Below are 57,671 nucleotides of genomic sequence, written 5' to 3'. Positions count from 1 at the left end.
GTAAAACCGTTCATTGGTGTGTAAGAAACGAATTTGTAAAAGGAGCAATAGAACTCAGAGGTCACAATCCTACTTATCTTACGGCAGTAAATTTTAATTTGAAAAGTTTAAAGCTTACAACAGACATCAACGAGTTGGTATCGTCGTGTGATATTGTAGTTCTGGCAACTCCCTCCATTTATCTGTCGGATACACTGGATAAAATGAAATGCGATTACAGGGATAAAATATTTGTATCGGCTATTAAAGGTATTATTCCGAAAGTAAATGATGTAGTGGCACATTACCTTAAAGAAGAATTTCAGATAGGTTTTAGAAATCAGGCAGTTATTGCGGGACCATGTCATGCAGAGGAGGTTGCGATGGAAAGACTTTCTTATCTTACTTTGGCAACAGTAGAAGATGAGGTGTCTCAGAAGCTGGTAGATATTTTCAACTCAGACTTTATTAAAGTTCATTCCAGTAAAGATATTTTGGGGAATGAGTATAGTGCAATTCTCAAAAATATTTTTGCGATTGGTGCAGGTATTGCCAGTGGTTTGGGTTATGGAGACAATTTTACGGCAGTATTTGTTTCTAATGCCATCCGCGAAATGGAAATTTTTCTGGAAGCAATTTATGAAGCTCCAAGAGATGTGAATGAAAGTGCCTATCTCGGCGATTTGCTTGTGACGGCGTATTCATTATTTTCGAGGAATAGAAATCTAGGTAACCTCATCGGGAAAGGCTATACTGTGAAATCAGCAATACAGTCTATGAACATGGTCGCAGAAGGATATTATGCAGCAGATTCTATCTATAAGACGGCAAAAGAAAAAGGCTTGAAGCTTCCTATTATTGATACCATTTACGGAATTCTGTATGAAGGCAAAAATGCTGAAAAGCAATATAAAAAGCTCACGGCAAAGCTCAATTGATAAAATATAATTTTAATCTTATAAAACCAGATGCGCTGCATTTGGTTTTTTGTTTTCACGAAATATGATAAAAATCTTTGTAAAACAGGTCTTTTTTACAAATAATATGAAGTATCTTTAAATCTGAGAATCATCAAAACAAATAAGTATGTATAATTATATCAGTGCAGAAGAAGCAATTTATACGATAAAAAGCGGGAACCGTGTTTTCTTTCACGGAAGCGCCTGTACACCAAATTATTTAATTGACGAATTGGCGAGGCAGTCCCATCGTCTTGAAAATGTAGAAATGGTTTCCATTACACAGCAGGGAAATGTAGAGATTGCAAAACCTCAGTATAAAGGTAAATTTTTTGTAAACTCACTTTTTGTTTCTTCTCCGGTACGTGATGCTGTGAATTCTGACAGAGGAGATTTTGTGCCTGTTTTTTTAAGTGAAATTCCGATTTTATTCAGAAAAAATATTTTACCGCTGGATGTTGCACTTATTACCGTTTCACCTCCCGATAAACATGGTTTTTGTACCCTCGGAACTTCTGTAGATGTAGCTAGAGCAGCGGTAGACACGGCAAAAATAATTGTAGCGGTTGTAAATCCTCTTATGCCCAGAACGCACGGTGACGGAATGATTCACATTAGCAGAATTCATAAACTGGTATGGCACGAAGAAGAACTTCCTACAGTAGATTATGGAGCAAAAGTAGGAGCCGAAGAAATGCTTGTAGGAAAAAATGTGGCTGAACTCATAGAAGACAGATCAACTTTACAAATGGGGATCGGAACTATTCCGGATGCTGTTTTGAAATGTCTTGGAAATCATAAAGATCTCGGAATTCATACGGAAATGCTGAGTGATGGCGTGATAGATTTAATTCAGAATGATGTTATCAATAATAAATATAAAGGCTATAATGACAATAAGACAATAACAAGTTTCTGTTTTGGGACAAGAAAGTTATATGATTATGTAGATGATAATACTGTTTTTTCGTTTGATGATGTAAGTACAGTCAATTTTCCGATCAATATCATGAGGAATAATAAGATGGTTGCCATCAACTCTGCCATAGAAATAGATCTTACAGGACAGGTCTGTGCAGATTCTATCGGAACAATGCAGTATAGCGGAATTGGCGGTCAGATGGATTTTATGAGAGGTGCTGCACTGAGTGAAGATGGCAAACCAATTATTGCAATTACATCAAGAACAAAGAAAGGAGTTTCAAGGATTGTTCCTTTTCTTAAACCGGGAGCAGGTGTGGTTACAACCCGGGGTCATATTCATTATGTTGTTACAGAATATGGTACAGCGTATTTATATGGAAAAAATCTTCGTCAGAGAGCGCAGGAATTGATCAGTATAGCGCATCCAGATGACAGAGAAATGCTTGAAAGAGCAGCTTATGAAAGATTTAATTCATAAAAATTCATAAAAAAATCATTTTAGTTAGATGTATTTAGTATATTGTGGTATAACTATGGCTGTGGCAGTATTTTTGCTAATAGCAATTTCTAAAAAAAACATAATTGAAAACAATATATAATTCCATAAAGGAAGATATTCTTAAGCATTCTAAGGTGTCTAATTCAGTTTTGGGAAATACTTCAGGATGGAAAAGAAGCCATTTTGTGATCTTATCTGAAATTATAAAAGATGAATTGGCGACTTCCGAAGAATTGAGAGATCAAAAAAAGTTCGAGTTGGGAAATACAATTTCTCACGTTACATTGCAAAGATTTTTTGAAAATGAATACGACGAAAAAACACACAATGATCTTCGTTTTTTAAAAACTCTGGATAAGATTTGTATATTTTTAGGCTTTAAAAATCTCAACGCCTACATTCAGCATTATCGTGAATCAGTAAAGGTATCGGAAACTCATCATAAAAACAATTTTACTAAACATATTGTATATCAATATTGTTCTTCGGTGTTTGAGCTTTACAAAAATTTTCCTGTTTTGAAACTGGAGCTGTTTAAGGATCTTGTATTTGACAATTCTCCATTCTTAGAAAGGGCATCCAATTTCAGCAGAGAACTCTGTGAAAGAGAATTTGAATTGGTGACCAAGAATAACCGTTCAAATTATGAAGTTTTTGATATCAATATTCTTACCGATGAGCCAGATAAAAAAATACTGGAAGCTCAGGAATTCTGGAATTTGCTTTTCAGGACGGGTTCAGGCGAAGAACATTTTGTCAATCAGCTTAATACTCAGATTTATTTTATTCGTAAAATTAATGATGAGTGGAAAATTTGGGATAATTATAATCCTGATGCCGGAAGATTGAATAATAAAAAATAAAAGCCGTAAATAATTACGGCTTTTGTAAATCGAAATAGTTTCTCTTCAACATCTGTCTTCCATTACAAATGTAGATTTTTTTATTATAATTTGTATAAACTTAAATTTACTTAAATGAACTCTTTGCTTTGTTGTTAATTTAATAATAATTCATTGATTAGTTCTAATTACTTATTATTTCTCAGAATTTTGTAATTTGCAGACAAAATAAAAGTAAAAAATAGAAAATATGTCAACACTCACATTTGCCGAGAAAATTGCTCAGGCAGAAAATTTTTTGCCAATCAACGGTACCGATTATATTGAATTTTACGTTGGGAATGCAAAGCAGGCTGCGCATTTTTATAAAACTGCTTTCGGATTTCAGTCTCTTGCGTATGCAGGACCGGAAACAGGAGTGAGAGATCGCGCTTCTTATGTTCTTCAGCAGGGAAAAATCAGATTGATTCTTACAACAGGATTAAAATCTGATTCTCCAATTTGTGAACATGTAAAAAAGCATGGTGACGGGGTGAAGATTTTGGCACTTTGGGTTGATGACGCTTATTCTGCATTTGAAGAAACTACAAAAAGAGGTGGAAAGCCCTATCTGGAACCAGTTACATTGACTGACGAGCATGGTGAAGTAAGAATGTCAGGAATTTATACATACGGTGAGACGGTTCACATGTTTGTGGAAAGAAAAAATTACAGCGGAGCATTCATGCCTGGATATGAAAAATGGGAAAGTGATTATCAGCCGGAGGATGCTGGTTTGCTTTACGTAGATCACTGTGTAGGAAATGTAGGTTGGGACAGAATGATTCCTACAGTAGAGTGGTACGAAAAAGTAATGGGATTTGTAAACATTCTTTCTTTTGACGATAAACAAATTAATACAGAATATTCTGCATTGATGTCTAAAGTAATGTCAAACGGTAACGGATATGCAAAATTTCCTATTAATGAACCTGCAGAAGGTAAAAAGAAATCTCAGGTAGAAGAATATCTTGATTTCTATGAAGGAGAAGGAGTGCAGCATATTGCAGTAGCAACCAAAGATATCATTCATACGGTTACAGAATTGAAGAAAAGAGGAGTGGAGTTTCTTTCTGCGCCGCCGGAAGCGTATTATGAAATGGTTCCGGAAAGAGTAGGGCATATTGATGAAGATTTAAAAAAATTACAGGATCTTGGTATCTTAATTGATCATGATGAAGAAGGCTATCTGCTTCAGATTTTTACGAAGCCTGTAGAAGACCGTCCGACTTTGTTTTTCGAAATTATTGAAAGACATGGTGCGCAAAGTTTCGGAGCTGGAAATTTCAAAGCGTTGTTTGAAGCTTTGGAAAGAGAGCAGGAAAGAAGAGGTAATCTTTAATTTTATTTACAATATTAAGTTTTGTCAGGATGCAGATCTTGACAAAACTTTTTTAATACCAACTTAGATGAGAAAAATTTTTATTGGAATACTTTTGCTGACAGGCTTTGCATTTAATGCCCAAAACTATGGAGCGATTAATGATATTCTTACCCTGCTTGAAGAAAAAAGAGGAATTAATCAAAATCTTGAAAACCTCAGCATTGATAACAGAAAATTTGTCCTGATAAAAGATTTTCCCGATCACACGGAAAGAAATTTTATCGTTATTAAAGGCAAAGATGCAACATATGTAGAAATGTTTGATGATAAATCTACGGGCGAAACCAGCTCCAATGTTTTCAGCGGGGATATTTTAAGAAAGAAGAATATCGTTTCGCTGCGTGCAGACAAACTGGAAAGCAAAAAAATTCCGATTCCCGTTACCAAAACTTTACTTCTTACCAAACAAAAAGAAATTCTTTATCTTATAGACATCAATTCCCGTGAAAGATGGATTGATGAAAAAGCATATTCAAAAAAATAAAAACAGATCAGTTTTTTTGATCTTAAAATTTAAAAAATTATGAAATCATTTGTAGAATATTCCTCAGAGTCAGATTTTTCTATACACAATATCCCATTTGGCGTAGCGGTTTTCAATAAAGAATTCATTGCATGCTGCACAAGAATCGGAGATCAGGTTATTGATCTTGCGACATTGTACGATTTAGGCTATTTTGAAGAAATAGAAGGTCTTGTTGATAATGTTTTTGAAGCGTATACTTTAAATGAGTTTATTGAATTGGGAAAACCAGTTACCAATGCGGTTCGACTCAAGATTCAGGAATTATTGAACGAAGGCTCTATTTTGTCTAAAGACGAAAAAACAATAGAAGAGGCTTTTTATAATCTGGATGAGGTAAAAATGATGATGCCTGTGCATGTTCCGAATTACACCGACTTTTACAGCAGTATAGAACATGCTACCAATGTAGGTAAAATGTTCAGAGATCCTGCCAATGCATTGCTTCCCAACTGGAAACATCTTCCGGTAGGTTATCATGGCAGAGCTTCATCTATTGTAGTTTCCGGGACAGAAATAAACCGTCCGAAAGGTCAGATGAAACCTGCGGATGCGGATAAACCTTTTTTCGGACCTTGTCAGCAATTGGATTTTGAGCTGGAAATGGCTTTCATTATCAATAAAAATACGGAAATGGGCGAAAGTATTTCCACTAAAGATGCGGAGGACGCTATTTTGGGAATGGTTGTTTTCAATGATTGGTCGGCACGGGATATTCAATCTTGGGAATATGTTCCGCTAGGACCTTTTTTAGCTAAAAATTTCGGCTCGTCAGTCTCTCCGTGGGTTGTAACTCTTGAAGCGTTGGAGCCGTTTAGAACCGCTTCTCCAACTCAGGAACCTGAAGTTTTAGATTACTTGAAATTTGAAGGTGACAAAAATTACGATATTAATCTGGAAGTTTATATTAAACCTGAAAATGGAGATGATAATTTAATCTCGGAAAGCAATTATAAATTCATGTACTGGAATATGACGCAGCAATTGGCGCATCATACGGTAAACGGTTGCAATTTAGAAGTGGGCGACATGTATGCAAGCGGAACAATCTCGGGAAGCGATCCAAAATCTTTCGGTTCTATGCTGGAATTAACGTGGAGAGGACAAAATCCAATAACATTAAACAATGGTGAAGAGAGAAAATTCATTAATGATAATGACACAGTGACAATGAAAGCCTGGGCTGAAAAAGATGGCGTAAGAGTTGGTTTCGGTGAAGTTTCCGGTAAGATTATTCCTGCGGTTTAACTTATGTGTCAAGAAATTTAATTGGTAATGAAAACACTTATTCCATCAGAAATAACTCCCGTGCAATTACAAACTGTTATGCAGACAGCTGTTTCGCCGCGTCCAATTGCATTGGCTTCAACCATTGATAAAGACGGAAATCCTAATCTGTCTCCTTTCAGTTTTTTCAACATGTTCAGTACGGTTCCACCGGTTTTGATTTTTTCTCCATCCAGAAGAGTTCGTGATAATACCACAAAACACACTTTGGAAAACGTCTTGGAAACATCCGAAGTTGTTATAGGAACCGTAAATTTCCCGATCGTACAGCAGATTTCTCTGGCTTCAACAGAATATGGAGATAATGTAAACGAATTTATAAAATCTGGTCTTACCATGAAAGATGCAGATTGGGTACAACCTAAATTAATTGCAGAATGTCCTGTTAATTTTGAGTGCAAAGTCTTAGAAGTTAAAGCTCTCGGAGATCAGGGTGGAGCGGGAAATCTTGTGATTTGTGAAGTAATGAAAATTCATATACGGGAAGAATATCTTGATGAAAATGGTAATCTTGATCAGGCAAAATTGGATATGGTTGCAAGATTAGGCAGCAATTGGTATTCCAGAAACAATGAAAATAATCTTTTTGAAGTTCCTAAACCATTGGTTACAAAAGGGATAGGGTTTGATCGGCTTCCGGATTCGGTAAAGCTCAGTAAGATATTCACAGGAAATGATTTGGGAATGCTTGCGAATGTTGAGGTTTTACCTTCTGAAAACTGCCATTCAGACGACAATATTCATCTTACTGCCCAGAAACTATTGCTGGAAAATAAAATTGATGAAGCCTGGAAGATTTTAATTAAATAGCTGCTGAATATTTTAATGAATAATTTACGTACAGTAACAGTGATGAGATACATCCTCCCGCTTAGAGAGGGAGGGTCTCTTCCTGCTTTGGCTGAGGCTGATGATGATTTTAAGTATGTTTTGAAATTTCGTGGTGCTGGTCATGGGGTCAAAATGCTGATTTCTGAACTGTTGGGAGGTAAAATTGCTGAAGCTTTGGGGCTTCCCATTCCTGAACTTGTATTTGCTTATCTGGATGTAGATTTCGGAAGAGCTGAAGCTGATGAAGAAATTCAGGATTTACTAAAATTTTCTGAAGGCCTCAATTTGGGTCTTCATTATCTTTCAGGTTCAATTGCTTATGATCCTGCCGTTCGGATAGATCCTCTTTTAGCGTCAAAAATTGTATGGTTTGATGCCTTTATCACCAATATAGACCGGACTTTTAAAAACACCAATCTTTTGATGTGGCATAAAGAGCTTTGGATCATTGACAACGGAGCTTCGTTTTATTTTCATCACTCTTGGCAAAACTTTGATGCCGCAGCAAAAACACCATTCAAATATGTAAAGGATCATGTTTTGCTTCCTCAGGCTGTTAAGCTTGATGAAGCAGATCAATTTGCAAATCAGGTTCTGAATGATCAGATTTTTCGGGATATTGTGAATACTATTCCGCAGGATTGGCTGCATTGGGATGATGCGGAAGAAAGTCCCGATGAAATCCGTGAGATTTATTTTAATTTTCTAAAGACAAGATTAGAAAATTCCTTAATTTTTTTAAATGAAGCCAAAAATGCAGGAAGATAAAATATACGAATATGCAGTAATAAGGCTGGTTCCGAAAGTTGAAAGAGAAGAGTTTTTCAATATTGGTTTGATCTTGTTTTCAAAAAAAGAAAAATACATTCAGTCACGGTTTTATCTGTGTCCTGATAAATTCAGGCTGATGCGAAGTAAGCTTGATTACAATGATGTTTTAGAAAATCTGAAGAGTTTCGAGAATATTGCTGACGGTAAAAAAGAGGGTGGTCCTATCGCAATGCTGGATATTCCCGAACGTTTCAGATGGTTAACTGCGGTTCGGAGTTCCGTTGTTCAGACTTCAAGACCCCATCCGGGAAAATCTAAAAACCTCAACGAAACATTTCATAAGCTTTTTGAGGAACTGGTTATGTGAGTTTTATGTTGTTTGTAATTGGCATGCAGAATTAATGTTGGCTCTAATAAAAAATTACCGTAGTTTAAAAACCGAAATTTCTGCCGATTTATCCGTAAGAAGTCCCACGTTTAATCCTCCCTGTACCAAACCAAACCGTAACCGGTCTCCTGCTTTCAGCTGATAAATATGGTTGATCTGCCCTTGAGTAAGAGTAATATTTACAGCAATGGTAACGCCATTCAGCGGAAATGGCAGCTGAAGATTAAGTAGATTTACTCCTCCAAATTGCCGGTAATCCAATAAAGATGTTGTGGATCCTGCTGTCTTGGTAATCGCAATTCCCGGTAAATTCGATAATAGTTCTGCAGAAATTCCCTGCCCAATTCTAAAACTGTAATTAATGTGATAAAAACCGTCAGATGGAGCAATGTATTCATTGTTGGAAACCTGATTGGTAGTGATTTCTGTATTGACATTGGTGGAATTTGCACTTAAAGGTATATAATAGAAAGCGCTCGAAAAAAGGCTTAGATTTACGTTTATTAAAGAAAGATTACCTGAAAATTTTGCTGCGTATACACTGCTTGATGGTGTGTTTTCACTGGAAGGCATTTTGTTCCAGATGCCCAACGTACTGTTCGGATGGATGTAGTAAGCATCATATACAAAAAGACCGGTGGTTTTTACATCTTGCGTTTTCGGTTCATTGTCACCCGTATTTGTAATGGGACTTGTAACATAAACGATGGCTCCATTTTGTGCAGAACCATAAGCTGTAGCTTTTAATCTTAATGAATCTCCGGAAATCCTTGGTGGGATAACGCCATCAGGAAATTTAAGATCTGTTACCTTTTGGATGTGAAGTGTGGATTTAGGAGTTTCGGTATTTATTCCCACTTGTGCATTTATAATGCAAAAAAACATTATAAATATTGCAGAAAGACAAACGTTTTTCATATTATTTAGCTTTTGTTTTTTGGTATGATAAAGTTAAAACAAAAGAAATATAAAAAACAATAAAAGTGGTATTTGTTTTTGGTATTTATATTTTTTTAGTAAAATTACGGTTGATGTGGTATTAAAAGATGCTCCTAAAAGTATATTTGATAAATTTAATCCATTGATTAAAACAGATCTTTAACTTAGTAAATAAAGATATATTTTATTGTTTGGTTTGAGAATCCATTATAATAGTTACGGGTCCGTCATTGATTAAAGAAACTTTCATATCGGCTCCGAAAATTCCGCTTTCTACTTTAAGGTGCGATTTTTTAAGTTCATTTTTAAAATAATCAAAAAGCGGAACCGCCTGATCTGGTTTTGCTGCTTTTATAAAAGAAGGACGATTGCCTTTCTTGTAATCTGCAATCAGTGTAAACTGGCTTATGCATAAAATTTCTCCTTTTGTATCAAGCACGGAAAGATTAAGTTTTCCATCATCGTCTCCAAAAATTCTTAGATTCAGAATTTTTTGAACGAGCCAGTCAGCATCAGGTTTTTCATCATTTTCATCAATGCCAACGAGAAGCATCAGACCGCTATTTATTTTACCGACAATTTCTTCGTTAACTTTTACACTGGCTTCAGTTACTCTTTGTACAACAACTCTCATCTTAATTATATAATGTTAAATTTTTGGTAGAAGCATCATAATTCCAGAAATATGTTTTTGGAGGAAGAGATGATCCGGAGGTTGGTTGTCCGCTCAGTAATATCCATGTGGCATTGTCTTTAGGACATACAATACTTATATTGTCTTTTACCTCAAGAGTGGTGTTGTTATCTGGGCAAATGTGAGGTGCATTTCTGTCATATACCTTAAAAGATGCGGGAGCGTCGGCTGTTCTTACTACAATTAAACCTCTTGTGCCGGCTTGCTGCTCGTTCACATAAATCCATCCTCCAACGAAGTTCAGATTGTTGTAGCCTGCAAGATTCAGATTTAAACTTACGTTAATAGGCGTTAAGGGAAAACAGCTTACCGTGTCGTCCCGATTGCTGCATGAGTTTATATTTAAAAAGCTGAATGCCAATAAGATGAAAATTGATGCAATTGAAAAACTTTTTTTCATTTGAATATAAATTTTTATATATTTGTAAAACAATAACGATTAACAAGCAAAAACATTGTCCGACAAATGTCGGATAATTTTTTTATACTAAAATAAAATTTTAAAGATTATGGCAAGCTATGTAACAAAGGAAGGATTGGATAAAATGAAAGCAGAACTGGAGCAGTTGGAAACTATCGAAAGACCTAAAATTACCCAGCAGATTGCGGAAGCCAGAGATAAAGGTGACTTGTCTGAGAATGCTGAATATGATGCTGCAAAAGAAGCGCAGGGCATGCTGGAAATGAGAATTTCAAAATTGAAAGATATTATTTCTACTTCTAAAATTATTGATGAAAGCCAGCTGGATACCTCAAAGGTTTCGATTCTGACAACAGTAAAACTGAAAAATAACGATACAAAAAAGGAGCAGGTTTTTACTTTGGTTCCGGATAATGAAAGTGACCTGAAAAGCGGTAAAATTTCTGTAAATACTCCCATAGCCAAAGGGCTTTTGGGTAAAGTAATCGGAGAAACAGCTGAAATTGTACTTCCTAACGGTAATAAATTGTCTTTTGAAATATTAGACATAACTTTGTAATACTATTTCAGAAAAAATGAGCTCAGTTTTTACTAAAATTATCAACGGTGAAATTCCGGCTTATAAAATTGCAGAAGATGAACATTTTATTGCTTTTTTGGATGTAATGCCTCTGGTAAAAGGTCATACTTTGGTAGTTCCTAAAAAAGAAGTGGATCTTATCTTTGATCTGGATTCAGAAGATTATAAAAATCTCTGGTCATTTGCCCAAAATGTAGCAAAAAAGGTTAAAAAGGCGATCCCGTGTGTAAGGGTAGGTGTTGCTGTGGTGGGTTTGGAAGTGCCTCATGCACATATACATCTTGTACCACTGAATACTGTAGAGGATATGAATTTCAAAAACGAACGGCTAAAGTTATCAGCTGAAGAGTATTCTGAAATACAAAATTTAATAATTAATTCCTAATATCATAAAAGTCGTAAAAAAGAAATTTTTTACGACTTTCTTTAATAACATATTATAAAATGAATCCAAACCAATGCTCTTTCTGTGGTAAAAAAAGAAATGAGGTGCAAATGCTTATTTCAGGACAGAACGGCTTTATTTGCGAAAACTGTATAGAACAGGCGTATGCTATTGTGAAAGATAATGTTTCCACGGGAGGTTATTCTCCGGCAGAAAGTATTGATGAGCTTAAGAAGCCAAAAGAAATAAAAGAATTTCTTGATTTGTATGTGATAGGACAGGATCAGGCAAAAAAGCAGCTCGCAATTGCGGTCTATAATCATTATAAGAGACTGCTTCATGCAAAAGAAGAAAATAGAGAAGTAGAACTGGAAAAGTCCAATATTATTATGATTGGAGAAACAGGAACGGGTAAGACGCTTTTGGCAAAAACTATTGCAAGAGAGCTAAATGTGCCGTTCTGTATCGTAGATGCTACCATTCTTACTGAGGCAGGATATGTGGGTGAAGATGTAGAAAGTATACTTTCCAGACTTTTGATGGTTGCAGATTATGATGTAGAGAAAGCTGAAAAAGGAATTGTATTTATTGATGAAATAGATAAAATTGCCAGAAAATCAGACAATCCGAGTATTACAAGAGATGTTTCTGGGGAAGGGGTGCAGCAGGGTTTACTAAAGCTCTTGGAAGGAAGTATTGTCAATGTCCCGCCGCAGGGAGGAAGAAAGCATCCTGATCAGAAATATATTCAGGTTAATACTCAGAATATTTTATTTATTGCAGGTGGTGCTTTTGACGGCATCAAAGAAATTATCGAAAGAAGAATGAATAAGCAGGCGATTGGTTTCAGTGCAGAAAAAATAAACAAGATTGATGAAGATGAGTATGTGTTAAGAAATCTTAATGCAGTTGACCTGCGTTCGTTTGGTTTGATTCCTGAGTTGCTCGGAAGATTCCCGATCATCACATATTTGGAAAAACTCACAAAAGAAACGATGATCAGGATTATGAAGGAACCAAAAAATTCTATTGTAAATCAATTTGTAGAATTATTTAAAATGGACGGAACAAAACTGGTATTCACGGATGAGGCAATAGAAACCATTGTAGAAGAAACCATAGAAAAAGGTCTTGGAGCAAGAGGCTTGAGAGGAACTACAGAGAAGGTTTTAGAAGACTATATGTTTACTGTGGGTGAACAGGATGAAATTGTATTAAATAAAGATAATATTCTGATTAATAAATAAATTTGGTTTTTTATTTAAAAAAAATCATATCTTTGCAGGGAATATTGTATAACACAAAAAAATAGATACAATGAGAAAAAATTTATTAACTATTGGTCTTTTAGCAGTTAGTTTATCTGTTCAGGCGCAGACAGTACTATTGCACGTTGATAATACAGCAAATATGTATGTAAGCAACGGTACCTTGGTTTACAATGGCGGAGGTCTGCAAACCAAAGGTAGTGGAAAGATAGAACTTTATGGTAACATGATGGTTCAGGGTAATGGTAGTTCCGATGTTTTAAAAACTATTACCAATGATCCAACTCCTATTGATAAAGTAAACGGAGGTAATATTGTAATCAAGATTAACAATCCTGCAAGTCCTGTAACCTCTCCTTATGGTCAGCTTTTTATAAGAGGTTTTGCTCAGTCTGCAATTACCGGAATTGTTGATAAAGAATATGCGGCAACTAAGCATGGTGCTTATCAACAAATAGGGATTCCTTTTATGGAAAAAACTTTCGGCTCTTTAAGTCTTGAATTCGGAAATGGAACAAGCGTGTTTAATAACACACGATGGGGTGGAAGAGAAGTTTTAAAATGGAGCAATCAAAATTTAAGATGGGATGGATCTATCATTCCTATAGCTCCAATAACAAGTGCTACTCAGCCGGGTATTGCAATTAGTATATCATCTGCAAACTTAACCAATCTTACTGACAGAACGGCATATTACACTATGGGTACCGCTCTGATGAATCCCACTTTACTCCATACACTTAGAGGAAAACCTTTTGCTGATGGTATAACCGGCGTTAACAGAGTTAGTCTGGCTCCGCCTACCACAGCGATTGCATTTGGAGCCGGTGGTATCAACAGGAATATTTATCAGGAACGATACAATACATATATTCTTGATGCATTTGATACATCGCCTGCTTGGACTTCTACATGGGGAAGAAATACTTATCAGTTTTCTAATCCTTTTCTTACCAATATAGATTTATCTTTGATTGGTTTTGATGAAACTACTACCGGTGCAGCTGTAGGTGATAACAATGCCCTGACAAATATTTATGGTATAGCTGTTGATCCTCAAAATGTTGTTTTTAATTCAACTTCAGGTACTACAGCAAGTTATGCAGGTCCCCAAATGGTAAGCTTTGATCCTGTTTCGGGAAAACCTGCAGGTTCTTATAATGCGCTTGTAATAAAGCCTTTAGGTACGTTTAAAATAAAACTTCGTGATGGTACACCTCAACAACTTGATTTTGATAATCTAAGAAGATTTAGCAGTACACCAAGAGCAGAAAATGTTTCCTATTCTGTAACTGCAGCAAAAAATAATAATACCGGAGTAATGAAACAACTGGGTGTTTTAGCGTTAGATGCCGCTGGAAATCAAATTGGTGAAACTTATTATGTGGTAGCACCACATTTCACAACAGGAAATATTCAAAATCCAAATATTGCATCAGTACAGGCAGTAACCAATACTAATGCTATCATTCAAACTTTTGAAGAAAGTGTAAATGGTGGAATAGATTCTAACTTTTCCTCTGCTTACAGATTATACATCAATGAGGCCAATGAAACAAACTATTTAGGTAAAAGAATTGATTTAAGTATTTTTGGATCTAATGTAGCATCGTTAAAGTTTGAGTTAAGAGATGATACACATCTTGTTCCTAATGGAACGCATTTGTTATCTAGTGGTAAAGGTTTCTATTATAATGTTGGAACGAGCGGTCAGCCGGTTCAGATTAATCAGGGAGATATTATTCCTGTTAATGGTTCTAATTTCGGTCTTTACTATGGAACGCCACAAACGAATGGCTCGTTGAACACTCAAGAAAATAATATTAAATCTAGAACGCTGGTGACTTATAATCCTGGCATTGAAAATTACATAGTTCGCTTTGATCCTGCATGGAAGTCTGCTTCAGTAGAAGTTTTTGATGCAAGTGGTAAGCTTGTTATTTCCCAAAAATCTGTTAAAACTGATTCTGACTTTATAATAAAGCTTGACTCAACAGTTAAAGCTAATTATATCGTGAGAGTTGTAGGTAATGATTCTACAATTGTAACAGCTAAAATATTAATTAAATAACGAAACTATGAAATTATTATACAAGAAAGTATTACTCGCGTTATTAATCATGGTTTATGGTTTAATTAATGCGCAATCCAACGGTCCTGGTGTTCCTTGTTTTCCTGGAGATCCATGCGACCCTCCAGCTACACCAATTGATATGTATCAAACTATTTTAGGAATTGTTGCAATTTTTATTATAGTTTACGCATTACTCAAAAATAAAGTTCAAAAAATATAAAATAATATTAAAATATTGTAAAGTCTCTGAATACTCAGAGACTTTTTTTATTTTTACAGTATGAAAAAAATCTTTTTATTATCAGGTTTTATTATGGCAGCTCTCGCCAAAGCACAGTTTTCTGTATATATTGAATCACAGCAAAATTTTAATGAAACTGAGGCTATCTTATATACTTTAAACGGTTCTAAGGATATTTTGATTACAAAAGAGAAAGTCAAAAATAACTCATGGCTTTTTAAATATCCTAAAAAGTATGTAGGAATGATGAAAGTTTATTTTCCGAACACCAATAATTCAGTCACATTTATTTCTGAGAATAAGGATGTAAATATAAAGATTGAAACGAAAGATACTAAGATTCAGAATATTCAATATAAAGATGAAGCGAACGAATTGATGAGCAATATACAGGAGTATTCACAAAAAAAAGAACTCATACTGCCTGCTTTAGTTCAGATTAAAGAATATTATAAAGATAATACTGAGTTTGGGACAGCTTTGATCAAAGAAATGGGAAAGCTTTCCGGAACTAATACCGCTATAGATCAGGCAAAACATCCTTTTATACATTATTATAATACCAATTACAATAAATTTTTGTCTAATGATATGACAAAAAAAGTAAGTCAGGAAGAGATCATTAATTTTATAGACAAGTCGGGTGATATGCTTGAGTCTTCGTCATTACTGCGACTTGTTCTTGTATCTTATTTGAATGTTGGTGGGAATAATAATATTAACCCATCCGTAGATCAGATGATCAATAAACTGAATGTTGAAACTCCAAGAGGTCAGACGGTTTTATCTGAACTGATTGATATCTTTGATGCTTATGATATGACTGAGTATAAAAACAAATATCTCAGTCTAGCTAAAAATTTGAAATGTACAATTAACGATCGTCTGGCTTCTACTATTAAATCTAATTCTGATACAGATCTGGGCGCTGTTTTTCCTAATTATACATTTCATTCACCTGTAAATACTAAATTAAAAACCATTGCAGATGTAAAAGCAGATAAAAAGGTAATTGTTTTTTGGTCATCTACCTGTTCTCATTGTGAAAATGAGCTGCCGCAGCTCCTTAAAGTTTATAAGGACTTACAGGCAAAAAAAGTAGAGATTATCGGTTTATCGTTAGATACGGATAAGAATTCTTATACCTCAAAAATTGCTGCATTTCCATGGATCAGTGATTCTGAATTAAGAGGTTGGAACAGTAGTGTTGCTGAAAAATATAATATTCATGCTACGCCTAGTTATTTTATTTTAGATGCTAACAATAAGATTATCAGTAAGCCCAATCATGTAGGAGATGTTTTGGAATATTTTAAGTTAAAATAATTTTGGAGAGTTGTAATTATTTTCTATATTTGCACCACCAAAACGGCGAGGTAGCTCAGTTGGTTAGAGCGCAGGATTCATAACCCTGAGGTCACGGGTTCAATTCCCGTCTTCGCTACAATAAAAAATCCGTATAATGTTTATAACATCATACGGATTTTTATTTTATTAAATTTATCAAATCCTGGGCTGGGATTGGGAATAGGAACAGATAATTCAATAATGCTGTCTTCTTCAAAAACATATATTCCCAATCTTTCTTTTCTAATAGTTTCTTTTTATTCATTATCTGTTAAGAAAAATATTCTTCATCTCTGATTTTCCATTTTTCTATATCTTCAATTGAAATCGCAGGCTCTACAATAATATATTTGTTGATATAGCGCCCCTCAAAAAAAGTTTTACCTCTTGGTTGTATCAGACTTTTTCTTAGAATTCTTTTTATTATACTTTGTTTATCGGGATCAGTAATATCTTCTTTCGAAAACTCATTTGTCATTTCTTCTGAGAAAGCCCTGATCATTTCATAGTATTCTGTGTATGGTTCCAATGGTTCATCAGGATCAAAATATCTACGAGTAGATTCATAATAAGAATAAAAAGGGCGAATGATATAATCTTCTCCAACTTCTAATAATTGAGGCATGAAGACATGCTGTTTTATTTTATGATGTTCATCAATATACTCTAATATGGCCTCATATAATTGAACGTATACTGGGAGGAGTTCAGGGGTAAGTTTCCCATCTAGGAATCTTATTATTTTATCAATATTGCCTTGTATATCAAGATGAGAATATAATGTACCAAATTCGCTACTCAACATTCTATCGAGTATTTCTGTTTTATTTAGTTCTTCAAAGTTTTTCATTTTATTTATAGCATATCTATTATTAATATTTTTTTATTTTTTAGTGACCAATGTATGTTAGCTGAATTTTTGTTGATTTTTTTCAAAATATCTTGTGCAATTTCTGCTTGTTCTTTTGATAATAATTCTATTGCGTTTTTTTTCGCTTTCATTACTAATGGATCCGAAAGTACTTCTGTAATCTTTACAGAGCTCTCATCAAAACCTCTAACAATCCAATCAGGTCCTCGTTCCATTACTTCCACTACTTCAACATATTGTCTTAATAAGGGGGTAGAGTCTACTATGTTTTTAGCCTCGTCTAACAAGCGTATGGATTTCGGCATAACATCTAATCTATTTTCAAACCATCTTTTCAAGGTCTTGTTTTCTATGGAATATATATCAAATAATTGTCCTTCGCTACCTCTAAAATTACGATCAAAAGTTAAATCATAATCTCCTCTGTATTTTTTAAGTTCTTCCGCAAACTCTATGTTGGTATGTGGTGAAAACTCATCCCAATTTCCAGGAAGCCTTTTACCGATTTTATCTAAAAACTCTATTTTTAGGGCATCTTTTACTTTTTGTATTTCTATTGCATCTTCAAAAGCTTTTCTAAGCAAAGATAATTCTTCAGGTGATAGTTTTTCTATTTCTTTGATCATTTTTATTTTTTGTATTTGCAACAAAAATTTTTCAAAGCTTAGTGTACCCTTTTGTATATATTGCCGGGCAAGTTGTATTAGCCGTGGTAGATTTTTAGGATTTATTCCTATATTTATTGTGAACAGATCTTTTTTAGTTCTATCTAATGATTCTTTTATTTCAACTTTGAGTTCTGTTTGTTTTACAGTGTTTTGTTGTATTTTGTATTCCAGGGCTTCAATTCTGACTAAATCTTCTTCCAATGCTTTTATTATCTTTTCCTTAGTTGTGACATCCAATTTTGCATTATCAAGTATTTTTCTGGTTTGAACAATATCTTTGGTTTCTTCAAAAGTTCTCCCCGCTTTTATCAATGTTTTTGATATTTTTGCAACTGCCGCAACATCTAAAACTGAACCTACAACTCCAATGATCACCCAAACAGCATTGGGTTCATCATCAGAGATATTTACTTTATAAGCGGCAAGTTGCGTGCGATAGGCCTCTATTTCTTCATAAGTTATATATGCGCCCAAAGCAAAGTTTCCTGCTGCTAATAATACCGCTACAGTTCCTGTACCAAAAGAAAGCAACCCTAGTGCAACAGCTAAAACACCTATTAATAATCCTTCTATAATATGTTTGGTACTTTCTTCATCTTCTTTATCACTTACAATTAAATCAAAAATGCTGTCTTTAGCTATACCTTGTTGTTCTTTTGATTTCTGAAGCAAACTTGCAAAGCCATAAATGGAAAGACCTTGGTTGGATTGTAATTTTGCAATGATTTTGGTTATATTTCCTTCTTGATCATTGATATAACTTTCTAGAAAACCGCGAAGCTCTTGTTTGCTTTCTACTTTAGCAAAGCCTTCTTTATTAAAGCCATTATCTTTCACGAGTGGAGTAGTTGAGGATAAATTTTCAATGGCTGCATTGCCTTCTGCTTTTTTGCTTCTGGCACGCTCTTCCATCTTCATTTTAAATTCTCTTTCTGCTGCAGATAATTTGTTGTCATAAAAGTGAGGAGTAGCTTTGTCAGATTCATCATAGCTTTCCTCAGCCCTAGAAGTTTTTATTTTTTCAAGTAAATTGATTAAGAAGGTATCCTCAAGTAATTTCTTTTTTTGTTCAAAAAGAATATGTTTATACCTTATTAAAGAATCTTCTGCAATGTGAACAGTTTCTTTACGAAAAGCAATTTCGTAATCTTTAATCAGTTTTTTGAATGATTCTAATGTAAATCCATTTGCCTTGAGTGATGCTAGCAAATCCTGTAATTGTTTATCTAATGCATTTTGGAAATAGACTTTGTTAGGATCTTTTGGTTCGTAAAATGTGTTTTCGTGGCTATGTTTAAATTTAATATAATTTGTGTATTGTTTGTATAAATCTGATAACTCTGGTTTCGACAGTTGATTTTGTAGTTTTTCTCGAGTAGTTTTCTCTTTATTTCGAAGATTTCTGTTTTTAATATACTCTTTAAGTGACTCTTCAATAGTTTTTAAGTCGTTTGTTTCCTCTGTAACTTTATTTTTATAATCCGCAATTTCATCATCAGATAGTTGCTGTAATAAATCCAAAATGCGTATGTTTTGAATATAATCGACACTACTTGCTGCATTCCTGATAAATTGTTTTTTATCAGGCGATAGCGTTTCTGTTTCTTTTTCGATGCTATGTGTTTTTGCAGATATTGTATAATTTACAGATCCTCCCTTGTCAATTATATTTTTAACTTGTTCTTTTGTATAAGATGGTTTCCAAGTGAGCTTGCGAGTTATTCCCATTTTGTATTCTGCAAAACGATTTAGCTCCTCATCGGTTTGAATTATTTTACCATTGAATTTCTGATTTTTTGCGATTGTAATAGGATTAATAATGGTGTCTGAACCTTCACGATTATTGACTTTAGCTTTTTCTAATTGTGAAGATAAAATATTACTACTTTTTTTAGTCTTTTTCTCTTTTTCCTCATCTCCCGCTTTCCCCAACACCTCATCCATTTTCAACAAGGTTTTCATATCAAGAATTCCGGATGCTTTTACGCCATAATCCCGCTGAAAGTTCATCAGTTGAGATTTCGTTTCGTTCCAGAAAAGTGTTTCGTTTTTTTTGGTTTTGTATCCGAGTTCGTTGAGGGCTTTATTGAGAGCCTGTACGTGCAATCCTTTGTTAGAAAATTGCAGTACAGATTGGTTTTTCTCTATTTTATTGAAAGCTCTGTTGTTAAACAAATCATGCGTGAGTTGGGTAACTTCATTTTTGGCGAGAGTGATGGTGGCATCCTGACTGCTGATTTCCTCATATTTTTTTTCTGCCTCTTCGTTATCGAGTTTTTGCGCTTCAAACCAGCTGGTTCTTGGCGCAAAGGTTTTATGATGTCTGCTCATATTTTTGTATGAATGAGTTGATATTATGGTTAATGTTTTTCTACCGAATTTCTTACAAACGAACTTAGACGGGACTGATTTTTCCCGAAAGCTTTTTCATTTTCGATCATTAAATAAGGGCTTATTAAAGAATACGTAATAATGGTTTCGTTGAGATCATATAAAGCCATCGCAATATTTTTCATGATATTCCGGATATTTGCTCCCGTATAAGAATATTCCTTAGATAAATGAGCTAAAAGATCATCACTTTCAAAGGTTATATTTTTAGGTAAATAATGTTTCCACAGCGACTTTCTGGTGTCTTCGGTTGGACGAATGACATTGATAGAAACATCTATACGTCGCTTAAAAGCATCATCCATATTGTTCTCAAAATTGGAAGCTAAAACTGTTAAACCGTCAAACTTTTCTATCCTTTGCAATAAATAAGAAACCTCCTGATTCGCATAACGGTCATGAGCATCTTTTACATCAGAACGTTTTCCGAACAAAGCATCGGCTTCGTCAAAAAACAGCATACAGTTTTTGCCCTGCAATCTGTTGAACAGCACTTCAAGATTTTTCTCTGTTTCACCAATGTATTTGCTAACGACCTGCGAGAGATCTACATGGTACATATCAATTCCATAAGTATTGGCAAGAATTCCGGCGAGCATCGTTTTTCCTGTTCCCGGTGCACCGTAAAATAAGGCAATAAAACCTGGCTTGAAGCTGTGTTCATTGGTTTTAAAGAAACCGTTTTCCAATGCTCTTATGTAATGCCCGATAGGTTTTATCTGTTCTCTGATATTACTTTCGAGAATAATATCCTCCATTGTTAAATCAGATTGATAAAGTTTCCCGGGAAAATAAGAACCGTGATCCAGCTGAGGTTTCTGACCCGACAAAAAATAATTTAAATAAGAAGAATCCAGTTCTATTTTTCCATGAATAAATTCTGTGGAAGTACGATTGTAAACAATGTCATTTTTTAATAATACACAACCGATAATAAGTTTTGCGCTATAATGCGACCAAAGTGATAAATCTTTGCCTGAAAGCAGGAAAAGTGCAGTCTGAAAAGTAGGTTTAAAACTACGGTTCGCTTTATTGTATTCACCGCCTGCTTCAATGGCAAAAGCATTACTGCTTTCTTCTATCTGTACAAAAGTTTTTAATACCGAAGCATAATGAGCCGATGCAACACTTAAAGCTAAAATCACTCTGTCAATATCCGAAAGGTGATGCGTATTAACAGTAATTGAGTAAGGTGATGCATCGTCTACTTTTGGTGCTTTGGGAATTTTATGATTCACTTCTGCTTCATCTTCCAAAAAAAGTTCTTTGCAACGCATATCAATAAGCGATTCCAGCCATTTCATTTCTTGGTTTAAAGAATCATGATTCACTTCATTTTGTTGAAGCAAATGATTGTTTTCTTCTTTTTTGAGATTCATTTTAGCTTTTATTGGTTCTGTTTGCTGTTTTTCAAGTAAAGAAATAGAAGATTTCATAAAATTTTATTTGTGTTTAAGATTAAATGAAAGCAGGAATGCCTGAAGAATATTTTATAGAAATTTTCTGAAAGTAATTTCAACTTAGAAAAAATCAAAGCTTATTACCAGTTGATAAAAATAAACTGATCCTGCCACGGAAGTTTGACAAAGCCAATTCCCCATCCCAGTTTTTCAAGGAGAATATCCTGCGTTTTTCGTTCTACGGTAACAGTGTAATCGTGGTCAATGACAAGTTTTCCGGGACGTTGGAAAAATTCATTCTGTAATAATGCTACAGATGATTTTTTCATTGCACTCCAGTTATGTTGCACACTTTCAATGACATTTTGAGCCTCTGCTTTATGTTTACTGGTGAGCTTAATGTGTCTGTTAATGCTTTGATGAAGCGGAATATTACATAAAAACTTTTCAAAAGCCATATCATATTCTGGAGCATTGGTTTTTCCGGTTGCAATATAATGCAGCAAATGTGCGCAGAGTTCAGGATTTAAAAGCTGATTGTTTTTTGAGTCATAAAGATCACAATGTTCAAATAAAGTTTTAAGAAACGGATGTATCAGAATAAGTCCTGCATTCTGAATATATTGATCTTCATTCGATATTAAATCATCTTGATTCAGATATTCTTCGTTTTTATTTGAGTCATTCTGAATAGCTGTATTTTTCTGCTCTGCTTTTTCTGTTGAGACTGAAATGTTTTCAGAAATCTCTTTTCTGCTATTTTCAATACTTTCAAAAACCTCATCTTCTTTAATAAAAGGAAAGATTTTAACTATATTTTTCCAGATTTGCTGAGTTTCTTTTGAAGGTGAAACTGCTGAATTTCTTTCTGCTATTTGTTGTAAAAGATATTTTTTTAGATCATTATTTGGGCTTAAAGATTCAGATAATACCTTTAAAACCAATTCCCAAACCAGATTTCTCTTGTTATTATCCAGCTTTGATATTAGCTGAACGATATCGCTTTCAAGATTTATTTTTAAATCTTTATCTTTTAAAATAATCAAACACAGCTGTGCAATCTGCTCATTTGAAAGCTGATTGATGATTCTGTTTCTCACATTTGTTCTTGAAAAAACAGGAATAATGCTTCTCTGAAAATTTTCAGCCAAAATAAGGCTTTCAAATACTTTGGGTTCTAAAAAAGAAACGTTTCTTTTTCCGGAATTCCACCAAGGCATTGATCCTGTGGTAAGAAAATAAATGAAAGCCTGAACAATTTTTTCTTTGTTTTCAACTAAATAAGCTTCAGAATTATTTTCTTTTTGCTGATCTGAATTTAAAATTGAATCTGTGATTGTAGACATTTCCTCTTTGAAAATCTGAGTAATTTTTTCTTTTAGCTCGGTATTCAGAGTACTTTTTTTGATATCCAGATTCAATTCTAACTTAGGAATCTGTAGGGTGGAATCAGCAAATCGATGTTCTAAAGCACTGATGGATTTTTCTATTTCCGGAAAAACATCAATAGACAGAAAGCTGGTAATATCATCTTTTATACTCAATGCTTTTTCCTTGTTATTGACTGAAATTTCGATAAAAACTTTCTGAATGATATGATCTTTCTTCACAATTAAATAGTTTTAGTTGACTGTAGATTATTTCCTGTCAAATTCTCCGCCCCAGAAACCGGCAGGACAAAGACTTAGTTTTGATCTTTGTTTGGCACTTAGTCTGCAACCACAGCCTCTCACAAAGCCGTCTTTTGGAGAATCTGCAACCTCCAGTGTATGAGGATTCATCCATTTAAGAGCGTTACAATTGTTTCCGTTTTTTAGTGGACAGGCATTACATATTTCTGTTCTCACGGCGAAAATATATTCTTCATCATGATTTGCCACGCCCAGTTTTGAGCGTAATTCGTTGAAATGACCACCAATGATTTCATTGCGCTTGCCAAAAAGTTTTTTAATGTTCATGAGATTATGTTTTAAAATTATGGGGTCAAAATTAGACGAACAAAAGACATTTTTACGAACGATGAAGCCTCTCTATTCTGTCTTTGCAGTAAAAGAGAAAATTATATCCTGATGACGGGGTTTATAAATAATTGATTGTTTTTATAAGAAGAAAATCTTAGAAAATGTTTTGTGATGAAGTCGGTTTTTAATTTCAAAAAGTAATTATAAAGATATCGTTAATTATGTTGGAATATGATAAAATTATAAGACAAATTTTTTGATTTTTTTTGAATGTAAATTTCACCATACTTAGATTAAGAAAATTTTTAAGGTGAAATATTATTTTATTTTAAATTTTAATATTTTGAATTTCAGTTAAATATGATTTTTATTTTTCTGGATTTATAAATATCTTAAAAATTGTATTTACTGCAAAGACAGGTTTGAGCCCTCAAAATATTTGTCTTTTGACATCGTGTAATTGTATGTTTGCACCATAATAATTTAAGAACAGAAATTATGATTAATAAAGTATTAACAGTTTTAAAAGATCGACTGAATCTTCCAAATGGTTTACAGGATCAGGCAGGTGAAATTGCTGTTGTTGGCAACATCGCAAGACATGAAGACGATACCTCAAATCTTGACAACAAAGTGGTGATCACCCTGCTTAGTGTAGAGGAAGAATCTACCATGAAAAATACTCCGAGATATTTAAAATTTAATGAATCTGAACATATCATGGAAAGGGAAAGCCAACCGGCGTATTTAAACTTATACGTGATGATTGCTGCTAACAAAAATATGTATGACGGTGCTTTGGTGAACATTTCAAAAGTCATTGAAATCTTTCAGGCCAACAATGTATTAAAATATAATGCTGTTAGTGATGAAGAGAGTGATTTCATTTTCAGAATCGAATTACACTCTGTTCCTTTCGATCAGTTAAGTTATATCTGGGGATTATTAGGTGGGAAAATTATGCCTTCTGTTTTGTATAAGATAAGTGTCGTTAAGATTGTAGCTAAACAAGAAAAAACTGACATCACATTAATTGATGAAATTAATACTGAGAGTAAAGTAATTAAACCAAAAGAATAGTGTAATTAAATAAAAAAACAAAAAACTAAAACCAAATTTAAACTTATAACCATGCCAAATCAAGCACCATCACACATCTCAGACGATTTCTATCCTATTTTTAACTACTCAGAAAATACTAATGAAAAGCTTAAAAACAGACGTATAGCAGATAGTTATAGCGGAAATTTTATACAAGCTGCAAAAGGTCTTGATACCATTCAAAATACTTACGTTTTATATGCCGGTGAGATTGCTGCCTTAGAAGAACTCAAAAATCTCGCAAGTGACGAAATTTCTAATGGATCTGCGAATCCTGTTGTTCTTGCCGATCTTCTGGAACAGGCGATTGCAATAGCAGAAGAAATTAATGAAACTAATCTGAATGTCATTCTTTCAGAAGCAATCTATGAATCGAAAGCTGTATTAGAAGCAATCTATGACGGAACAATAGACGACTTTAAAATGCCTGATTCTGATAAAAATACTCCGGCTTTCAGTGAAGAATTTGACGCATTAAAAACAGCTATTATCACTTCACAGGATCAAAAAAAATTACAGCAAATACCATCCATAAAAACTAAAGGATTCAATTCTTCAATAATCATCAAACACAATCAATCATCAATTAACACTCGAAGTTTTACTTCGGGCAATAATTAACATTAACCTAAATTTTAAACAATGAATTACAAAACTCCTGGAGTCTACATTGAGGAAATCACAAAATTCCCTCCATCCGTAGCACAAGTAGAAACGGCTATTCCTGCTTTTATAGGATATACAGCAGATGGGCCAAAAAATAAGCCAACAAGAATTTCGTCTATGTTGGAATATGAAGCAATTTTTGGTAAAGCGCAGCCAGAAACTTTTGCTGTAGCTTTCAAAGATGGTGTTGCCACCGCAATTCAGCCAAACGTAAGCAATTTCAAAATGTATTATGCCATGCAAATGTTTTTTGCAAATGGCGGCGGACCTTGTTATATTGTTTCAGTAGGAAGTTATTCTGATACTGTAACTGTAGGAACTTCTCCAACAGAGGTCGGAACCTTATTACACGGTTTTGATTTACTGAAAAAAGAAGACGAACCAACACTTATTGTTTTTCCGGATCTTCAAGATTTAGTCGCTACAGAAACTGAGTTAAATATTGCCAGTGCTGCTAAAAACGTTGCAGAGCAAAATGCTGAAGATGCTCAGAATGCTGAGGATGCTGCACAAATTATTTTTGATAATGCAACACCTGAACAATTGCCACAAGCTGCTCAAGCTTTGGCGGATGCACAAGCTGAAAAATTAATTGCTAATGAAATTTTTGAAGCCGCTAAGGAATATTTCGATAATGTTGAATTTGCCAATGATCCTACTTCAATTACTACGGTTTACTCTTTATATCAAAGTGCTTTGGATCAGGCAGAATTACTGAAAGACAGATTTGTTATTATGGATGTTCTGGGCAGTACAGATATTTTTGATGATGCTGCAATTAGCAATAATTTAAAATATGGTGCAGCTTATTATCCAAACTTAAAAACAATTTTAAGTTATAATTTCAAAGATGCTGATGTCTTTGTAACAGGAGTTTCTGGTGCGACAACGTTGGCTGAATTGAAATCTACAAATTCCGAATTATACAATAAAGCTAAACAAGCCATCGAATCTAAAAAAGTTGTATTGGCTCCGTCATCTGCAATGGCGGGAGTTTATGCAAGAGTAGACAGTACTTCAGGAGTATGGAAATCACCGGCTAATGTTGGGTTAAACTATGTGGTTGCACCAACTGTGAAAATATCTGATAAAGAACAGGAACTTCTTAATGTAAATCCGGATACAGGAAAATCCATCAATGCCATCAGAAATTTCACAGGAAAAGGAAACTTAGTTTGGGGCGCAAGAACTCTGGACGGAAACAGCAACGAATGGAGATATATTTCGGTACGTCGTTTCTTCAATATGGTAGAAGAATCTGTGAAAAAAGCAACAGAGCGTTTTATGTTTGAACCGAATACGAAGAATACGTGGATTCGTGTACAGACGATGATCGAAAATTTCCTTAATCAGCAATGGCAGGATGGCGCATTGGCAGGAAGCAAGCCTGAAGATGCTTATTATGTGAGTGTTGATTTAGGTAAAACAATGTCTGCTGAACAAGTTTTAGAAGGAATCATGAATGTTGAAATCGGTATGGCTACAGTACGTCCGGCAGAATTTATTGTGTTGAAATTCTCACACAAATTACAGGAAGCATAAAAATTAATTAATAACAAAAAAATATAAAAAATTATGAGTACATATCCATTAGTAAAGTTTGCCTTTGAAGTAGATTGGGGCGGAACAAAAGTAGGGTTTCAGGAAGTAAGCGGATTAAATGCTGAAGCAGCTTTAATTGAATACAGACACGGAGCAAGTCCTGATTTCAGCAAAATCAAAATGCCGGGACTGAAAACTTTCAGCAATATTACTTTAAAAAGAGGAACTTTCAAAAATGATAACGAATATCTTGAATGGTTCCAGACGATTCAGATGAATACGGTAGAAAGAAGATCGATCACGATTTCTCTTTTAGACGAAAACGGAGAGCCTGCGGTAACATGGAAAGTGAAAAATGCTTTCCCGCTAAAATTGAATTCAACCGATTTGAAAGCTGAAGGAAACGAGGTGGCTATCGAAACCTTAGAAATTGCACACGAAGGGCTAACTATTGAAAATAACTAAATATTAACTTTAAATTTTTAACAAAATGAATTACAAAACACCAGGAGTCTACGTAGAGGAAATTGCAAAATTCCCACCATCAGTAGCACAAGTAGAAACGGCTATCCCTGCTTTTATCGGATATACAGAAAAGGGACCGAAAAATGAACCAACAAGAATTTCTTCGATGTTGGAATACGAAATGATCTTTGGAGGAGCAAAAGATGAAGAAACAGCAATTTCTATTGATATTAAAGATGGTATTGTTACCGCAAATGTTGATAACAATGAGCTAACCTCTTATAAAATGTACTATGCCATGCAAATGTATTTTGCTAACGGCGGTGGACTATGTTATATTGTTTCTGTAGGAGATTATGATAATGCAGTAGCTTTAGGAAATACTACAACAGAAAAAGCTTTAGTATATGGTCTTGAGACTTTGGAAAAAGAAGATGAACCAACTCTTATCGTTTTCCCTGATGCTGAAGCTTTAGAAGCAAATGCTTACCAATTATACAACAAGGCTTTAGATCAGGCAGAAGACTTGAAAGACAGATTTGTTATTATGGACGTAGTTGGAGATGTTGATGCTTTCAGAGTAGGAGTAACTGCAAAAGGTTTAAAATATGGGGCAGCTTATCATCCAAAATTAGAAACAGTTTTAAGTTATAGCTTTAAAAATGAAGATGTTGCTATTTCTAGTTATAAAAAAACATTGATAGTATCTGAAGTACCTACTTTAGTTGATGTTGATTCTACAGTAACAACTTTGGCTGAATTAAAATCTAAAAGTTCAGAATTGTATAATAAAGCTAAGCAAGCAATCGAATCTAAAAAAGTTGTATTGGCTCCATCATCTACAATGGCGGGAGTTTATGCAAGAGTAGACAGCACTTCCGGAGTATGGAAAGCACCGGCTAATGTTGGACTTAACTATGTAGTCGCACCTACCGTAAAAATTTCACACGAAGATCAGAAAGAACTTAATGTAGATCCAACAGCAGGAAAATCTATTAATGCGATCAGAAGTTTCACAGGAAAAGGAAACTTGGTTTGGGGCGCAAGAACGCTTGACGGAAACAGCAACGAATGGAGATACATTTCGGTACGTCGTTTCTTCAATATGGTAGAAGAATCTGTAAAAAAAGCAACAGAGCGTTTCGTTTTTGAACCGAATACTGCCAATACCTGGATCCGTGTTCAGACAATGATCGAAAATTTCCTTAATCAGCAATGGCAGGATGGAGCATTGGCAGGAAGCAAGCCGGAAGAAGCGTATTATGTAAGTGTTGGTTTAAATAAAACAATGTCTGCACAGGATATTTTAGAAGGAAATATGGTCATTGAAATTGGTATGGCTGCAGTACGTCCGGCAGAATTTATTGTGCTTCGTTTTTCGCACAAATTACAGGAAGCATAAAAATTAATTAATAACAATAAAATATAAAATTATGAGTACATATCCATTAGTAAAGTTTGCCTTTGAAGTAGATTGGGGCGGAACAAAAGTAGGATTTCAGGAAGTAAGCGGATTAAATGCAGAAGCAGCTTTAATCGAATACAGACATGGAGCAAGCCCTGATTTCAGCAAGATTAAAATGCCGGGACTGAAGACTTTCAGCAATATTACTTTAAAGAGAGGAACTTTTAAAAGTGATAATGAATATTTCGAGTGGTTCCAGACGATTCAGATGAATACGGTAGAAAGAAGATCCATTACGATTTCTCTTTTAGACGAAAACGGAGAACCTGCAGTAACATGGAAAGTGAAAAATGCTTTCCCGCTTAAATTGAATTCAACCGATTTAAAAGCTGAAGGAAACGAGGTGGCTATTGAAACCTTAGAAATTGCACACGAAGGATTAACTATTGAAAATAACTAATCATGGCAGTTTTATATCCTCCCACCAGTTTCTCTTTCATTGTTAACGGGATCTCGACAACAGAGGGTATTGACTCCAGATTTCAGTCTATATCTGGTTTATCTACAGAAATTGGAACTGAAGAATATGCCGAAGGAGGCGAAAACAGATTTACTCATCAGCTTCCTTTAAGACCAAGATACCCCAATTTAGTTCTTAAACGCGGATTGATCGTAAGTTCAGGATTGATAAGCTGGTGTAGAAACGCCATGGAAAACTTCGAGTTTGAACCGAGAGATTTGATCGTTTCTCTTTCAGGAGGTCTTCAGTCTACTGCGCCTTTAATGGTCTGGAATGTAGTTGGAGCATATCCTGTAAGATGGGAAGTATCAGAATTCAACGCCGAAGAAAGCAAACTTGCTATTGAAACAATAGAGCTGAAATACAGATATTTCACAATACCTTCATCGTTAGCAAGCTTAGGCTTGTAATTTCTAAATCATATCTAAGCACATATCAGTGTATTAGTTTTCTGATAACATTCAGCAAAAATAATTTTTCATACAAAGAATAACAGATTGGTCTATCACAAGACTGAACGCACTTTTTATGTGCTTAGATTTTTATAAATAAATACGTTAAATAATTGGTTTTAAGTTTTTTACGTATATAAAATAATTAAAAATAAACGAAATGCCAATAGAAATAAAAGAACTTCACATTAAGATAAATGTGGACGAAAAAGCAACAGCAACGACAACTGCCACATCTGTAGATGAAGGAAAAATCATGCAGGCAATCACTGAAAGCGTAGAGCAGGTAGTAAATATTGATAAACGTAAAAAAGAAAGGTAATGAGAGGGGAAATAAAAAAAATAACCATAGGTACTTATGAAGATTCTGGTTACAAAAAAGTAGTTAAAAGCAAAGCTTTTGAAGCTCTTATTAATCCGACAGGTTTTTCTTTTACGCAAAAAAATGATTTTAATACTGAACAAGCGAGTGGATCAAGTGCTGGTGAGCAAAAGTTTGAAAAGACGTCTTCTCCTACATTACAGCTGGAATTTTTGTTCGACGGTACAGGAGTAACCAAAGCCAACTCGGGAAATAAACTCATCAATAAAATAAAGGAGGGTCTGGGAACAAGAGATCCTTTTAGTAAAAAATCTGTTACGGATCAATTGTATGATTTTTATGAGGCAACCGGAGACTATAATGGTTCAATTCATAAACCTTATAATGTAATTATTATTTGGGGAGAATTTGAATTTAAAGGAATTCTCAACGAGTTTACAATAGACTATAAATTATTCAATAATGACGGAACTCCTTTAAGAGCAATCGGTAAAGCAACTTTTGGCGGATCAATCAGCAAGGAATTAGCTGCAAAAATTGCCAAAACATCTTCCCCCGATCTTACTCATAAAAGAACAGTACAAGATGGAGACACACTTCCTTTAATGACCGAAAGAATTTACGGAGATTCTAAATATTATCTGGAAGTAGCTAAAGTAAATGGCTTAATCAATTTCAGACAGTTAAAACCAGGAACTGAACTCTACTTTCCACCTATAGAAAAAATAGCATAACATGAACAATAGCGGATACATACAGACGGCAAAAAATTCTGACCTGATCACTTTTAAAGTAATGTCAGAAGGAACAGAACTGCCCGGAAAGTACGGTGTGAAAAGCATTGTAGTGGAAAAAGAAGTCAACAGAATTCCTTATGCCCGCATTGTTATTTTGGATGGAAGCGCACCGGAACAGGATTTTAAACTAAGTAATGAAGAACTGCTGATTCCAGGAAAAGAAATTGAAATCACAGCCGGTTATCATTCTAAAGAGGAAACTATTTTTAAAGGAGTGGTTGTAAAGCACAACATAAAAGTGAGAAACGGCTCTTCTTACCTCATCATAGAATGCAGAGATAAGGCAGTGAAAATGACTTTGGGCAGAAAAAGCAAGTATTTCTATGACAGTAAAGACAGCGATATTATTGAGGAACTGATTGGTAATAACAGATTGACTGCCGATGTTGAAGCAACTTCAAATTCACACAAAGAATTGGTTCAGTACCAATCTTCTGATTGGGATTTTATGCTTACAAGAGCGCAGGCAAACGGAAAACTTTGCTTTACAGAAGACGGAGCAATTAAAATTGCAAAGCCGGATTTTAGCAAAAAAGAAGTAGAAACAGTTGTTTACGGATCATCGATTCATGAGTTTGACGGAGAAATAGATGCAAGAGATCAGTTCAAAAAAATTACAGCCAAAAGCTGGAGCTATACCGATCAGGAACTTACTGAAGTGGAAGCTCAGGATCCGGCGGTAAAACTCAACGGAAATCTTTCATCAGATGATTTAGCAAAAGTATTTGGAATTGAAGATTTGCAATTGAAACACGGAGGAAATCTTACCCAAAGCGAACTTCAGGATTGGAGTGATGCTAAAGCAACGTTCCAGCAGTTGGCAAAAACGAGAGGGAGAGTAAAATTTCAGGGAATTCCGTCGGTAAAACCGGGAGTTACACTAACATTACAAGGTGTAGGAAACCGTTTTAACGGAAAAATATACGTAACAGGAGTTCGTCATGAAATTTCCGATGGAAACTGGCTGGTTGATGCACAATTCGGGCTTTCTCCAACCTGGTTTTCAGAAACGTATGATGTAAGCGAAATGCCGGGTTCAGGAATTATTCCGTCGATCAGCGGTTTGCATATCGGAAAAGTTTCTCAATTGGAATCTGATCCGGATGGAGAGGACAGAATTTTGGTGCAGATCCCGATTATCAATAACGAAGAGGATGGAATCTGGGCGAGAGTAGCCACACTTGATGCAGGAGAAAACAGAGGATCATTCTTCAGACCTGAAATTGGAGATGAGGTAATTATCGGATTTATTAATGATGATCCCAATGACGCAGTAGTTCTGGGAATGCTGAACAGCAGTGCAAAACCGGCTCCCATTGTAGCTTCAGATGACAACCATGAAAAAGGATTTGTTACCCGAAGCGAAATGAAAATGATCTTTAATGATGATAAAATTTCTTACACCCTTGAAACTCCAAAAGGTAAAAAACTGATTGTAAATGAAGATGAAGACGTTATCAAAATAGAAGATGAACATTCTAATATTCTTACGCTTAATAAAGACGGAATCAGTATGGAAAGCGGAAAAGACATTAAAATTAAAGCGAAAGGAGATATTACGATGGAAGGAAAGAATATTAATGTAAAAGCATCGGCACAGTTCAAAGCAGAAGGAAGTTCGGGTTCAGAACTGAAATCAGGAGCAGTAACCGTCGTAAAAGGCTCTCAGGTAAAAATCAATTAATCATGAAACCGGCAGCAAGAATTACAGATATGCATACCTGTCCGATGGTAACGGGAACCACGCCGCACGTTGGCGGACCCATCATTCCGGCAGGAGAACCCACCGTATTGATAGGAGGGAAGCCCGCAGCAAGAGTAGGAGATAAAGCAATATGCACTGGTCCGCCGGATACTATTGCAGCAGGATCTTCAAGTGTAATGATCGGCGGAAAACCAGCCGCAAGAATGGGAGATTCTACAGCGCATGGAGGCGTGATTACCGCAGGTGAAGCTACTGTTTTAATAGGCGGATAATTTTTTAAAGAAAATTAATATCAGCAAAAAAACGGCTACACAAAGTCTGAGTTACCGATGCAGGATGCTTCACATAAATATATACAACAATGTATGAAATCGCCACGATTGATGTTCAGACAAAATTCTCCAGAAAATCAGCGATTGCATATCACTAAAAACAATTGATACCTATATGAAAATAAATACAGATTTTTTAGGAACAGGCTGGAGTTTTCCGCCTGAGTTTAATGAGACCGAAGGAAAGCTGATCATGACCACAGATGTGGAAGACATCAACAACAGTCTAATCATTTTACTTTCAACACGTCCCGGAGAACGTGTGATGTTTCCTGACTATGGATGCGATCTGCAGGAAATGCTTTTTAAACCATTGAATTTAACGCTCATCACCCAGATGAAAGGAATTATCGAGCGTGCCATTTTATACCACGAACCTAGAATAAATATTTTAAGTATCGACATAGATACCCAGGAAGAACTTGAAGGAGAAGTGTTGATAAAAATAGATTACGAAGTAAGGAATACCAATACAAGAAGCAATATTGTTTTCCCTTTCTATAAAGGTGAAGCTACTGAAATATAAATAATTACGGGATGTCTGTAACCATTTTGAATACACCAAAACATTACATTAAGTATTGCATCTGACCATAGAAAATTAAATATAAACAAATGAAAAAAACAGATACATTTTCACATTATCGTGAAGGAAAATCACAAATGCAGCGCTTTTTAGCAGAATTAGACCCCGGCAATCTCGAATTGCACGATTTCGATTTGTTTGATTGGCTGTTATTCGCAAACAACTTTGCAAAACATGTAAATTTTTTTGACAAAGATGATGCAGCAACACCACAGGGAAATTGGGGAAATTTCTTCTTTGGTGATGATGCCAATGCAATTCCGCGCAGAGAAAGCGTAGAGTACAAAAGCATGAAAAAACAGGTTACAGATCTTATTTCCCAGTTTGAGCAAGACAGTAACTTGACGCCCCACCTTACCTTATTTGTCTGTTTCCTGAAATTATTGGATTTCTCAAAAAATGCTTTCAATAATTTAACGAAAAGACATTTGGATTTTTATTACAACGAAATCCTTCAGATCGAAAAAAACGATGCCAAAGAAGACAAAGTATATGTGATTTTTGAATTAGCCAAAAAAGCAATTCAGGAAAGAATTCCGGAAGGAATACTTTTAGACGGTGAGAAAGATGTCAACGGAAAAAAGCGCATTTACAAAACTGGAAAAGAACTCATCGCCAATCAGGCAAAAGTGGTTGAGATTAAAAGTTTTCTGAATGATGCCGAGAAAAAAGAGCTAAAAATTGCTCCTGTAGCCAATTCTGTTGACGGACTAGGCGAAAAACTGCCGGAAGAAAGCAATTATTGGTGGCCTTTCGGATATAATTCTGATGAAACACTTCCCAATAAATCTATTTTTAAAGAGCTTCCGAAAGCAAAATTAGGTTTCTCAATAGCATCATCATTATTCGATTTAAAAGAAGGTGACAGAACAGTAAACATTACCATTCATTTCCAAAATAAGTTTTCCCAAAAACTGAAAGACCTTAAAGATGAGGATATTAAGGACACAATTAAAGTACTTTGCAGCGGTGAAAAAGAATGGTTATCTGGTGTAGAAGAATTTAAATGCGTAAGGCTTGATGAAAATGGCAGAGCGGTATCAACACCTCTACAGCAGCCGGTTTCATTATCATTGTCATTTGTACTGCCTAAAAATTTTCCTGCTGTTGTTAATTATAATAAAAAAGTATTATTAGAAAATTTCCAGACCAATTTACCAATTATACGATTTATAGTTGAGGGTAAAAATGACTATGATGTCTATCAGGCTCTTGCAGAAAATGACATCAAAAACATAGCAATATCGGTTGATGTAAAAGGAATAAAATCTGTTCAGATTAAAAATGATAATGGCGAATTAAATGCAGAAAAACCTTATTATCCGTTTACTGCACAGCCAATTAAAGGATCAAATTTTTATATCAAATGTCCTGAAATGTTTTCTAAAAAATGGAAAAAAGCAGACATTACCATCAATTGGAAAAACACGCCGGATTCTATAAAAGATTTGTACAACGGGTACATCATTCAGCCTAATCAAAACATCAGTTTAAGTGCTTTTGGAGCTTTAGAAACCCCATCCGTTGTAACTTCAGATGCATATTTTAAAGCAAATACTGCATTATTGGAAGAGGAAATATGGTATCCTAAAGCACAGGATATTAATTTATTCAATAAAGGAAAAGATGGTTACAAAACCCAGTTTTCCATCAGCAGCAATGAGTCGGGAACGAGCGAAGCGATCCGTTTAACACTGAACCAGTCTTCATTACAGGATGTTTATCCTAAATTGTATACACTGGCTTTATCAAGCGGCTCAGAAAAAAATAAACTAATTCCTAATGAACCTTATATCCCTTTTGCAGAAGATATAGAGCTGAATTACAGCGCCCAGGAAACTGCTTATTCTTATTTAAGAAAAGATACAGACGGCGCGGCTTCAAAAAATGACGGAGTACAAATATACCATGAAGATGTTTTCGGACAATACGAAAAGGAAGTAGATACAAAAAGCATTGTACCTGTACATCAGGACGGAGGCGAATTGTACATCGGTCTGGATGCAATGCCACAAATGACGGTTTCACTTTTGGTTCAGATGTTGGAAGGAAGTGAAAATCCTTTAGCAAAAACATTTTTGGAAAAAGAATATATAGAATGGAGCATTCTCTCCGGCAATGCCTGGATTGATCTGTCTAAATCTATGCTGCAAAACGACACACGAAAATTTCTGGAATCGGGGATTGTGAAGTTTAAGATTCCTAAAGATATCAACATCAATCATACAAGATTTACGGATAAACTGGTGTGGATAAGAGCAAAATCAAGAAGAAGTTATGATGCGGTCTGCAAAATTCAGGGAATTTATACTCAGGCTGTTTTGGCAACATTCCAGAATCAGAATAATGATCTTTCTCATTTAAATAATGGTCTTGAAGCCAATACGATTTCTAAACTGATTACAAGAGTTCCGCAGGTAAAATCTGTCAGCCAGCCTTACAATTCGTTCGATGGAAAATATAAAGAAACGGATGCTGAGTTTTACAGAAGAGTAAGCGAAAGATTGAGACATAAAAACAGAGCCATCACACAATGGGATTACGAACATTTGGTTTTGCAGGAGTTTCCGGAAGTCTTTAAGGTAAAATGCCTAAACCATACTTCTGAAAAATCATACATGGCTCCGGGACACGTCACCTTGATGGTGGTTCCGAATCTTAAAAATAAAAATGCTTTTGATATTTATCAGCCAAGAGTAAGCAGAGCCACCCTGAATAAAATTGAAAATTACGTGAACCAACTGAATACAATGCACGTAAAAGCTCAGGTTATCAACCCGAATTACAAAGAAGCAAAAGTAGAAACAAAGGTGAAATTCTTTGAACAGTATGATGAGACATTTTACATCAGACAGCTGGACGAAGATATTAAAAAATACATTTCACCGTGGGCTTTTACAGATACTAAAGATATTGATTTTAATATCAAATTAAATGTAAATCAGTTGATTAACTATCTGGAGCAGCTGTATTACGTAGATTATATTGACGGCATCAAGATACTGGTGAATGATGTTTTACAGAGACAGTCGCTTATTGAAGTAGACCCGAAATCTATTCTGGTGTCTGCCAAACAGCACAGTGTTACCATTGCAGATCATGTATGTATTTAATAATAAAAAGAAGAAAATATAATTATGTCAGAAAATAAGCACATTAGCATACCGAAAAAAGTAGAAACGGAAGATCAGACCGATTTTCATTTTCTACGTAGAACAGGTGTTGAATACATAGAAAAGTTAGGCGGAAAACTTTGGACCGATTATAATTCTCATGATCCCGGTATCACCACTCTGGAAGTTCTGAGTTACGCCATTACAGATCTCGGAATGAGAATGAATCTGAATATGGAAGATATTTTGGCATCGAAAGATGATAAAAAAGATATTCATACACAGTTTCTGAAGGCTACGGAGATTTTGCCTTCAAGACCTTTAACCGAGCTGGATTACAGAAAACTGTTCATAGACATCAGTTTCAATTCCGGTCAGAAAAGACCGATCCGTAATTGCTGGCTGGTTCCTAAGACCGAAAAACTGTATGTTGACTGCAAAACAGGAACACTAGATTTTAAACCAATCGGAGAAAAAACAAGAGATTTTACTGTAAAAGGATTGTATGATCTGTATGTAGATTATGCAGAAGATATTGATGCCGAACACAGCGAATGCGATAAATCTTCAACCAGAGTAAAAATTCTGGAACGTTATCATGCCAACAGAAGTCTTTGTGAAGATTTGGTAGATATTAAAGAAATTGAAACCCAGAAAGTTGCAGTTTGCGCCCGCATCGGATTGGTAAATAAAGCAGATGAAGAACTGGTACACGCCAAAGTAATCAGAACAATTAATCATTATCTGGCTCCGGAAGTTCATTTTTATTCGCTGAAACAAATTCTGGATAAAGATCTTGCTACAGATCAGATTTTTGAAGGTCCGCTTCTGGATAACGGTTTTATTGATGATGAAGAACTTAGAAACAGTCAGTTGAGAAGAGAAGTTCGTCTTTCAGACCTGATCAGCGAAATCATGAAAGTTGAGGGTGTGAAAGAAATTCATGAAATTTCTATTGCAGGCTGCGACAGCGTGGTAAAACAAAACAACGACTGGCTGATCTGCATAGAAAAAGGTAAAAAGCCGGAGCTTTGCGAATTAAGTTCTTTCAGTTACAGTAAAGGTGCGCTTCCGTTAAATATCAATGAAAAAAAGGTTCAGAATTATTTAGATACGCTTAGAAAAGAAGAGCAGGTGTTGAGAGAAGATGCGAGACAGAATAAAGAATTGATTCTGCCACAGGGAACTTCTTATGACATCGGAAACTATGCTACTATTTTAAATGAATTTCCGGATACGTACGGAGTAGGAATGTCCGGAATCATAGGAAATCCAACCCCTGAAAGAGAAGCACTGGCGAAACAAATGAAAGGATATTTGTTGTTTTTTGATCAGATTCTTGCTGGTTATTTTAAACATCTGGAAAAAGTAAAAGAAGTATTAAGCATTCATGGAGATTTAAAAAGAACGTATTTCACGCAGACTCTTAAAAATATCAAAGGTTTCGATGAATTGGTTAAAGATTATGATGCAGATGACGATAAGCTTACAGATTCATTGTACGAGGAGCTCGATAATAGTGTAGAACGACGAAATGAAGTCTTAGATCACCTGATTTCCCGTTTTGCAGAAACTTTCAGTGATTATACGTTCCTGATGAAATCTTTGTACGGCAAATCTGCAGATGAAATCGTTTTAAGCAATAAAGAAAACTTTTTAGGCGAATACAAATCATTAAGTAAAGACAGAGGAATTGGCTACAATTATACATTAGATGATGTAGGAAATCTCTGGAATACCAAAAATATTTCGGGAGTACAAAAAAGAATAGCGCGTTTACTTGGACTTAAAAATTATACGCAGCGAAACTTATCTCAAACTCCTATTGTGATTATCGAAACACAGGGAACTGACGGTAAACCAATCTACAGTTGGAAAATAAAAGACGCAGCAGGGAATATTACTTTATCATCTGTCAATACATATAAAATAGAGTATGCTGCCACCAAAAATCTGCATGAAGTGATTTATCAGACCATACAAATTGATCAGGAAGATCTGGATAATGCATTAGAGAAGCTGGAAGAAGCTCAGCCAACGTATGATTTGATAGGGAATATTCAGATTCGCTTTTCGTCGGGAGGTAATTATTATGTTGAGATTGTAGATGATTCTGAAAATAAAAAAGTAATTGCTACCCATAAAAAAACCACTCCTTATTCTTCGCTTGATGAGCTGAAAGATGGTATCATTAAAACAGTGAATTATTTTAAATATAATTTTACTGAAGAGGGAATTTTCCTGGTAGAACATTTACTGCTGAAACCTACATTCAAAGATTATAAACTTATTGGCGGTATTGGTTGCATGTCGATAAATGAAACATTTAAAATCTTTCAGAATATGGAAGGTATCGGCTATATGACGGTAGGAAATACGTTTGAAGTATTTTCTCCTGAAGATGATGAAGAGATTCCTGCTACACCTGTTAAATATGCTGATGTACTCATGTCTTCTTGTGAAGAAGACTGCGAAGATGATGTTTTTGATCCTTATTCTTACCGTGTAAGTGTTGTTCTTCCGGGCTTTGCGTATCGTTTTCAGGATCCTGATTTCAGGCGGTATGCTGAAACAGTAATCAGACAGGAAATTCCGGCTCATATTTTAGCAAAAATTTGCTGGGTAGGAGACAGAATGAGCGATAAACAGACTGCTCAGAACGATTTGGCGGGATTTGAATCTGCCTTTAAAAAATACCTTTCAGATAAAGCTAAGAATAATCTGGAAAACTTAGGCAACAGTACTTTTAAATTACTTGAAGAACTTTCCCACTTAAATAATATTTACCGACCGGGAAGGCTTTTAGACTGTGATGTAGAAGATAACGACAGCCTGGACGGAAAAATAATTTTAGGACAATCAAACATATAAAATTGAAAAACAATGAATGCTAAATTAGACAATATAACAACCCAATATAGAAAGTTTAACGAAAACCAAGTGTTAACAGAAGGGCAGTTAAACGAATTCATCGACTATTTTGAAGATCAGGACCGGCTCTCCAGAACCCGCTTGAGCGGAGTAGGAATTGTATGCGGCTTTAAATCTGTATTCTTAGATGGATCCATGAGCAAGGATAATGATGTTATCAGAGAAATATTCAAAGGAAAAGAAATTGATCTTAAAGAATATCTTGATACCATTGTAATTACACAGGGAGCTGGTGTAACCACGGACGGAGATTTAATAACGTTACGCAGAAAAATTGAAAAAACTGTAGCCAATCCAGATAAAAAAATAATTGAAACGCTCATCGATTTTGATGCCAATGCTTACAGATATTACAGAACTTATGAAAGTGATGTACAATACCCGCATTTTGATAATGACACAAAACAAATTCCTCTTTTAGAGATTATTACACAGCAGGATTATGACCTGTTGGAATCTCAAAAGGCAAAGGATAATTTTAAAGAGGTAAAAGGTATTGAAAAATTAAGCGATAAAATCGTTATTCTTTACTTGGAATCTTATTCTAATAAAGAATCGGCTTGTGAAGATGCAAATTGTGATAATGCAGGAGCGGAGCAGGTGTCTAATCTTAGAGTGCTGTTGGCAGGTTCGCAAGATGTTGAAGGTCTTTTAAGTACAATAGATACAAAAGATTCTCTTTACCAACTTCGCAATAAGTATGAAAAACTTTATGACAGTCTTCCACAAATAGAAGCAAAAAGAGTGATTTTGGATTCTTCTATCACAACACCGTCACAATTGAAGACAAGATTTTATGATTCGATCAATACTGTTCCTGCCCTAACAGCTGGTTTTGATAGTATTTTTAAAACTTTTTATTCCAAGGATTCTTCAGTAAGTACAAAAATAAACTCATTATTATTAAGTTCTGCTTTCAGTCTGAGTGATTATCAGTACCGATATGATTTGTTTAAAGATTTAATTGATACCTATAATGAGATCAAAGGATTGTTATTGCATCTGGATGCAGAATGTTGCCCAAGTATCAATTCTTTCCCTAAACATTTGCTGTTGGGAGCTTTAGGAAATACATTGGAATTGGGAGAAAAAGCTGATTTCCGTCACAGTTTTTATCATTCACCGGTAACTACAGGTGATGATGCAAATTATGAAAGAGTCATTATGCTTATTAAGCGTTTTATTGAGAAAGTCAATAAGTTTAAATCTCACAACGGACCGGTGAAAATCACGCCTTCTAATTTGTATGTAAGATTAGGTAACAAAGCGGTACCTTATTATTACAACGTAGATCAGCCTTTATTGGCGCAATGGAATTTTGAAAAAACAAAAACAGACCGAGAAACTTACAATCTAAGTTATCATACCGCTAATTTAGCAACAGACGACTATGTTCAGAATCCGCTGAATTATAATATTGATAATTACGATTTCTACAGGATTGAAGGACACTTAGGATTGCCTTATGAAACTGCGGTACAAAACATCAATGATCTGAAAGTAAAATACGGATTGCCTTTTGATGTCGGTGTATTGCTTTTGAATAAAGGTGAAAAAAGAAATGATGATTTACCTTCCGAACCGAGAAAATTGTCAATAGAAGATCTCAGAAAGCAGTTGGTTTCGATTTCTGATGACATCAGCAAGGAAAGAGGAGATTATAAAAGCACTTTATTTAATTTATCTAAATTAGACAGTGATCTAAAATTATTGAATAAAGCTGCATTCACAGCTCCCGGATCAGATAAGGAAGTTGTTGTTGTGAAAGAAGATCCGAAGAAAGAGGAGATTTCAACAGAACTTTTAAGTGATTTCTTAGAGCGTAAATCAGGTTTAGAGCATTTGGCAGGCGTAGAACGTGGCGGATTATTTTTACTAATCGCAGAATCGGAAGCAAACAATCAGGTTCTTGCAGATTTCTCATTGCCTTATTTGTGCTGTTCGAAAAAAGATCCTGTATTTTTGGTTTTACCGGCAAGTCAGCTTTGTCAGAATGATGCCCCGATTGCTATGACTATTGTTCCGTTGGATGGTGAAGTAAAAGCATTTGTAAATGGTTCTACTCCGATAACTGCCATTAATCAATCAGCAGGTCAGAGTTTCTTTGATCCAAGTCTGGTAAATGCTGCTTATTTTGGACAAACCATTACATTTACCGTTAACGATGATCCTGTAGAATCACAAATGATCGTATATAAAAAACCGGAAATTGTATCTGTATCTGCAGGTTCTATAATCTATGATACTCCTACTACAGATGAAAACGCAAACAACCCGGATGCAACTGTTGAATTTAACGTTGTGGGAGATTTTACAGGTCTTACATTTACATGGAATTTTGGTGACGGTTCTCCAATAGTAAACAATGAAGCACCAACTAACAAAAAAACTCATGTGTACAATCTTATTGCTGGTCAGGAAGATATTTATAATCCTACACTTACAGTAACCAATAGTAATGGCTGTAGTAATATTTACCGATTGGCACCATTGAAATTAACTGGACAGTCTACTATTGCATGTCTTAGCGGTATGAGAGTAGTTATTCAATACAGACATGGTATAGATCCGGGTCATACTTGTAACAGAGCTAGTTTTAATTTATTAGGAAACGGACAAATAATTGAAGGTCAGACTTCATTCAATCAAAGTGGTGTTGTAAAAGGAAATATTCATTTAAGTAATACTGGTGGAAACCAAGATAGACATAATTATCCTCCAAATGTTAGCAGTGGTTATAGCAGATATAGTGAAATTATTATTACTCAAGAAGAAGCAGAACAATTAGCTGCAGGGGCTTCTGATGGTTATGTAAGCTTTTCTCTTGAATGTGCATTAGGTTCTTGTCATACAGGAGTTGCGTTTACTCAATTATTCCTGGCAAACGATCCAGCTCCAATTTATTCTGGTTATCCAGTTGGTAATTTTTTACAAATAAATCCTTGTACAGGAGCGACAAGATAATTCTAGACAGGATGAATCAGTGAAACTACTTCATAGACAATTAAGTTTGTCTATGAAGTTTATCAGAGCATTTTAATAAGTTATTAAAAAAATGAATAACAATGAATAATCAATTAAGTAACATATCAACCCAATACCGAAAATTCAGTAAAGGGCAATATATAGAGCATACGCAGTTCAATGAGTTTTTAGATTTTTTCGAAGATCAGGATCGTTTGTCCAGAGTGCTGCTTCAAGGAGTAGGTATTGTGTGCGGACTAAAGCCAAAGCCTGTTTACAAAGACAGTTTGTTGAAAAGCATACAGCTTTCTCAGGGAGCAGCACTTACTACAGACGGAGATTTACTCACTTTAAATAAAACCAATAAAGTAAGTGAAGAATTATATGTAAGTGATTTAAAAACCATTAACATAGACCAGAAAGAATATACCCATTTCAAAGTATATGACAATTTTAAAGCAAAATATCCGGCGTTTTATGATGAAGAAAAGCAGATTGAACTTTGGGAATTAGCAACAGATTTAGAGAAGAATTCAGATTTTCAACCGATTGAGAAACTTTCAGATTTAGAAAATAAATATTTGCTGCTTTATTTGGAGAGCTACGAAAAAGAAGTAAGGCCTTGTAGAGGAGTAGATTGTGATAATCACGGAGTTCAGCAGATCAGAAATCTCAAAGTTCTGGTTACCACAGCAGATGGAATTAATTATATTCGTGATAAAGATGAAATTCAGCGTCATCCATTGTTTGAAAAAGACATTCTGAAGGATGTGAAAATGGAGCGTGTGATTATAGATCATCTCATTTTAGAAAGAGGAATTGATGCAGGTTTTTCTTCGCTTGATTTAAAAAATATGTATGTCTCCGTTTTAGAAAAAAACAAGTATGGTGCGGGTATTTTTGCAAAAATCAATGCAATCTCCAAAATTATTGGAATGCCGGAAGTTGATCATAAAACTTTTGAAGCGAAACTAAAAGAATTTCTTACTCAATCAGCAGGATTTCAATATGTTTACGATATTGTAAAAGATTTGACCAATACTTATTCTGAAATTACGGCGTTGCTTCCTAAAGCATTTACCAAGTGTTTTCCGGATCTGGTTTCTTTTCCAAAGCACGTTATGCTGGGTAAATTAACATCAAAAATACAGCTGGATCCATATCGGCATCAGTTTTATAATTCTCCGGTTTTAGATGATGATAAGGCAGGACAAAAAATTAAATTATTAATCAGTCGTTTTGCGCAGCAGGCAAAAAGTTTCAGATATTCTCGTGATTTTGAGGATAAGTCAGAAATAAAAATTACGCCCTCACAAAAACTCAATTCTCTCAGCGATAAAGCAATTCCTTTTTATTATGAAGTTTCAGAGGAATTTTTAAAAACATGGAATTTTGATAAATCAAGCAATCGTTCGTCCAAAGAAAATTTGGGATATGATACAGATTTGCTTTCGCCTGATGCTCATATTCAGAATCCTGTGAGTTTTAATATTGACAGAAATTCTTTTTACAATATTGAAGGTCATCAGGGAATGGATTATCAGCAGGCTTTTGAGCAAATAAAAAAGATCAGGGATGAGCAACAGCTTGGATTTGATATCATGCTGCTTTCTTTCGGAGAATTAGTAAAAAATAAAGATCTTTCAAAAGCTTATTTTAATGATTATGTAGAAAAAAACTCTGGGCTGGAGCATTTGCGTGGAGTTGAAAAAGGCGGAACCTTTGTAATGGTTTATGAGATCAGCGGTAGAGATACCACAATTGTAGCAGATTTTTCACTTCCGTACATCTGCTGTACACCGAAAGCTAAAATTAATCTGAGCTTGCCTAGCGCTACTATTTGTGCAGAAGCAGAGCGTATTCCTTTTACGGTGCTTCCTTTCAATGGAGTGGTAACTGCAGATGTGGATCCAAAATTCAATGGAGGAATAGAACTGGTCAACGGAATCTATTTCTTCAAACCTCAATCGGTAAGCCCGGAATTACATAATCAGCAAATTACTTTTTCAGTCAATGGAAGTCCTGTTGATTGCAGTATCAAAGTTATTCCACAACCGGAAGTAAAGATTGATATTACTTCTATTGCATATCCTGAAGGTGATTCTATCCAAACAACGGTCAGCTTCCATATTTCAGGAGACAATGTTGCAGATTATCAATATAGTTGGGATTTCCTGGGCAACGGATCTTTCATTAGCCTGAATCCGGATGCCAATGGAAACATAACCTATACGTTCTACAATCTTGATCCGAAAAGAATCCCTACGATAAAAGTGAATGTAACCGGCAGCGGATGTAGTCAAAATATAGCGATCAGGGATTGGTATGAAGAAATTCCTATTGTGATCAATAGCATTAACTTTCCTGAAGGAGGAAATTGCTGTGAAGGTGTTGCCGGGTAATTATTGCTGTTCTGAAAAATAACCATAATTACAAATTTCATTTAGATTGAAAAAGGGTGTTTTATCAATCATGTAAATTCATAATCACCCTTTACATATTAATTAATAACAACAATAAATAATTTAAAAATGGCAATAGCAAAATGCAATATAACGTTTGATGTAAATTATACATCTTCTTCGCCAGTAACAAAAGCAATTGCATCCTATAAATTAAATTCGGCAGGTTCATATACAGATTTTCCAATTCCGTTACCTTCACTACCGTATATTGGGAGCAGTCTTTCAGTAAGTCTTCCGGATATACAAATTCTGGGTGATTATAATTTAAAGGTAACATTAACTACACAGGACGGAACTGTTGCTATAAAGGAAAGTTCATTTAAAATAGGAAATTGTCCGGGAAGAAATCCGCCAACAGTTTTTTTAAAATGGAATGATGGTGTGGTAAATCCGGACAGATCATGTACGCAGTCGACATGCACTTACACTATTGATGTCGATGCAACTGATCCTGATAATGATATTGCAAATATTGAAATCCAGAAAAGTACAAATGGTACTACATGGAACACGTTTAGTGCAAATCTTACTACAGGAAATTTTACAGATTCTATCAGTTCAGTTGGCAGGAATTATTACAGAGCAGTGGTCATTGATGCAAAAAATCATTCAGCTACTTCAAATATACTTTCTTATCAAAAAGAAAAAGCAGAAGTTCCGGTTTGCGACCATTTATCGAATGTAAATGATGCAAGATTAGATATAACTGAGTTATCTACTTCTCCTGGTTGGGTTTCTGCAACAGTAGATGTTGCTCAATCAGCTGTCGGAATACCGATGAATTTGTCTCATGAAATACACTACAGAAGATGTGATGATGTTTTTAACAATACTGTAGAGATTTTAGGAACCGATAATAAGGTAATACAAGATTTTGAAATTCCTAAGAATTTGCAAAACGGAGTAACAGAGCAAAAATCTTTACCATTTGTTTATACGCCGACACAAGCTGGGAAAATTACCCTTAGAATAAGTGAATATTCATCTTTTGCTACATCAGAAAAAACGCCTGCACATTTGCATATAGATTCGCAGCTTTTATTTTTAGACAAAGAAATTGAATGTAACAGGATTTCAGCAGAGCATAATTTCTCAATTTATCGTGGTACAGACTGTACAGAAGCAGAATTTGTATATACAGAAATTGGGAGAGATGAACCCATTGGTAAGTGTGAACAAAGCAAATTATCATTTACTTTAGAAGGGGACAAATCTGATGTGCCAATGACCTTTAATCTGAATGGTAATCCTTCTGGTGCAACAGCGAGTATTTATGTAGAAGGTGATGGAAGTATTCTAGAGCAGTCAAACCTTACTCCGCTTATTATGGTAAGGCAGACTCCGGATGGAGATCCTCAACGTACAGAAATTCCGGTTTTTGTAACGGTAAAAGGGAAAATTACTGTTGATATTATTCTGGAAGCCAGCCAGACTGTACGGGTGAATGGAGATTTGTCTCTCGGAGCCTGCGATACAAGCGGTGGAAAAACACCTTTCACACAGAGTGCATCGGCAGAAATTAAAAGTGCATCCATGAGCATCCTTTTAAATAATGCTAAAACTATTTACATTTAAAATTGTTTCTAAATTAAGAAAGATAGATTTTAAAAATAAAAATCCTCAAATTTTTGAGGATTTTTATTAAAGATGAGGCAAATTATCTTCTATTGTTTTTACGTCTCGTACTGATAATATTGAAAAGTTTTGCAACGTCCTTCAGATGGATTTCAAAATCATCATAATATTCATTCAGGGAATGAACTGTAATAATGCCTTTTTCAACATCGTGGTTGATGATGCGTTTTACCAAAATTCCTTTTTCTTTATGAACGATCACAAAATCCCATTTATCATAATGCAGCTTGCTCATCCAGTAATCCTGTCTTATGTTTCTGCATAAAATAATATCGCCTTCCAGGTAGCTTTCGTATGATCCGTTATCCATACTGTCACCTCTAACTTCGAAACACATATATTCACCACGGTGTTCTACATCGTCACTAAAAGGAATTGTAGGCAGGCTTTCTATGTATTCTTCATCTGCAAACCGGCTCAGGTAGCCAGCTTGTGCATATTGATTGGCAAGAGGGACATACATGATTTTTAAGTCTGAAAAAACGACGGGAGACGCAGCTTCATTTTGTTTTTTCTGTTGTTCCTGAAGTAAGTTATTGACAAAATAGGCAGTTGTTTCCGGTATCTTGCGTTCGCCTTTTTCCCAATATTGTACAGCTCTGGTACCAACTCCTATAGATTTTGCTATATCAGACTGCTTCATTTTGAGTTTCTTTCTGATTTCTTTAAATTCTAAATAGTTCATTTTGATACGTTTATAGTTGGTTGTTAAAAAAATACGTAAAATATTCATTTTTTATTTTGAAAAACGAACATTGTTCGTATATTTGTCTCGCTATTAAGAAACAACAATGCAAATATACAAAAATATATTGATTGCTTAATTTTATTTTGATTCTTGGAATTTTATATAAGCTTAATAAATTCTTATAATCAGGAAGTTATATTAGTGTTGATCTATAATTTTCATTTGCGTTTAGATTTTACTTTTTTTGTTTTATTCAGCTGTAAACAAAGTAAAAGGAGTTTTTAAAGTTTAAAAATGTAAAATATTCATTTATTTGAAACGTATTTAAATGAATTTTGTTCATATATTATTTTGTATAAATGATAAAATTGCGTTTTTAAAAACAATTTCTTATATAAAGCAGAAATCTCGCTCTTTTATTTCTTAAAAATAATCCGAAATGTAAATATACAGTCCTGTTTGGTATGTAAAATATTGATTAATTACAGCCATCAGAAACGATAATGCATTTTGAAGAACAAATTTTTGCTACACTTCTTTGGCAATATGCAACATTTGAATATTAATCTTATTTACGCATAAATTGTGGGAATTATAAATAATGTACGGACTGTATGTGTCATCGGTTACTTAGCGTTATAATAGAATAAAACAAAAAAGTAAAATCAAACTAAGCGGGTATGTCATTCCGGGTGGAAATACCTTTCAGGCTTAACACAAAAATTAAAACATAATTAGTCATCCATTCGAGGGCAAAATCTGCCTTTGCAGGGGTTCTTATAAAATCAAATTAAAACAGTAAAAAACTAAAAAACTAACTAATTCACAAAAACATAAGACATGAAACGAAGTAAAGAATTAATAGAGAAAAGGAAAGATTTTGTTATTGAGTATGTAAAGCGTAACCAAAATAAACAGATGAAAGTAATTGTAACTGAATTAACAGAAATGTTGTTTTTGTCCGAAAGAACCATTTATAACATTATTCTACAGGGTTGATTTTCAGTAATATAAATTAGGAAAAGATTAAAAGTAATTAAGAGCCCCATGACTAATTTCAAAACTGCTTTTAAGAGTCTTTCAGTCTCATCTTAGATTGTTTAAAATCAATTTTCAGAAGATTTAAAAAAAATATTTGCCATTTAACAATTTTATTAATCATGAAAAAGAAAAAAAATAAGAAAAGCAAAGAAAAGCAACACAAACCGCATAAGAAAATTGACGACCTTATCGACGAACTGGCTTATGTAAATGAGAAAGAAAATATTCGGAAAAGCAAGAAGTTTTTAGATGATATGTATATACTCAGTCAGGAATAAATAAACATCTAAAAGTTTTGAAAATCAAAATTTTAAATTAAGTAACAGCAAAACCTGTAAAAATGAATCTGGATAGTATAAAAGCCTTATTAATCGGAACTGCAATTGCATTTTCAGGAGGATTATTAAGGGTATTGATCTCAATACAGAACAAAGAAAAAAAGCAATTGTGGGAACATTTCGTCACGTTGCTGATCGTTATGATAGTCGGCTTTACGATGAGTTATCTGATGAATAGAGCCGAATTGGATAACAAATGGTATTCAACCGGAGTATTATTCGTCTTAGGCTACGGCTATGATAAATATCTCAAGATGATCACCAATAATCTTCCTGAGTGGATTGACAGAGTAGTGAATCTTCATATCGGAAATCATACCGGATTTAAAACTGATAAAAATTCCGGAGAGGAAGAAAAAGAAAACTGATTTGGTAAAATCTCCATAGTGGCAGATTGTAAGATGAAATTATGGAGATTTTATAAAAATCAAAAAACCATGAAACTATTACGTGGAATTTTCAATTGTAAAATGACGAGAAGATTCTTTACTGATTATTGATATGAAAGTAAAACTTTTTTATCAGAACACCTAATGTCATACAGTAAAACAGTATGGAAAGAGTTTACTGCAGCTACAGAATCTATCCCCTGAAATGAAGGGGATTCTCACAAAAAAGATTGAATTTTGAACCAGGAAAACTAATAAACGTGAGGACTCAATACCGGAAGCGGATAAGCGCGCGTGTTTCTCATCACATTGCTAATGCCGCTTCCGGTTTTTAATTCTAAAAAATCTACACGGTGTATTTTTTCAGATTCGGGACAAAATCCTGAATTCATCAATATCATTTGTACATATCTTTTAAAACTATGTATATAAAAAACATTAGTCCATGAAAGCAACAAAACCTTTAGAAACAGACAATAAAGCCCATCATAGTCAGGGTAAAAAACAAAATCCTCGGGAATCTGCGGTTATTTCATTACCGGAAAGAGAAGTAGCAGATGCATCAGTACAAAATCATGCAGTTTCCAGTCGCAATGACGGGAATCCTGCAATCAGTCAAATAAGCCGGAACGGAAGTATTTTACCGGTTCATGGTTCGCAGACGATTTACGATCAGGGATCAGCAGTTACGTTTGGAAAGCATCAGGAAAGTTTAGCGCAAACCGGGGATGTTAATCATCCTGAAACCAAAGAGATGGAGAAAGAATATGTGACGACCTTAAGTATTGGTAAGGCACGAGATTACAACGATCAAAAATCCGGCATTTATCTGCCAAAAACGATACAGGAACAGGCAGCGGTTCATCAGGGAAATAAAAAAGCTCAGGAAGGGAAATCAGTAAAATCTGAGAATGCTGCAGAAGAAAAGTCTGCATCAGAAATTGTAGATACAACTCAAGAGCAAGCTGCAGAAGTTACATCTCTTCCTGATGCTAAAAATAATTCTGCATTTACAGAATTAACAGGAAAAATTACAAATACTGCGCAGTCTCAAAAACGTCACGAACCTGCACAAAAAGCAAGCAATGATGCACAAGCTGCCGCACCGTCACCCGTTAATGAACGGGAAAGTATGGCTCAGGCAAGCAAAGTCGATCATATGGATGCTCAAAAACCGGGAACGTTCAGTAAAGCAGAATTTAAAGCTTTGCTGAAGCAGAAAATTGAAGGAATAAGACTTCCTAAAGATGAAGCAGAAGCTGATGATTTTGAGAAAAACAACAATATACAGCAGGTAAATCAAAACGCTGTTAGCGATGTTAAGAACGAGAAAAATGCAGCATCCAATGATATTGCTTCAGCTACAGCTTCCAAACCAAACACGGCTGCACAGCCTGTTCGAGCGGTTGCTAAAATGCCTACGCCAATTGTGGGGCAGGTTCCTGGTGTTCCGAATGTGTCAAAAGCAATGCCTTACAAAAGAGACTCGGCAAGCGTTGAGCAGCCTGTGAAGGAACAAACCAATATCATTGATAGTGAGATGAAAGCTCATGTAGTAACCGATAAAATGCTCGCAAACTCCAACGAACCTACATTTACTGAAGCTTTGGACGAAAAAAATAAAGCTAAAAATCAAAGTGTTGCTGAAACAAAGAAATTCAGAAAGAATGAAGAAGGTGAGTTGTCTAAAACCCGTAACGAAGCGCAGTCGCAGGCTGCTCATCAGATTGGTGGAATGCACAATGCCCGCAAAGGCGGACTGAATCATGCACATGGAGAGCAAAAGAACACCGCAACCAAAGATACCCAGAAACGAAAAGAAATAGCAGATCATATCAACAGTATTTACAACAGTTCCAAAACTGAGGTAGATACAATTTTAAACAAGCTTGATAAAAAAGTTGCCGAGATGTTTGATTACGGTAGTAAAATTGCCAAAAAAGCATTTGAAGATCATGTAAAAAAGGGAATGAGCGCTTACAAAAAGAAACGCTATGGCGATGCGTATGCAAAGTATGGTGCTTTAGCGACTGCGGGATTATGGCTTTGGGACAAAGCAACCGGACTTCCGGAAGAGGTGAATAAATATTTTGTGAGTGGTAAATCGTTGTATATTAAAACAATGGATCGTTATATAGACGACATTGCAACCTATGTTACCAATCAGCTTAATGCTGCCAAAAACAGAATTGCCAAAGGCAAGAAAGATGTACAGACGTATGTCAACAGCTTATCACCAAGTTTGCGAAAAATAGGGAAGGATGCGATTGCCGAGATTCAGACTAAGTTTAATGCACTTGAAGAAAGCGTAAACAGCAAAAAAGATGCGCTCATTGATGTTCTGGCTAAAAAATATGCTGAAAACGTAGCAAGTATAGATGCCCGAATTGAAGAACTGAAAACGCAGAACAGCGGTTTTATCAACAAAGCACTGAATGCATTAAGCGGAGTATTTGCGTTTATTATCGAAATTAAAAATACATTGACCAATTTGTTATCCGGTATTGTAGATGTAGTAATGGCAATTATAGCAGACCCGATAGGATTCTTTAAAAACCTTATTGCTGGTGTCGGGCAAGGATTTGCCAACTTTGGAGCCAATATCTGGACGCATCTTAAAACAGGTTTCTTTGGCTGGTTGACAGGAGCAGCAAAAGGCATTGATCTTACTATGCCTGAAGATGCATTTTCTCTTAAAGGAATTTTTTCTATTACCACACAAGTGCTTGGTTTAACCTGGAACGGAATCAGAGCTATTGGTTCAAGAGTGGTTGGAGAACCGGTGATGAAAGTTCTGGAAACCGGATTTGAAATGGTACAAATCGTCCGTAAAGATGGCGTTGCCGGACTTTGGGAACATCTGAAAGATCAGTTTGCTGATTTGAAAGCTACGGTAATGGATACCATTATGGAAATCATCCAAACCCAAGTCATTCAGGCGGGTATTAAATGGATTATGGGCTTGCTGACTCCGGTTGGGGCATTTGTAAAAGCGGCAATGGCGATTATTGATGTCGTGAAGTTCTTCATTCAGCGTGCTGCACAGATCATGGAGCTGATAAAAGCCTTTACTGATAGTGTTGCAGCCATTGCCAGCGGAAAAGTTGGCGTTGTAGCCAAATCTATAGAAAATGCATTGGGTAAAGCTGTTCCTGTTTTAATTGGGTTCTTAGCTTCCTTACTCGGAATTGGCGGATTGGCGGATAAGGTTTTGGGAGTGATCCGTAAAATCAGACAGCGTATTGAGAATGCGATTGTGAAGTTCTGGACTTTTGTGAAAGGGAAGGCAGTTAAATTCCTAAGTAAATTGGACGTTGATAAAAAAGTTAAAAACTTATATAATAAAGGGAAAAAGAAAACGCAAGATGTGCGAAATAAAATTTATGATTTCTTTATGGGAACAGTAAGTTTTACAGCCGCTGATGGTAGTCATCACGAATTATACCCAGAAAGCAAGTCTAAACCTGAAAACATAATACTTGCCAGTATTCCAAAACCTATTGAGGTACAATTGGATGGTGAAATTTCTATTAGCAGAGAAGAAGGTAATGACGGGAATGTCACTAAATTAAGAAACGCCAAAGAATTTTATAAAAATAAAGTAAAACCAAAAATTTCCGAGTTAAAGTTAGAGCAATTAAGAGAAGAAAATAGTGAAAGAGATGTTAAAGGTAGTAAAACCGACTCCCAAAAAAGATTAGATAAATTAATTAATGAGCGGGATGAAGATATACTTTCTCTAAAAAACCTATTAGAAAAAGCAAGTTTTAGTGGGGGCAAAAAGACCGAGGTAAAAACGAAAACCACTTGGCAAAGTAATGGTATGGCAGGAGATTATGTAGAAGCTTCTCCACTTACCTATTTGCAAGGTGAATTCAAAGGAGCAAGCCCGGGTTCTGCAAATCCGCCGGGATGGAAGTTTGCACAGGATATTAATAAAAAAGGAGATGGAACAATTTATATACGAGGACATATGCTAAATGATGGTTTGCACGGGCCCAATACCAACTGGAACTTAAAACCAATCTCCAATAGGATGAATAGAGAAATGGATCAAAGTATAGAAAACCACGCCAAACGAGAGAAAGCACAAAAACATAAAATACTGTATTACAAAGCAACGGTAGATGAATATCATCATGGTGACAAAAATGGTACAGGAGCGTTTCCTAAAAAATTAACGGTAGAATGGGGACATTTGATGAAAGATGGGAAATTTGACGCAAAAGGTGATAAAAAAAGAATACAAGAAATGGAATTTTCGCAAAGTCAGCCTGTTGCCAACAGTATACCTGTGAATGAACTGGGTGATACCCTTATTGTACGTGTTTTTGGCGATTTAGGACTTTCTGAAAAATTTGCCAAAGAAGTTTTCTTATATTTGAAAAATAAGAAGACAAATAATAAATTCAGAGATTTTGATGATTTTCGAGATGAATATTCTGAAAAAATAATAGGGACGAAAAGAGAAGATGCTGATAACTTTAGCAGGTTTAGAGCGTTAGATAGAAATAGACAAATAAATTTTTAATTATGATAAATAAGGTATTAGATTTTGTAGCCGATATTAAATCAAGATCAGGTTTTTATACGATTAAAGATAATTTAGAAGAAAAAGTAAATTATTCTGATAAACAATTCTCTTTTGGAGTAATGTATACAAAAGAAGATTTCTTAGATAAATGGGGACGAGAAATTACAGATGGAGATTTGAAATGGCTAAGAATAAGCCATCTAGAATTAGACTGGGAAATAACTTTGGAAAATATTTACCTGTATGGTGGATTTGAAAATTGGGGTTTTTCAAGTGCGTTAGTATCACATTCTCCGGATTATGAGTCTATTGGTTGCGAGCATCCCTATTTCACCAAAGAAGAAGAACGTTTTTTAAAAGAAGAAACATTTTTATTCTGTAAATCGGCTCACGGTATGGGCAATGGTACTTATGGTATTTTCCATCGTACCAAAGAAAAATATCCTTTCGATATTTTATATTTGGATAATGGTCGTTTTTTTAAAACCAATTTTAGTTTAGAAAGCTATTATCAGGCAATGATAGACAGTATGGCTGTTTGCGGATGGCAATACTTTTATTTGGATTTTGAAGAAATAAAAACTAAATGTGCAGATTTCAAGGTAGGGCAACGTTGGCTTACCATATATCCTTACAGCGAAGGAATGGCTTCATCATCTTTAGGACATAATGTGACCAAAGAGACCAGCCGACTTGATGCAGTAGTACATCATATGGAAGTATGTGGGTATTTGTTACCAAAAATATTTCCCGATAAAGATTTTAGTTATCATAAACAAAGGCTAGAAGATTTTAAGATATTTTTAAATAAGTAATTAACAATATTCTTAAAATTAGAAGTATTATTTTATATGTGGTAAAACTTCTCACGAAAAAGAAAATTTTTGTTGACATTCAAACAAAATTTATTTGGTTTTAAGTTAAAAGCGAGATTTTTAGAAATAAAATTCTCGCTTTTTTTGTGGGTAAATGTCATTTCAAAATAGTGCATATCGTTCGTAAAGAAGGCGTTGCCGGACTTTGGGAACATCTGAAAGACCAGTTTGCTGATTTGAAAGCCACTGTGATGAATACTTTATGGATACCATCCAAACACTGGTCATTCAGGCGGGTACCAAATGGATCATGGGCTTACTGACTCCGGTCGGAGCATTTATAAAAGCGGCAATGGCAATTATTGATGTGATGAAGTTCTTCATTCAGCATGCTGCGCAAATCATGGAAATGATAAAAGCCTTTACCGAGAGTATTTCAACTATTGCCAGCGGAAAAGTTGGTGCCGTTGCTAAATCAAAAATTAAATATTCAAATGACTACCTGCTAAACCTTACTCATTCTTTGCATTAGTATAAAATGAATAATAATAAAAGATAGGATACTTTTCAAAAGTTTCTGATTTGCTCATAGTATATGCATCACTTTCATACATTTTTGAAAAATCAAGAATAAGCGATTTTTTTTCCGGGAAATTGAAGATGAACTTTATTAAGCTGGTGGCTGCAGTTTCGGTTTCATAAGTAAATAAAAGCTGCTTACCGTCCGGACTATAAATTTTCTTATTGTATATTCTTGCTTTTAATTTTGTGTCAACCCCTGTGTCATTTGATTTTGCTTTGTACATCAATGTTTCTTTGCCGTCTTTTATGATGTATACATCTGCATTTTTGTAACTTTTATCATACTTAAAAACAATGATTTCATTAATTTTTGAAATCATCTTATTGAATTTTTCATCATTAGGAATAACTTGGGTTTCGGTATTTGCAGGCATTTCTATAGGTCCGGATTTGGAAGATGTTGCAAGGTTCTTTTTTTGTGCATTTGCGGTAATTCCGAAGAATGTAAATACAATAACAATTGAAATAGATTTGAAAATTTTCATGGATTTTTTTTGCAATGTTATGTAAATTATTTGAATTTTCTACTTATAAATAACATTTATTCATGAGTGTATGATATAAAAATTCAAAATTTTATAATTTAAAATTATCCGATATGCGTAATATTTCATATATTTATTTAAATTAAAATCATGAAAAAAGCACTATTTATCTGTTCAGTTTTCTTCAGTCTTTCTGTTGCCAATGCACAAACTATAGAATCCGGAAGTCACAATACGAAAGGTTATATCAAGAGTGACGGAACCATTGAAAACAGCAGCCATTCTACAATAGGCTATATTAAAAGCGATGGAACTATTGAAGACAAAAGTCACAGTACGATTGGCTACATCAAAAGTGACGGAACTATCGAAAACAGAAGTCATTCTACTGTAGGATACGTAAAAAAAGACGGAACGGTAGAAAATAGAAGTCACAGTACGATTGGTTATATTAAAGACGATGGGACGGTAGAAAACAGCAGCCACAGTACTATTGGTTATGCAAGAGGAATTAGAAAAGAATGGGCAGCTGTAGTATATTTCTTTTTTAAACAGGATTAAGTTCTTATAAATTTTCTATGCTAAAGATAAAATTCCGCAAAGTTTATGGCTTTGCGGAATTTTTGTAAAGGATGACTTATGGTTCGGAAAATCACTTCCAAAATCTGTCTGGCTGATTATTAAATATAGAACAGCTGGATCCTAATAATTCCTAAAAAATTTAATTTAAGACAATTAAAAAAGCAGTTACTGCAGCTACAGAACAGACAGCATTAAAAACTTTTGGGGAAACAAAAAAAGATTGAATTTTGTACTCTGAAAACGAAGCAGCAACCTTCTTCTCTGAAAAAGTTTAACTACTGCAACTACAGAATAGACAGTCCTGAAAACTTTCAGATAATTGAAAAAAAGATGAGTTTTGTACTCTAAAAAACGATCAGAAAAAACTGTTTCCGAAAATTATATCTGCTTCAGATACAATATACAATCCTAAAAATTTTTAAGAAAATAGAAGTTTAAAATTAATATCAGTAATCACAATTAAAAAAAAACTGTTAAGAAAGAAATAGAAAACATTTAAATCATGGAAGAAAATCAAATAACCTCAAGAGAGGAATTAAAAAGTTATTTTGAAGCAGGAGATTATCCTACTCAAAGGCAATTTGGGAAATTAATAGATTCTTTAAGACATAAAGAAGATGTGCTTACCAATAAGGAAGCAGCTATCCTTGCCAATAGTTTGAATGGATATATTGAATATAGCACCAACACCGGAGATCAGAAATTTCCTATTGTTATAAATTCATCTGATCAGGAAGATCAGATTATTCAGGTAAATAGTAGATATGACTACGAGGAAGAAAAAAAATACTTCTTCGGAAATGCACCCTACAATATTAAAGCGAAAGAATTTCCAGTTGAAGGGTTAGTAGGAACTCAGTACTATCTTTTAAGATATAAAGTGCATCCACGTTATACAATAGAGAGGCTATTCGGGAATAATTTGCCGACAATCCCTGATGGATTTGAATTTGGAATACTAAAAAGTAAAAAATTTTATTTGCGCATAGAAAAACAAGATTACGGAAAGCAGATTAAAATCATAAACACAAATATTAAATTCGTTAATAAAACTGAGATACCAATTCAGTATAGAGTACAATCAAGAAATTGGGGAGATACATATAAATCTAGTGATACTGTTACCAATCATTATGATGATTGGGATCATTTGAATTTTTACTATAACGCAGATTTTAAGGAAGACAATAAGTTTATAGAATGTAAAATTTATAATGCAGATAATAATGAGCTTTTATCTACAAGTTATCTGAGTGTAGAATATAATAGTGAAAATGCTTGGCCTGGTTATGCAGATAGAGTTAGAAATATAAGAATTGAATGTGATTATACAACATATAAACCTAACGGTTCGGAAGGTGCAGCTTGATAGTCTACAATAGAGTCTGTAATTAAAAATAATAGCAATCTTTAAAGAGGTTTTTATTGTAATCAAATTACTTTTATCTCAACAAAATCTGATAACTTAAACCCAAATTCCGCACTAGAAAAACAACAGTATTTTAGTATTCTAATATCCAACTCCGTAGCTGCACAAAAAAATAAGCGAT

Annotated in this window: 51 protein-coding genes and 1 tRNA gene (1 of these 52 running past the window's edge); 41 read left to right on the top strand and 11 right to left on the bottom strand. The window is 34.7% G+C overall.

The features are described from left to right. From AC0NBN_RS15125 to AC0NBN_RS15085, 9 genes are all read left to right on the top strand, one after another. On the top strand, positions 1 to 917 hold the 3' portion of the coding sequence (locus AC0NBN_RS15125) for an NAD(P)H-dependent glycerol-3-phosphate dehydrogenase (protein WP_143884101.1). 124 nt of this gene lie to the left of the window's left edge; the window shows 917 of its 1,041 coding nt (coding positions 125-1,041); its start codon lies off the left edge, out of view; it ends in the stop codon at positions 915 to 917. Positions 918 to 1,065: 148 nt separating this feature from the next. After that, positions 1,066 to 2,340 carry an acetyl-CoA hydrolase/transferase family protein gene (locus AC0NBN_RS15120; protein WP_143884100.1) on the top strand — a complete coding sequence of 425 codons (1,275 nt, stop codon included), beginning with the start codon at positions 1,066 to 1,068 and terminating at the stop codon, positions 2,338 to 2,340. A gap of 104 nt (positions 2,341 to 2,444) precedes the next feature. Then, positions 2,445 to 3,224: a hypothetical protein gene (locus AC0NBN_RS15115; protein WP_143884099.1), complete on the top strand. Its 780-nt coding sequence runs from the start codon at positions 2,445 to 2,447 to the stop codon at positions 3,222 to 3,224. Between the two features lie 229 nt (positions 3,225 to 3,453). Next, complete coding sequence (gene hppD / locus AC0NBN_RS15110) at positions 3,454 to 4,584, top strand: 4-hydroxyphenylpyruvate dioxygenase (RefSeq protein ID WP_160813679.1); 1,131 nt, start codon at positions 3,454 to 3,456, stop codon at positions 4,582 to 4,584. 67 nt (positions 4,585 to 4,651) lie between these two features. Then, the gene (locus AC0NBN_RS15105) at positions 4,652 to 5,110 is read left to right on the top strand and encodes a hypothetical protein (protein WP_160813681.1); all 459 of its coding nucleotides are present in this window, start codon (positions 4,652 to 4,654) and stop codon (positions 5,108 to 5,110) included. 39 nt (positions 5,111 to 5,149) lie between these two features. Further along, positions 5,150 to 6,397, top strand: coding sequence for a fumarylacetoacetase (gene fahA, locus AC0NBN_RS15100; protein ID WP_160813683.1), 1,248 nt, complete (start codon positions 5,150 to 5,152; stop codon positions 6,395 to 6,397). A gap of 27 nt (positions 6,398 to 6,424) precedes the next feature. Then, entirely contained in the window at positions 6,425 to 7,246 is an 822-nt protein-coding gene (locus AC0NBN_RS15095) for a flavin reductase family protein (RefSeq protein WP_160813685.1), read from the top strand. A gap of 15 nt (positions 7,247 to 7,261) precedes the next feature. Then, complete coding sequence (locus AC0NBN_RS15090; RefSeq protein ID WP_160813686.1) at positions 7,262 to 8,035, top strand: HipA family kinase; 774 nt, start codon at positions 7,262 to 7,264, stop codon at positions 8,033 to 8,035. Beyond that, the gene (locus AC0NBN_RS15085) at positions 8,022 to 8,405 is read left to right on the top strand and encodes a DUF3037 domain-containing protein (protein WP_143884239.1); all 384 of its coding nucleotides are present in this window, start codon (positions 8,022 to 8,024) and stop codon (positions 8,403 to 8,405) included. The genes AC0NBN_RS15090 and AC0NBN_RS15085 overlap by 14 nt, the downstream gene beginning before the upstream one ends. 54 nt (positions 8,406 to 8,459) lie before the next feature. On the opposite strand, the gene AC0NBN_RS15080 is transcribed toward AC0NBN_RS15085, so the two are convergent. The 3 genes from AC0NBN_RS15080 to AC0NBN_RS15070 form a co-directional block, all read right to left on the bottom strand. After that, a complete protein-coding gene (locus tag AC0NBN_RS15080; protein WP_474468727.1) occupies positions 8,460 to 9,311 on the bottom strand; it encodes a hypothetical protein in 852 nt (283 codons plus the stop codon). A 238-nt stretch (positions 9,312 to 9,549) separates the two neighbouring features. Then, entirely contained in the window at positions 9,550 to 9,999 is a 450-nt protein-coding gene (gene dtd / locus AC0NBN_RS15075; RefSeq protein ID WP_160813690.1) for a D-aminoacyl-tRNA deacylase, read from the bottom strand. A 1-nt stretch (position 10,000) separates the two neighbouring features. Next, positions 10,001 to 10,459, bottom strand: a complete 459-nt coding sequence (locus AC0NBN_RS15070) for a hypothetical protein (RefSeq protein ID WP_143884091.1) — start codon at positions 10,457 to 10,459, stop codon at positions 10,001 to 10,003. Between the two features lie 109 nt (positions 10,460 to 10,568). Here AC0NBN_RS15070 and greA point away from each other — a divergent pair, with 109 nt between their 5' ends. The 7 genes from greA to AC0NBN_RS15035 all read left to right on the top strand — a co-directional run bounded on the left by greA (position 10,569) and on the right by AC0NBN_RS15035 (position 16,472). Next, positions 10,569 to 11,039 carry a transcription elongation factor GreA gene (gene greA / locus AC0NBN_RS15065; RefSeq protein ID WP_130915121.1) on the top strand — a complete coding sequence of 157 codons (471 nt, stop codon included), beginning with the start codon at positions 10,569 to 10,571 and terminating at the stop codon, positions 11,037 to 11,039. A 16-nt stretch (positions 11,040 to 11,055) separates the two neighbouring features. Further along, positions 11,056 to 11,445, top strand: a complete 390-nt coding sequence (locus AC0NBN_RS15060; RefSeq protein WP_160813692.1) for an HIT family protein — start codon at positions 11,056 to 11,058, stop codon at positions 11,443 to 11,445. A 59-nt stretch (positions 11,446 to 11,504) separates the two neighbouring features. Beyond that, on the top strand, positions 11,505 to 12,692 hold the full coding sequence (clpX, locus tag AC0NBN_RS15055) for an ATP-dependent Clp protease ATP-binding subunit ClpX (RefSeq protein ID WP_160813693.1): 1,188 nt from the start codon (positions 11,505 to 11,507) through the stop codon (positions 12,690 to 12,692). 70 nt (positions 12,693 to 12,762) lie between these two features. Next, positions 12,763 to 14,784, top strand: a complete 2,022-nt coding sequence (locus tag AC0NBN_RS15050; RefSeq protein ID WP_160813695.1) for a T9SS type A sorting domain-containing protein — start codon at positions 12,763 to 12,765, stop codon at positions 14,782 to 14,784. A gap of 7 nt (positions 14,785 to 14,791) precedes the next feature. After that, positions 14,792 to 15,007 carry a signal peptidase gene (locus AC0NBN_RS15045; protein WP_160813697.1) on the top strand — a complete coding sequence of 72 codons (216 nt, stop codon included), beginning with the start codon at positions 14,792 to 14,794 and terminating at the stop codon, positions 15,005 to 15,007. A gap of 60 nt (positions 15,008 to 15,067) precedes the next feature. Then, positions 15,068 to 16,354: a TlpA disulfide reductase family protein gene (locus AC0NBN_RS15040; protein ID WP_160813699.1), complete on the top strand. Its 1,287-nt coding sequence runs from the start codon at positions 15,068 to 15,070 to the stop codon at positions 16,352 to 16,354. 44 nt (positions 16,355 to 16,398) lie between these two features. Next, positions 16,399 to 16,472, top strand: a tRNA-Met gene (locus AC0NBN_RS15035). A gap of 174 nt (positions 16,473 to 16,646) precedes the next feature. Here the strand turns inward: AC0NBN_RS15035 and AC0NBN_RS15030 are convergent. The 5 genes from AC0NBN_RS15030 to AC0NBN_RS15010 form a co-directional block, all read right to left on the bottom strand. After that, complete coding sequence (locus AC0NBN_RS15030; RefSeq protein WP_160813700.1) at positions 16,647 to 17,225, bottom strand: hypothetical protein; 579 nt, start codon at positions 17,223 to 17,225, stop codon at positions 16,647 to 16,649. Between the two features lie 5 nt (positions 17,226 to 17,230). After that, positions 17,231 to 20,245 carry a peptidoglycan-binding domain-containing protein gene (locus tag AC0NBN_RS15025; RefSeq protein ID WP_160813702.1) on the bottom strand — a complete coding sequence of 1,005 codons (3,015 nt, stop codon included), beginning with the start codon at positions 20,243 to 20,245 and terminating at the stop codon, positions 17,231 to 17,233. A 29-nt stretch (positions 20,246 to 20,274) separates the two neighbouring features. Continuing rightward, the gene (locus AC0NBN_RS15020) at positions 20,275 to 21,741 is read right to left on the bottom strand and encodes an AAA family ATPase (RefSeq protein ID WP_160813704.1); all 1,467 of its coding nucleotides are present in this window, start codon (positions 21,739 to 21,741) and stop codon (positions 20,275 to 20,277) included. A gap of 104 nt (positions 21,742 to 21,845) precedes the next feature. After that, the gene (locus AC0NBN_RS15015) at positions 21,846 to 23,315 is read right to left on the bottom strand and encodes a contractile injection system tape measure protein (RefSeq protein ID WP_160813706.1); all 1,470 of its coding nucleotides are present in this window, start codon (positions 23,313 to 23,315) and stop codon (positions 21,846 to 21,848) included. Between the two features lie 27 nt (positions 23,316 to 23,342). Further along, the gene (locus AC0NBN_RS15010) at positions 23,343 to 23,663 is read right to left on the bottom strand and encodes a hypothetical protein (RefSeq protein WP_160813708.1); all 321 of its coding nucleotides are present in this window, start codon (positions 23,661 to 23,663) and stop codon (positions 23,343 to 23,345) included. A gap of 501 nt (positions 23,664 to 24,164) precedes the next feature. Between AC0NBN_RS15010 and AC0NBN_RS15005 the strand changes: the two genes are divergently transcribed. The 17 genes from AC0NBN_RS15005 to AC0NBN_RS14925 all read left to right on the top strand — a co-directional run bounded on the left by AC0NBN_RS15005 (position 24,165) and on the right by AC0NBN_RS14925 (position 46,607). Beyond that, a complete protein-coding gene (locus AC0NBN_RS15005) occupies positions 24,165 to 24,746 on the top strand; it encodes a Pvc16 family protein (RefSeq protein ID WP_160813710.1) in 582 nt (193 codons plus the stop codon). 51 nt (positions 24,747 to 24,797) lie between these two features. Then, positions 24,798 to 25,388 carry a hypothetical protein gene (locus AC0NBN_RS15000; protein WP_160813712.1) on the top strand — a complete coding sequence of 197 codons (591 nt, stop codon included), beginning with the start codon at positions 24,798 to 24,800 and terminating at the stop codon, positions 25,386 to 25,388. A 21-nt stretch (positions 25,389 to 25,409) separates the two neighbouring features. Then, on the top strand, positions 25,410 to 26,975 hold the full coding sequence (locus tag AC0NBN_RS14995) for a phage tail sheath C-terminal domain-containing protein (protein WP_160813714.1): 1,566 nt from the start codon (positions 25,410 to 25,412) through the stop codon (positions 26,973 to 26,975). 33 nt (positions 26,976 to 27,008) lie between these two features. Beyond that, a complete protein-coding gene (locus tag AC0NBN_RS14990; RefSeq protein ID WP_143884676.1) occupies positions 27,009 to 27,440 on the top strand; it encodes a phage tail protein in 432 nt (143 codons plus the stop codon). Between the two features lie 25 nt (positions 27,441 to 27,465). After that, positions 27,466 to 28,842 (top strand): phage tail sheath C-terminal domain-containing protein, encoded by a 1,377-nt coding sequence (locus AC0NBN_RS14985; protein WP_160813716.1) that lies wholly within the window; start codon positions 27,466 to 27,468, stop codon positions 28,840 to 28,842. A gap of 31 nt (positions 28,843 to 28,873) precedes the next feature. Next, positions 28,874 to 29,305, top strand: a complete 432-nt coding sequence (locus tag AC0NBN_RS14980; RefSeq protein WP_056015436.1) for a phage tail protein — start codon at positions 28,874 to 28,876, stop codon at positions 29,303 to 29,305. Between the two features lie 2 nt (positions 29,306 to 29,307). Then, positions 29,308 to 29,775 (top strand): phage tail protein, encoded by a 468-nt coding sequence (locus AC0NBN_RS14975; protein ID WP_089745072.1) that lies wholly within the window; start codon positions 29,308 to 29,310, stop codon positions 29,773 to 29,775. Between the two features lie 202 nt (positions 29,776 to 29,977). Further along, a complete protein-coding gene (locus tag AC0NBN_RS14970; protein WP_474468717.1) occupies positions 29,978 to 30,139 on the top strand; it encodes a DUF5908 family protein in 162 nt (53 codons plus the stop codon). Continuing rightward, positions 30,139 to 30,873: a CIS tube protein gene (locus AC0NBN_RS14965; RefSeq protein WP_160813718.1), complete on the top strand. Its 735-nt coding sequence runs from the start codon at positions 30,139 to 30,141 to the stop codon at positions 30,871 to 30,873. The genes AC0NBN_RS14970 and AC0NBN_RS14965 overlap by 1 nt, the downstream gene beginning before the upstream one ends. Before the next feature lies 1 nt (position 30,874). Then, positions 30,875 to 32,620, top strand: a complete 1,746-nt coding sequence (vgrG, locus tag AC0NBN_RS14960; RefSeq protein ID WP_160813720.1) for a type VI secretion system tip protein VgrG — start codon at positions 30,875 to 30,877, stop codon at positions 32,618 to 32,620. A 2-nt stretch (positions 32,621 to 32,622) separates the two neighbouring features. Beyond that, complete coding sequence (locus AC0NBN_RS14955; protein WP_228430046.1) at positions 32,623 to 32,913, top strand: PAAR domain-containing protein; 291 nt, start codon at positions 32,623 to 32,625, stop codon at positions 32,911 to 32,913. Between the two features lie 175 nt (positions 32,914 to 33,088). Continuing rightward, positions 33,089 to 33,499, top strand: a complete 411-nt coding sequence (locus AC0NBN_RS14950; protein ID WP_050379693.1) for a GPW/gp25 family protein — start codon at positions 33,089 to 33,091, stop codon at positions 33,497 to 33,499. Between the two features lie 89 nt (positions 33,500 to 33,588). After that, the gene (locus tag AC0NBN_RS14945) at positions 33,589 to 36,672 is read left to right on the top strand and encodes a baseplate J/gp47 family protein (protein ID WP_160813721.1); all 3,084 of its coding nucleotides are present in this window, start codon (positions 33,589 to 33,591) and stop codon (positions 36,670 to 36,672) included. A 24-nt stretch (positions 36,673 to 36,696) separates the two neighbouring features. Further along, on the top strand, positions 36,697 to 39,543 hold the full coding sequence (locus AC0NBN_RS14940) for a hypothetical protein (protein ID WP_160813723.1): 2,847 nt from the start codon (positions 36,697 to 36,699) through the stop codon (positions 39,541 to 39,543). Between the two features lie 12 nt (positions 39,544 to 39,555). After that, complete coding sequence (locus tag AC0NBN_RS14935) at positions 39,556 to 42,567, top strand: PKD domain-containing protein (protein ID WP_160813724.1); 3,012 nt, start codon at positions 39,556 to 39,558, stop codon at positions 42,565 to 42,567. A 101-nt stretch (positions 42,568 to 42,668) separates the two neighbouring features. Beyond that, positions 42,669 to 44,969 carry a hypothetical protein gene (locus AC0NBN_RS14930; protein WP_160813725.1) on the top strand — a complete coding sequence of 767 codons (2,301 nt, stop codon included), beginning with the start codon at positions 42,669 to 42,671 and terminating at the stop codon, positions 44,967 to 44,969. Positions 44,970 to 45,098: 129 nt separating this feature from the next. Further along, positions 45,099 to 46,607 carry a hypothetical protein gene (locus AC0NBN_RS14925; protein ID WP_160813726.1) on the top strand — a complete coding sequence of 503 codons (1,509 nt, stop codon included), beginning with the start codon at positions 45,099 to 45,101 and terminating at the stop codon, positions 46,605 to 46,607. Positions 46,608 to 46,689: 82 nt separating this feature from the next. On the opposite strand, the gene AC0NBN_RS14920 is transcribed toward AC0NBN_RS14925, so the two are convergent. Next, positions 46,690 to 47,352 carry a S24 family peptidase gene (locus AC0NBN_RS14920; RefSeq protein WP_143884665.1) on the bottom strand — a complete coding sequence of 221 codons (663 nt, stop codon included), beginning with the start codon at positions 47,350 to 47,352 and terminating at the stop codon, positions 46,690 to 46,692. An 843-nt stretch (positions 47,353 to 48,195) separates the two neighbouring features. On the opposite strand from AC0NBN_RS14920, the gene AC0NBN_RS14915 reads away from it, so the two are divergent. The 3 genes from AC0NBN_RS14915 (at position 48,196) to AC0NBN_RS14905 (ending at position 49,102) form a co-directional block, all read left to right on the top strand. Next, the gene (locus AC0NBN_RS14915) at positions 48,196 to 48,354 is read left to right on the top strand and encodes a hypothetical protein (RefSeq protein ID WP_160813727.1); all 159 of its coding nucleotides are present in this window, start codon (positions 48,196 to 48,198) and stop codon (positions 48,352 to 48,354) included. A 161-nt stretch (positions 48,355 to 48,515) separates the two neighbouring features. Further along, positions 48,516 to 48,674, top strand: coding sequence for a hypothetical protein (locus tag AC0NBN_RS14910; RefSeq protein ID WP_160813728.1), 159 nt, complete (start codon positions 48,516 to 48,518; stop codon positions 48,672 to 48,674). Between the two features lie 62 nt (positions 48,675 to 48,736). Continuing rightward, positions 48,737 to 49,102, top strand: a complete 366-nt coding sequence (locus AC0NBN_RS14905) for a hypothetical protein (protein ID WP_160813729.1) — start codon at positions 48,737 to 48,739, stop codon at positions 49,100 to 49,102. Between the two features lie 272 nt (positions 49,103 to 49,374). Here AC0NBN_RS14905 and AC0NBN_RS14900 read toward each other — a convergent pair whose 3' ends face one another. Continuing rightward, positions 49,375 to 49,515 carry a hypothetical protein gene (locus AC0NBN_RS14900; protein WP_160813730.1) on the bottom strand — a complete coding sequence of 47 codons (141 nt, stop codon included), beginning with the start codon at positions 49,513 to 49,515 and terminating at the stop codon, positions 49,375 to 49,377. Positions 49,516 to 49,568: 53 nt separating this feature from the next. Here AC0NBN_RS14900 and AC0NBN_RS14895 point away from each other — a divergent pair, with 53 nt between their 5' ends. From AC0NBN_RS14895 to AC0NBN_RS14885, 3 genes are all read left to right on the top strand, one after another. After that, the gene (locus AC0NBN_RS14895) at positions 49,569 to 53,654 is read left to right on the top strand and encodes a hypothetical protein (protein WP_160813731.1); all 4,086 of its coding nucleotides are present in this window, start codon (positions 49,569 to 49,571) and stop codon (positions 53,652 to 53,654) included. A 2-nt stretch (positions 53,655 to 53,656) separates the two neighbouring features. Continuing rightward, positions 53,657 to 54,472 (top strand): hypothetical protein, encoded by an 816-nt coding sequence (locus AC0NBN_RS14890; RefSeq protein WP_160813732.1) that lies wholly within the window; start codon positions 53,657 to 53,659, stop codon positions 54,470 to 54,472. Positions 54,473 to 54,734: 262 nt separating this feature from the next. Continuing rightward, complete coding sequence (locus tag AC0NBN_RS14885; protein WP_160813733.1) at positions 54,735 to 55,004, top strand: hypothetical protein; 270 nt, start codon at positions 54,735 to 54,737, stop codon at positions 55,002 to 55,004. Here AC0NBN_RS14885 and AC0NBN_RS14880 read toward each other — a convergent pair. After that, positions 54,985 to 55,539: a hypothetical protein gene (locus AC0NBN_RS14880; protein WP_160813734.1), complete on the bottom strand. Its 555-nt coding sequence runs from the start codon at positions 55,537 to 55,539 to the stop codon at positions 54,985 to 54,987. The genes AC0NBN_RS14885 and AC0NBN_RS14880 overlap by 20 nt on opposite strands. Positions 55,540 to 55,689: 150 nt before the next feature. Here AC0NBN_RS14880 and AC0NBN_RS14875 point away from each other — a divergent pair, with 150 nt between their 5' ends. Further along, positions 55,690 to 56,100 carry a 5-fold beta-flower protein gene (locus AC0NBN_RS14875; protein WP_160813735.1) on the top strand — a complete coding sequence of 137 codons (411 nt, stop codon included), beginning with the start codon at positions 55,690 to 55,692 and terminating at the stop codon, positions 56,098 to 56,100. Positions 56,101 to 56,623: 523 nt separating this feature from the next. Further along, the gene (locus AC0NBN_RS14870) at positions 56,624 to 57,490 is read left to right on the top strand and encodes a hypothetical protein (protein WP_160813736.1); all 867 of its coding nucleotides are present in this window, start codon (positions 56,624 to 56,626) and stop codon (positions 57,488 to 57,490) included. Positions 57,491 to 57,671 lie beyond the last annotated feature (181 nt).

It is taken from the genome of Chryseobacterium sp. L12 (assembly GCF_056133985.1).
This window is presented reverse-complemented; position numbering and strand designations above follow the sequence as displayed.

What these genes read in the sequence shown, in the direction of transcription:
- AC0NBN_RS14905 (WP_160813729.1), top strand. Translation starts at nt 48,737, where the DNA reads ATGAATCTGGATAGTATAAAAGCCTTATTAATCGGAACTGCAATTGCA.
- vgrG (WP_160813720.1), top strand. Translation starts at nt 30,875, where the DNA reads ATGAACAATAGCGGATACATACAGACGGCAAAAAATTCTGACCTGATC.
- AC0NBN_RS14940 (WP_160813723.1), top strand. Translation starts at nt 36,697, where the DNA reads ATGTCAGAAAATAAGCACATTAGCATACCGAAAAAAGTAGAAACGGAA.
- AC0NBN_RS15040 (WP_160813699.1), top strand. Translation starts at nt 15,068, where the DNA reads ATGAAAAAAATCTTTTTATTATCAGGTTTTATTATGGCAGCTCTCGCC.
- AC0NBN_RS14895 (WP_160813731.1), top strand. Translation starts at nt 49,569, where the DNA reads ATGAAAGCAACAAAACCTTTAGAAACAGACAATAAAGCCCATCATAGT.
- AC0NBN_RS14980 (WP_056015436.1), top strand. Translation starts at nt 28,874, where the DNA reads ATGAGTACATATCCATTAGTAAAGTTTGCCTTTGAAGTAGATTGGGGC.
- AC0NBN_RS14920 (WP_143884665.1), bottom strand. Translation starts at nt 47,352, where the DNA reads ATGAACTATTTAGAATTTAAAGAAATCAGAAAGAAACTCAAAATGAAG.
- AC0NBN_RS14885 (WP_160813733.1), top strand. Translation starts at nt 54,735, where the DNA reads ATGGATACCATCCAAACACTGGTCATTCAGGCGGGTACCAAATGGATC.
- AC0NBN_RS14995 (WP_160813714.1), top strand. Translation starts at nt 25,410, where the DNA reads ATGAATTACAAAACTCCTGGAGTCTACATTGAGGAAATCACAAAATTC.
- fahA (WP_160813683.1), top strand. Translation starts at nt 5,150, where the DNA reads ATGAAATCATTTGTAGAATATTCCTCAGAGTCAGATTTTTCTATACAC.
- AC0NBN_RS14965 (WP_160813718.1), top strand. Translation starts at nt 30,139, where the DNA reads ATGAGAGGGGAAATAAAAAAAATAACCATAGGTACTTATGAAGATTCT.
- AC0NBN_RS15080 (WP_474468727.1), bottom strand. Translation starts at nt 9,311, where the DNA reads ATGTTTTTTTGCATTATAAATGCACAAGTGGGAATAAATACCGAAACT.
- hppD (WP_160813679.1), top strand. Translation starts at nt 3,454, where the DNA reads ATGTCAACACTCACATTTGCCGAGAAAATTGCTCAGGCAGAAAATTTT.
- AC0NBN_RS14880 (WP_160813734.1), bottom strand. Translation starts at nt 55,539, where the DNA reads ATGAAAATTTTCAAATCTATTTCAATTGTTATTGTATTTACATTCTTC.
- AC0NBN_RS15000 (WP_160813712.1), top strand. Translation starts at nt 24,798, where the DNA reads ATGCCAAATCAAGCACCATCACACATCTCAGACGATTTCTATCCTATT.
- AC0NBN_RS15070 (WP_143884091.1), bottom strand. Translation starts at nt 10,459, where the DNA reads ATGAAAAAAAGTTTTTCAATTGCATCAATTTTCATCTTATTGGCATTC.
- AC0NBN_RS15020 (WP_160813704.1), bottom strand. Translation starts at nt 21,741, where the DNA reads ATGAAATCTTCTATTTCTTTACTTGAAAAACAGCAAACAGAACCAATA.
- AC0NBN_RS14945 (WP_160813721.1), top strand. Translation starts at nt 33,589, where the DNA reads ATGAAAAAAACAGATACATTTTCACATTATCGTGAAGGAAAATCACAA.
- AC0NBN_RS15045 (WP_160813697.1), top strand. Translation starts at nt 14,792, where the DNA reads ATGAAATTATTATACAAGAAAGTATTACTCGCGTTATTAATCATGGTT.
- AC0NBN_RS14990 (WP_143884676.1), top strand. Translation starts at nt 27,009, where the DNA reads ATGAGTACATATCCATTAGTAAAGTTTGCCTTTGAAGTAGATTGGGGC.
- AC0NBN_RS14955 (WP_228430046.1), top strand. Translation starts at nt 32,623, where the DNA reads ATGAAACCGGCAGCAAGAATTACAGATATGCATACCTGTCCGATGGTA.
- AC0NBN_RS14985 (WP_160813716.1), top strand. Translation starts at nt 27,466, where the DNA reads ATGAATTACAAAACACCAGGAGTCTACGTAGAGGAAATTGCAAAATTC.
- AC0NBN_RS15030 (WP_160813700.1), bottom strand. Translation starts at nt 17,225, where the DNA reads ATGAAAAACTTTGAAGAACTAAATAAAACAGAAATACTCGATAGAATG.
- AC0NBN_RS14935 (WP_160813724.1), top strand. Translation starts at nt 39,556, where the DNA reads ATGAATGCTAAATTAGACAATATAACAACCCAATATAGAAAGTTTAAC.
- AC0NBN_RS14915 (WP_160813727.1), top strand. Translation starts at nt 48,196, where the DNA reads ATGAAACGAAGTAAAGAATTAATAGAGAAAAGGAAAGATTTTGTTATT.
- AC0NBN_RS14950 (WP_050379693.1), top strand. Translation starts at nt 33,089, where the DNA reads ATGAAAATAAATACAGATTTTTTAGGAACAGGCTGGAGTTTTCCGCCT.
- AC0NBN_RS15095 (WP_160813685.1), top strand. Translation starts at nt 6,425, where the DNA reads ATGAAAACACTTATTCCATCAGAAATAACTCCCGTGCAATTACAAACT.
- AC0NBN_RS14975 (WP_089745072.1), top strand. Translation starts at nt 29,308, where the DNA reads ATGGCAGTTTTATATCCTCCCACCAGTTTCTCTTTCATTGTTAACGGG.
- greA (WP_130915121.1), top strand. Translation starts at nt 10,569, where the DNA reads ATGGCAAGCTATGTAACAAAGGAAGGATTGGATAAAATGAAAGCAGAA.
- AC0NBN_RS15025 (WP_160813702.1), bottom strand. Translation starts at nt 20,245, where the DNA reads ATGAGCAGACATCATAAAACCTTTGCGCCAAGAACCAGCTGGTTTGAA.
- AC0NBN_RS15090 (WP_160813686.1), top strand. Translation starts at nt 7,262, where the DNA reads ATGAATAATTTACGTACAGTAACAGTGATGAGATACATCCTCCCGCTT.
- clpX (WP_160813693.1), top strand. Translation starts at nt 11,505, where the DNA reads ATGAATCCAAACCAATGCTCTTTCTGTGGTAAAAAAAGAAATGAGGTG.
- dtd (WP_160813690.1), bottom strand. Translation starts at nt 9,999, where the DNA reads ATGAGAGTTGTTGTACAAAGAGTAACTGAAGCCAGTGTAAAAGTTAAC.
- AC0NBN_RS15105 (WP_160813681.1), top strand. Translation starts at nt 4,652, where the DNA reads ATGAGAAAAATTTTTATTGGAATACTTTTGCTGACAGGCTTTGCATTT.
- AC0NBN_RS15085 (WP_143884239.1), top strand. Translation starts at nt 8,022, where the DNA reads ATGCAGGAAGATAAAATATACGAATATGCAGTAATAAGGCTGGTTCCG.
- AC0NBN_RS14900 (WP_160813730.1), bottom strand. Translation starts at nt 49,515, where the DNA reads ATGAATTCAGGATTTTGTCCCGAATCTGAAAAAATACACCGTGTAGAT.
- AC0NBN_RS15010 (WP_160813708.1), bottom strand. Translation starts at nt 23,663, where the DNA reads ATGAACATTAAAAAACTTTTTGGCAAGCGCAATGAAATCATTGGTGGT.
- AC0NBN_RS14910 (WP_160813728.1), top strand. Translation starts at nt 48,516, where the DNA reads ATGAAAAAGAAAAAAAATAAGAAAAGCAAAGAAAAGCAACACAAACCG.
- AC0NBN_RS15005 (WP_160813710.1), top strand. Translation starts at nt 24,165, where the DNA reads ATGATTAATAAAGTATTAACAGTTTTAAAAGATCGACTGAATCTTCCA.
- AC0NBN_RS14970 (WP_474468717.1), top strand. Translation starts at nt 29,978, where the DNA reads ATGCCAATAGAAATAAAAGAACTTCACATTAAGATAAATGTGGACGAA.
- AC0NBN_RS14875 (WP_160813735.1), top strand. Translation starts at nt 55,690, where the DNA reads ATGAAAAAAGCACTATTTATCTGTTCAGTTTTCTTCAGTCTTTCTGTT.
- AC0NBN_RS14870 (WP_160813736.1), top strand. Translation starts at nt 56,624, where the DNA reads ATGGAAGAAAATCAAATAACCTCAAGAGAGGAATTAAAAAGTTATTTT.
- AC0NBN_RS15120 (WP_143884100.1), top strand. Translation starts at nt 1,066, where the DNA reads ATGTATAATTATATCAGTGCAGAAGAAGCAATTTATACGATAAAAAGC.
- AC0NBN_RS15060 (WP_160813692.1), top strand. Translation starts at nt 11,056, where the DNA reads ATGAGCTCAGTTTTTACTAAAATTATCAACGGTGAAATTCCGGCTTAT.
- AC0NBN_RS14930 (WP_160813725.1), top strand. Translation starts at nt 42,669, where the DNA reads ATGAATAATCAATTAAGTAACATATCAACCCAATACCGAAAATTCAGT.
- AC0NBN_RS14890 (WP_160813732.1), top strand. Translation starts at nt 53,657, where the DNA reads ATGATAAATAAGGTATTAGATTTTGTAGCCGATATTAAATCAAGATCA.
- AC0NBN_RS15050 (WP_160813695.1), top strand. Translation starts at nt 12,763, where the DNA reads ATGAGAAAAAATTTATTAACTATTGGTCTTTTAGCAGTTAGTTTATCT.
- AC0NBN_RS14925 (WP_160813726.1), top strand. Translation starts at nt 45,099, where the DNA reads ATGGCAATAGCAAAATGCAATATAACGTTTGATGTAAATTATACATCT.